The 49,970-nt window shown below is 45.6% G+C and carries 45 protein-coding genes; 27 read left to right on the top strand and 18 right to left on the bottom strand.

The window, feature by feature from the left end:
* Nucleotides 1-186: 186 nt before the first annotated feature.
* Nucleotides 187-1,671 (bottom strand): phytoene desaturase family protein, encoded by a 1,485-nt coding sequence (crtI, locus tag ABIX36_RS25290; protein ID WP_348084954.1) that lies wholly within the window; start codon nt 1,669-1,671, stop codon nt 187-189.
* Nucleotides 1,672-1,753: 82 nt separating this feature from the next.
* Between crtI and ABIX36_RS25285 the strand changes: the two genes are divergently transcribed.
* From ABIX36_RS25285 to ABIX36_RS25270, 4 genes are read left to right on the top strand one after another with little or no spacing between them, the layout of a single operon-like run.
* On the top strand, nt 1,754-2,587 hold the full coding sequence (locus tag ABIX36_RS25285; RefSeq protein WP_348084953.1) for a phytoene/squalene synthase family protein: 834 nt from the start codon (nt 1,754-1,756) through the stop codon (nt 2,585-2,587).
* Nucleotides 2,588-2,596: 9 nt separating this feature from the next.
* The gene (locus ABIX36_RS25280; RefSeq protein ID WP_348084952.1) at nt 2,597-3,169 is read left to right on the top strand and encodes a hypothetical protein; all 573 of its coding nucleotides are present in this window, start codon (nt 2,597-2,599) and stop codon (nt 3,167-3,169) included.
* A 1-nt stretch (nt 3,170) separates the two neighbouring features.
* The gene (locus ABIX36_RS25275; RefSeq protein ID WP_348084951.1) at nt 3,171-3,848 is read left to right on the top strand and encodes a lycopene cyclase domain-containing protein; all 678 of its coding nucleotides are present in this window, start codon (nt 3,171-3,173) and stop codon (nt 3,846-3,848) included.
* On the top strand, nt 3,845-4,081 hold the full coding sequence (locus ABIX36_RS25270) for a cytochrome b5 domain-containing protein (protein WP_348084950.1): 237 nt from the start codon (nt 3,845-3,847) through the stop codon (nt 4,079-4,081). The genes ABIX36_RS25275 and ABIX36_RS25270 overlap by 4 nt, the downstream gene beginning before the upstream one ends.
* Nucleotides 4,082-4,268: 187 nt before the next feature.
* On the opposite strand, the gene ABIX36_RS25265 is transcribed toward ABIX36_RS25270, so the two are convergent.
* From ABIX36_RS25265 to ABIX36_RS25250, 4 genes are all read right to left on the bottom strand, one after another.
* Complete coding sequence (locus ABIX36_RS25265; RefSeq protein WP_133229354.1) at nt 4,269-4,805, bottom strand: sigma-70 family RNA polymerase sigma factor; 537 nt, start codon at nt 4,803-4,805, stop codon at nt 4,269-4,271.
* A 270-nt stretch (nt 4,806-5,075) separates the two neighbouring features.
* Complete coding sequence (murB, locus tag ABIX36_RS25260; protein ID WP_348084949.1) at nt 5,076-6,095, bottom strand: UDP-N-acetylmuramate dehydrogenase; 1,020 nt, start codon at nt 6,093-6,095, stop codon at nt 5,076-5,078.
* Between the two features lie 72 nt (nt 6,096-6,167).
* Nucleotides 6,168-6,674, bottom strand: coding sequence for a hypothetical protein (locus ABIX36_RS25255; protein WP_348084948.1), 507 nt, complete (start codon nt 6,672-6,674; stop codon nt 6,168-6,170).
* 9 nt (nt 6,675-6,683) lie between these two features.
* Nucleotides 6,684-7,664 (bottom strand): glycosyltransferase, encoded by a 981-nt coding sequence (locus ABIX36_RS25250; protein WP_348084947.1) that lies wholly within the window; start codon nt 7,662-7,664, stop codon nt 6,684-6,686.
* 113 nt (nt 7,665-7,777) lie between these two features.
* Between ABIX36_RS25250 and ABIX36_RS25245 the strand changes: the two genes are divergently transcribed.
* Complete coding sequence (locus ABIX36_RS25245) at nt 7,778-9,067, top strand: sugar MFS transporter (RefSeq protein WP_348084946.1); 1,290 nt, start codon at nt 7,778-7,780, stop codon at nt 9,065-9,067.
* Nucleotides 9,068-9,085: 18 nt separating this feature from the next.
* On the top strand, nt 9,086-9,670 hold the full coding sequence (locus ABIX36_RS25240) for a hypothetical protein (protein ID WP_348084945.1): 585 nt from the start codon (nt 9,086-9,088) through the stop codon (nt 9,668-9,670).
* Nucleotides 9,671-9,686: 16 nt separating this feature from the next.
* On the opposite strand, the gene ABIX36_RS25235 is transcribed toward ABIX36_RS25240, so the two are convergent.
* On the bottom strand, nt 9,687-10,130 hold the full coding sequence (locus ABIX36_RS25235; protein ID WP_348084944.1) for a sterol desaturase family protein: 444 nt from the start codon (nt 10,128-10,130) through the stop codon (nt 9,687-9,689).
* A gap of 93 nt (nt 10,131-10,223) precedes the next feature.
* Nucleotides 10,224-11,627: a dihydrolipoyl dehydrogenase gene (gene lpdA / locus ABIX36_RS25230; RefSeq protein WP_348084955.1), complete on the bottom strand. Its 1,404-nt coding sequence runs from the start codon at nt 11,625-11,627 to the stop codon at nt 10,224-10,226.
* Between the two features lie 400 nt (nt 11,628-12,027).
* Between lpdA and ABIX36_RS25225 the strand changes: the two genes are divergently transcribed.
* The 4 genes from ABIX36_RS25225 (at nt 12,028) to ABIX36_RS25210 (ending at nt 17,507) form a co-directional block, all read left to right on the top strand.
* Nucleotides 12,028-13,893, top strand: coding sequence for a CocE/NonD family hydrolase (locus ABIX36_RS25225; RefSeq protein WP_348084943.1), 1,866 nt, complete (start codon nt 12,028-12,030; stop codon nt 13,891-13,893).
* Between the two features lie 352 nt (nt 13,894-14,245).
* On the top strand, nt 14,246-14,896 hold the full coding sequence (locus ABIX36_RS25220; protein ID WP_348084942.1) for a hypothetical protein: 651 nt from the start codon (nt 14,246-14,248) through the stop codon (nt 14,894-14,896).
* On the top strand, nt 14,893-16,554 hold the full coding sequence (locus ABIX36_RS25215) for a M1 family metallopeptidase (protein WP_348084941.1): 1,662 nt from the start codon (nt 14,893-14,895) through the stop codon (nt 16,552-16,554). Before ABIX36_RS25220 ends, ABIX36_RS25215 begins: the two co-directional genes overlap by 4 nt.
* 242 nt (nt 16,555-16,796) lie before the next feature.
* Nucleotides 16,797-17,507, top strand: a complete 711-nt coding sequence (locus ABIX36_RS25210) for a head GIN domain-containing protein (protein ID WP_348084940.1) — start codon at nt 16,797-16,799, stop codon at nt 17,505-17,507.
* Nucleotides 17,508-17,601: 94 nt separating this feature from the next.
* On the opposite strand, the gene trxA is transcribed toward ABIX36_RS25210, so the two are convergent.
* Nucleotides 17,602-17,922: a thioredoxin gene (gene trxA, locus ABIX36_RS25205; protein ID WP_128531902.1), complete on the bottom strand. Its 321-nt coding sequence runs from the start codon at nt 17,920-17,922 to the stop codon at nt 17,602-17,604.
* Between the two features lie 321 nt (nt 17,923-18,243).
* Between trxA and ABIX36_RS25200 the strand changes: the two genes are divergently transcribed.
* The gene (locus ABIX36_RS25200) at nt 18,244-18,456 is read left to right on the top strand and encodes a hypothetical protein (RefSeq protein WP_348084939.1); all 213 of its coding nucleotides are present in this window, start codon (nt 18,244-18,246) and stop codon (nt 18,454-18,456) included.
* On the opposite strand, the gene ABIX36_RS25195 is transcribed toward ABIX36_RS25200, so the two are convergent.
* Nucleotides 18,451-19,206 carry an SDR family oxidoreductase gene (locus tag ABIX36_RS25195; protein WP_348084938.1) on the bottom strand — a complete coding sequence of 252 codons (756 nt, stop codon included), beginning with the start codon at nt 19,204-19,206 and terminating at the stop codon, nt 18,451-18,453. The two genes, ABIX36_RS25200 and ABIX36_RS25195, sit on opposite strands and share 6 nt — an antisense overlap.
* A 130-nt stretch (nt 19,207-19,336) precedes the next feature.
* On the opposite strand from ABIX36_RS25195, the gene ABIX36_RS25190 reads away from it, so the two are divergent.
* The 3 genes from ABIX36_RS25190 (at nt 19,337) to ABIX36_RS25180 (ending at nt 20,372) form a co-directional block, all read left to right on the top strand.
* Entirely contained in the window at nt 19,337-19,738 is a 402-nt protein-coding gene (locus tag ABIX36_RS25190) for a helix-turn-helix domain-containing protein (RefSeq protein WP_348084937.1), read from the top strand.
* A gap of 105 nt (nt 19,739-19,843) precedes the next feature.
* Nucleotides 19,844-20,047: a hypothetical protein gene (locus ABIX36_RS25185; protein WP_348084936.1), complete on the top strand. Its 204-nt coding sequence runs from the start codon at nt 19,844-19,846 to the stop codon at nt 20,045-20,047.
* Between the two features lie 73 nt (nt 20,048-20,120).
* Complete coding sequence (locus ABIX36_RS25180; protein ID WP_348084935.1) at nt 20,121-20,372, top strand: type II toxin-antitoxin system RelE/ParE family toxin; 252 nt, start codon at nt 20,121-20,123, stop codon at nt 20,370-20,372.
* Between the two features lie 10 nt (nt 20,373-20,382).
* On the opposite strand, the gene dnaE is transcribed toward ABIX36_RS25180, so the two are convergent.
* Nucleotides 20,383-23,973, bottom strand: coding sequence for a DNA polymerase III subunit alpha (dnaE, locus tag ABIX36_RS25175; RefSeq protein WP_348084934.1), 3,591 nt, complete (start codon nt 23,971-23,973; stop codon nt 20,383-20,385).
* Nucleotides 23,974-24,196: 223 nt separating this feature from the next.
* Here dnaE and ABIX36_RS25170 point away from each other — a divergent pair, with 223 nt between their 5' ends.
* From ABIX36_RS25170 to ABIX36_RS25155, 4 genes are all read left to right on the top strand, one after another.
* Nucleotides 24,197-24,706, top strand: coding sequence for a hypothetical protein (locus ABIX36_RS25170; protein WP_348084933.1), 510 nt, complete (start codon nt 24,197-24,199; stop codon nt 24,704-24,706).
* A gap of 154 nt (nt 24,707-24,860) precedes the next feature.
* Complete coding sequence (locus ABIX36_RS25165) at nt 24,861-29,984, top strand: translocation/assembly module TamB domain-containing protein (RefSeq protein ID WP_348084932.1); 5,124 nt, start codon at nt 24,861-24,863, stop codon at nt 29,982-29,984.
* Nucleotides 29,981-32,239: a BamA/TamA family outer membrane protein gene (locus ABIX36_RS25160; RefSeq protein ID WP_348084931.1), complete on the top strand. Its 2,259-nt coding sequence runs from the start codon at nt 29,981-29,983 to the stop codon at nt 32,237-32,239. Before ABIX36_RS25165 ends, ABIX36_RS25160 begins: the two co-directional genes overlap by 4 nt.
* Before the next feature lie 98 nt (nt 32,240-32,337).
* Nucleotides 32,338-32,763 (top strand): aspartyl protease family protein, encoded by a 426-nt coding sequence (locus ABIX36_RS25155; protein WP_348084930.1) that lies wholly within the window; start codon nt 32,338-32,340, stop codon nt 32,761-32,763.
* A gap of 58 nt (nt 32,764-32,821) precedes the next feature.
* On the opposite strand, the gene ABIX36_RS25150 is transcribed toward ABIX36_RS25155, so the two are convergent.
* On the bottom strand, nt 32,822-33,733 hold the full coding sequence (locus ABIX36_RS25150) for a hypothetical protein (protein ID WP_348084929.1): 912 nt from the start codon (nt 33,731-33,733) through the stop codon (nt 32,822-32,824).
* Nucleotides 33,734-33,963: 230 nt separating this feature from the next.
* Here ABIX36_RS25150 and map point away from each other — a divergent pair, with 230 nt between their 5' ends.
* Nucleotides 33,964-34,728, top strand: a complete 765-nt coding sequence (gene map, locus ABIX36_RS25145) for a type I methionyl aminopeptidase (protein ID WP_348084928.1) — start codon at nt 33,964-33,966, stop codon at nt 34,726-34,728.
* 115 nt (nt 34,729-34,843) lie between these two features.
* Here map and gyrB read toward each other — a convergent pair whose 3' ends face one another.
* Nucleotides 34,844-36,802, bottom strand: a complete 1,959-nt coding sequence (gene gyrB / locus ABIX36_RS25140) for a DNA topoisomerase (ATP-hydrolyzing) subunit B (RefSeq protein WP_348084927.1) — start codon at nt 36,800-36,802, stop codon at nt 34,844-34,846.
* A 187-nt stretch (nt 36,803-36,989) separates the two neighbouring features.
* Here gyrB and ABIX36_RS25135 point away from each other — a divergent pair, with 187 nt between their 5' ends.
* Together ABIX36_RS25135 and ABIX36_RS25130 are read left to right on the top strand one after the other, a co-directional pair.
* Nucleotides 36,990-37,589: an OmpH family outer membrane protein gene (locus ABIX36_RS25135; protein ID WP_348084926.1), complete on the top strand. Its 600-nt coding sequence runs from the start codon at nt 36,990-36,992 to the stop codon at nt 37,587-37,589.
* 139 nt (nt 37,590-37,728) lie between these two features.
* The gene (locus ABIX36_RS25130) at nt 37,729-38,199 is read left to right on the top strand and encodes a nucleoside deaminase (protein WP_348084925.1); all 471 of its coding nucleotides are present in this window, start codon (nt 37,729-37,731) and stop codon (nt 38,197-38,199) included.
* 83 nt (nt 38,200-38,282) lie between these two features.
* Here the strand turns inward: ABIX36_RS25130 and kdsA are convergent, their stop codons facing one another.
* From kdsA to ABIX36_RS25100, 6 genes are all read right to left on the bottom strand, one after another.
* Complete coding sequence (gene kdsA / locus ABIX36_RS25125; RefSeq protein ID WP_348084924.1) at nt 38,283-39,062, bottom strand: 3-deoxy-8-phosphooctulonate synthase; 780 nt, start codon at nt 39,060-39,062, stop codon at nt 38,283-38,285.
* Nucleotides 39,049-39,789, bottom strand: coding sequence for a 3-deoxy-manno-octulosonate cytidylyltransferase (gene kdsB, locus ABIX36_RS25120; RefSeq protein WP_348084923.1), 741 nt, complete (start codon nt 39,787-39,789; stop codon nt 39,049-39,051). The genes kdsA and kdsB overlap by 14 nt, the downstream gene beginning before the upstream one ends.
* A gap of 7 nt (nt 39,790-39,796) precedes the next feature.
* Nucleotides 39,797-40,732: a KpsF/GutQ family sugar-phosphate isomerase gene (locus ABIX36_RS25115; protein ID WP_348084922.1), complete on the bottom strand. Its 936-nt coding sequence runs from the start codon at nt 40,730-40,732 to the stop codon at nt 39,797-39,799.
* 244 nt (nt 40,733-40,976) lie between these two features.
* Nucleotides 40,977-42,272 (bottom strand): nucleotide sugar dehydrogenase, encoded by a 1,296-nt coding sequence (locus ABIX36_RS25110; RefSeq protein WP_348084921.1) that lies wholly within the window; start codon nt 42,270-42,272, stop codon nt 40,977-40,979.
* Nucleotides 42,273-42,586: 314 nt separating this feature from the next.
* Nucleotides 42,587-43,003 carry a S4 domain-containing protein gene (locus tag ABIX36_RS25105; RefSeq protein ID WP_348084920.1) on the bottom strand — a complete coding sequence of 139 codons (417 nt, stop codon included), beginning with the start codon at nt 43,001-43,003 and terminating at the stop codon, nt 42,587-42,589.
* Between the two features lie 9 nt (nt 43,004-43,012).
* The gene (locus ABIX36_RS25100) at nt 43,013-43,975 is read right to left on the bottom strand and encodes an ADP-ribosylglycohydrolase family protein (protein WP_348084919.1); all 963 of its coding nucleotides are present in this window, start codon (nt 43,973-43,975) and stop codon (nt 43,013-43,015) included.
* Between the two features lie 53 nt (nt 43,976-44,028).
* Here ABIX36_RS25100 and ABIX36_RS25095 point away from each other — a divergent pair, with 53 nt between their 5' ends.
* From ABIX36_RS25095 to miaA, 6 genes are all read left to right on the top strand, one after another.
* Nucleotides 44,029-44,844: a 2,3,4,5-tetrahydropyridine-2,6-dicarboxylate N-succinyltransferase gene (locus tag ABIX36_RS25095; RefSeq protein WP_348084918.1), complete on the top strand. Its 816-nt coding sequence runs from the start codon at nt 44,029-44,031 to the stop codon at nt 44,842-44,844.
* An 85-nt stretch (nt 44,845-44,929) separates the two neighbouring features.
* Nucleotides 44,930-46,057: a glycosyltransferase family 1 protein gene (locus tag ABIX36_RS25090; RefSeq protein ID WP_348084917.1), complete on the top strand. Its 1,128-nt coding sequence runs from the start codon at nt 44,930-44,932 to the stop codon at nt 46,055-46,057.
* Entirely contained in the window at nt 46,050-46,616 is a 567-nt protein-coding gene (locus ABIX36_RS25085; RefSeq protein WP_348084916.1) for an L-threonylcarbamoyladenylate synthase, read from the top strand. Before ABIX36_RS25090 ends, ABIX36_RS25085 begins: the two co-directional genes overlap by 8 nt.
* Before the next feature lie 57 nt (nt 46,617-46,673).
* Nucleotides 46,674-48,086 carry an HD domain-containing protein gene (locus tag ABIX36_RS25080; RefSeq protein ID WP_348084915.1) on the top strand — a complete coding sequence of 471 codons (1,413 nt, stop codon included), beginning with the start codon at nt 46,674-46,676 and terminating at the stop codon, nt 48,084-48,086.
* 37 nt (nt 48,087-48,123) lie between these two features.
* Complete coding sequence (locus ABIX36_RS25075; protein ID WP_348084914.1) at nt 48,124-48,771, top strand: hypothetical protein; 648 nt, start codon at nt 48,124-48,126, stop codon at nt 48,769-48,771.
* A 141-nt stretch (nt 48,772-48,912) separates the two neighbouring features.
* Nucleotides 48,913-49,821 (top strand): tRNA (adenosine(37)-N6)-dimethylallyltransferase MiaA, encoded by a 909-nt coding sequence (miaA, locus tag ABIX36_RS25070; protein WP_348084913.1) that lies wholly within the window; start codon nt 48,913-48,915, stop codon nt 49,819-49,821.
* The last annotated feature ends 149 nt before the right edge of the window (nt 49,822-49,970 follow it).

The following is a 49,970-nucleotide window of genomic DNA, read 5'->3' as shown; positions in this document are numbered from 1 at the left end:
AAATCTGTATAGCTATTTCAGGACGGGTCAAGCCAAGTAAAAAAGTCGTTTTTATGTTAACCCTATAAAAATACAACTGGCTTATTATCAATAAATTATGAAAATAATTTTTGAATTGTGTTAAGTTATGTTAACCCTAATTCCCCCGAGGCAATCGCTCCTCCAGCCGAGTGGCGGCGTAGTTTGTTATTTATCCTTCCCCATCATCTTCATCGCCTCCCCCGCCGCTATTTGCCCGGAGATCAAAGCAGGCGGCACACCAGGTCCGGGCACGGTGAGCTGACCCGTGTATAGCATATTCTTGATATGCTTAGCCCGCATGGAAGGCTTAAAAAACGCGGTTTGCGCTAAAGTATTGGCCAAACCGTAAGCATTACCTTTAAAGGAATGGTAATCTGCCTTAAAATCCTCCATGGCGTAGCTGCGTTTCAGGATAATGGAATCGCGGAGCGGCTGGCCGGTTACCTGTTCAAACCTATCTACCATGATATTGAAATACTGCTCGCGGAGCGCGTCGCTATCTTCAAGTCCCGGTGCAAGGGGCATCAGGAAGAAGAGATTTTCGCAGCCTTCGGCTGCGGCGTCAGGGTCGGTTTTAGAGGTGCAGCATACGTAGAATAGCGGCTTGCTTGGCCATTTCGGATCGGTATAGATCTCTTTGGCGTGCTGCTCAAAATCCTCATCAAAAAATAGATTATGGTGCTGGATGCCGGGGATCTTTTTGTTGGTACCGATGTAAAACAACAAACTGGATGGCGACATGGTACGGCTATCCCAGTATTTCTCCGTGTAGTTACGATGGGGTTTGTCAAGGAGGTGCTGGTCGGCGTGCTCGTAATCGGCACCGGTAATAACGAAATCAGCCTTAAAATCACCTTGGGTGGTTTTGATGTTAGTAACCTTTTCGTTGGCCACTTCCATTTTAATTACCTCGGTATTTAAACGGATCTCTACACCATAGCTTTCGGCAATGCTTACCATCGCCTTTACAATCTCGTTCATACCGCCCATTGGGTACCAGGTACCGAGGGCAAGGTCGGCGTAATTCATCATGCTGTACATGGCCGGGGTATCTTTTGGTCGTGCGCCTAAAAACAATACCGGGAACTCCAGCAGTTTAATCAGTTTCGGGTTCTTAAAATACTTGCGCACATGGCTGCTCATGCTGGTGAGCAACTGCATACTCACGCTTTTGCGGATGAGGTTCCAATCTATAAACTCTGTAATGGAATGCGAGGGGCGGAAAACGTATTCACCCATGCCCACTTTGTATTTATAGGCGGCTTGCTCTAAAAACAGCTGTAAACCTTTGCTGCTGCCCGGCTCAATGCTTTCAAAAAGGGCTTCCAAGTCACCCATATCCGCAGGTAGATCTAATATATCATCCTTGCCATAGTAAACCCGGTAACCGGGGTCAAGGCGTTTCAGGTCGTAAAAATCCGCTGGCTTTTTGCCAAACAGGGCGAAGAAGTTTTCAAAAACATCGGGCATCCAATACCAGCTTGGGCCCATATCAAACTTAAAACCATCCTTTTCCCAAACACGGGCGCGGCCGCCGGGCTGGTCGTTCTTCTCCAGAACGGTGACTTGATAGCCCTCCTTCGCCAGCACACATGCCGAGGCTAAACCGGCAAAACCTGCCCCTATGATAATAATTCGCTTGTTTTTCATCCAAAATCAAATGTAAACATTACATCCGCGCAAAAACAATACGGTGCGGGTTTTGTACATTTGGGGGTAACAACAATTGTAAATGAATTTGTTTGACGAAACGTGTTTTGAATGCAGTAAGCTCATCACCGAAAAGTATAGCACCTCGTTTAGCCTGGGTATAAAAGCATTCGAAAAACGTTTACGCTACCCGGTGTATGCCATTTATGGCTTTGTGCGCTATGCCGACGAAATTGTAGACACCTTTTACGGGCACGACCAGCGCCAGTTGATCAACGATTTCCGCAAGGAAACCTTTACGGCCATCGAACGCGGCATCAGCACCAACCCGGTGCTACAGTCGTTTCAGCAGGTGGTAAACCAATACGGCATCGAAAGGGAACTGATAGACGCCTTCCTCACCTCCATGAAAATGGACCTGGACAAAACGGAATATGATGAAGGGGGCTACAAGGTGTATATCTACGGTTCGGCAGAAGTGGTTGGCCTGATGTGCCTGCGTGTTTTTTGCGCCAATGATGGGATGCTGTACAACCAGCTTATTCCCAAAGCGCGCAGCCTGGGTTCTGCCTTTCAAAAAATAAATTTCCTGCGGGATATCAAAGCCGACTATGAAGACCGCGGCCGCACCTACTTCCCCGGGGTTGATTTTGCAAACTTTACCGCGCACGATAAAAGCACCATAGAGACTGATATTAAAAAAGATTTCGACGATGCGTTAGCGGGTATAAAACAGCTGCCAAAAGCTGCCCGCCTGGGCGTATACGTGGCTTATGTTTACTACCGGCAGCTGTTTAAAAAGATCCGCCGCACGCCTGCCGGGGTAATTATGCAGAGGAGGATCCGAATCTCCAATTCGCGCAAGCTGAGCCTGTATTTAAAGGCCTGCTTGCACCAAAAACTAAACGTGATATAATACTTGCCGATGCCAAACTGCCTTACATATTCCGCATTCAAATACCTGCTTTTTGCGCTAATGGCTGGTGTACTCATGTCCTTTACTTCGGTACGGAACAATGATGGCGCCACGCAAGATCTCCATGTGATCCGCAAACTGCTGATCAGCGCCCTCGAAAGTAAAAAGACCACCGATTCATTATATAAAAGTTTGGGCGCTATAAAGGATCGCCCGGCACTGATCAACGCTTACATGGGTACGCTTGAAGCCCTGAAGGCCAAGCACGCCTGGAACCCGTATTACAAGATCAAATACCTCAACGATTCGGAAAAGACCTTTAAAACCGCCGTTGCCGCCGACCCGCGTAACATCGAGATCCGTTTTATGCGCTTCTCTATCGAGCATAATGTGCCTAAGTTTTTGGGCTTTACCAAAAATCTGGTGGCCGACCGCGAAGAGATGATCAAACAAATAGATGCTAAATACTACGCGTCGGCAGATAAAACACTGGTGAAAACCATCATTAAATTCCTGCTCGATTCTAAACGCTGCACCGCCGCCGAGCAAAAAAACCTTACGCAACACTTAGCCGCCCTATAGCGTGAAATACACCTACCTCATCATCAACCTGCTCACCGTCATTTTCCCGGTGGCCCTGTCGTTTGATAAGCGGGTGGCTTTCGCTAAAAGCTGGAAATACCTTTGGCCGGGCATGACCATTACCGGGCTGGTGTTTTTGTTTTGGGATGTGTTGTTCACCGTTTACGGCGTATGGAGTTTTAATGAGCAATATATCACCGGCATCAAATTCATTGGCTTACCATTGGAAGAGATCCTCTTCTTTTTAACTGTTCCGTTTTCCTGCATATTCATTTACGCCTGCCTCAACTATTACGTAAAATGGCAGCCGGGCCATGTGCTTACCCGCATGCTAAGCAACCTGCTGATAGGCGCATCGGTATCCATGCTGGCATTTAATTATACCCGCCTATATACCGCCGTTACGTTTGGCTTGCTGGCTGTTTTATTAATTATGTTGCTGTATGTTTTAAAAGCAGCATGGCTCGGCCAGTTCTATATGGCCTTTGTGGTATCGCTAATACCCTTCTACATTGTAAACGGCATTTTAACCGCCTGGCCGGTTGTGTTGTATAACGACGCACAAAACATGGGCATCCGCGTGGGGACCATTCCCTTTGAAGATCATTTTTACAGCATGACCCTGCTGATGATGAACGTGGCCTTTTTTGAATATTTTAAAACACGAAAAACCGCATGAGCGAACTGCCTTTATACACCAAATCTCAACTCGCTTTGCGCAACGGGCAGGATAAGCCCGAAATTTGGGTTGCCCTAAAAGGCGTTATTTATGATGTTACCGAAAGCCGCCTGTGGCGCAACGGCAAACACTACGAGCACTGGGCCGGGCAGGACCTTACCGAAGAACTGGCTGATGCCCCGCATACTGAGACGGTGTTTGAAAAGTTTAAAGTGGTGGGGAGATTATCATAACCCTATTCCCAATTCGTCAATTGCGAGGCACGAAGCAATCTCCCGATAGAAGGTGGACGATATGCAAAGCGTTTATGCATAGTTCTGAGATTGCTTCGTGCCTCGCAATGACGCGCGCAAAAAAAAACACAAAAAAACCCGCCATTTTGGGGCGGGTTTCTCGTTATATATATGTTGAGTTTATAGCTTAGTTTTCTGCGTAGATAGGTTTTGCAACACCGTTATCGTAAGCTTTAAGGTTTTTCTTAAGCAGCTTGCGGGCTACGTGGATGCGGGTTTTAACGGTACCTATTGGTATAGTTAAATGATCTGCTATCTCGTGGTATTTGTGACCTTCGAAATACATGGTGAAGGGTACGTAATAATCTGCAGGCAAACGGTCTAAAGCGCGTTTAATATCGTCCATCACAAATTTAGCTTCGCCTTGGTTTTTTGTTGAACTGAATACCAGGTTTGGCGAGGAGATCTCATCGCTCTTGGTAACAAATGTGCTCATTTTAACAAAACGGCGATAGTTATTGATGAAGGTATTTTTCATGATGGTGTATAACCAGCCTTTTAAATTTGTACCTTCTTTAAACTTATTGTAATAAGTTATGGCTTTCAACATTGTATCCTGAACAAGGTCGTTAGCATCGTCTGCGTCGTGTGTGAAGTGTAAGGCGTATGACCTTAATGAACTTGCTTGACGTAATACCAGGGTGTTAAACTCAATCTTTGTCATTCTGTTAATGTTTTGTATTGAGTATTATTCAAACATGATACCACGAAATGAAAAGTGTATGAAATTTAAGAATGGGCCAAACCCAAATTAAAGAGGGCCAAAGCGGAGCCAAGACCCTACAATATATCGCAATTAGCTATAAATCAACAAAATAAATAACACCGTGGATTTAATTGCCGGGATAAAACAATTAAAAAAAATTTAAAACAATTCGCATTTTAAACGCTTAAGGCAGAGCGAGTTGATAAAATATCTTTATAATTAAACAAATTAACTAACAATATTCACCTCGCGTTGCAGGGTAACGCCAAATTTAGTGTACACACTGTCTATGATTTGCGACGAAAGGCTGTACACTTCCGCGCCAGTTGCCCCGCCATGATTCACTAATACCAGCGCTTGGTTCTTCCAGGTACCCGTGTTTCCAACGGTTTTCCCCTTCCAGCCGCATTGCTCTATCAACCAGCCCGCAGCCAGTTTTACCTGTCCGTCGCTTGCCGGGTAGTTAACAACGTCGGGGAAGTTTTGTTGGATAGGCTGAAACTCCGCAGCGCTGATCACCGGGTTTTTGAAGAAACTACCCGCGTTGCCGATGGTAGATGGATCGGGCAGCTTAGATACCCGGATATGCGATACCACTTGCGATACATCTTTAAGCGTTGGCTCGCTGATGCCGCGGGCGGCTAACTCCTGTTCTATAGCGCCGTATTTTAAATTGAACTTTGGAATAAGCGATAAATGGAACTTTACCGATACTATAATATACTGCCCCGCCAACTCACTTTTAAACACACTTTCGCGGTAGCCAAATTTGCAGTCCGCTTTGCTGAAGGTTTTAATAACGCCGGTAGCTATCTCAAAAGCCTTGCAACTCTCAAAAACGTCTTTCAGCTCCACACCGTAAGCACCTATGTTTTGGATGGGCGATGCGCCAACCGAACCAGGAATAAGGCTCAGGTTCTCCATACCGGCATAACCGTAACCCACGCAATAGTTCACCAGGTGGTTCCACACCTCCCCTGCCCCTGCCTCCACAAAAACATCATCGTGACTGATACGATGTTCGATGCCGCGAATGTTGAGGCGGATCACCAGGCCGTCAAAATCGGCCACCATCAGCATATTGCTACCGCCGCCTAAAACCAAGCGGGGCGTTTGCAGCCATTGCGGATCGGCAAACAATTCGGCCAATTCTTCCGCATGGTTTATCTCTGCAAAGTAACGGGCGTTGGCATCTATACCAAAAGTGTTGAAGTTTTTAAGCGATACGTTTTCCTGGATTTGCAGCATGAAGGCGAATTTCGGGAAAATTTTAGATTTGACAACTGTGAAATTTGCCAGGTCGGTGCATACCTGTTAAAATTACCTTCGACGCTGTGCACGCTGCCAGTTTAATAAGTCCTGGAGCGGGTTAGAGGCGCGGTAATTGTCTTTGTGCGCATAAATGATAGTGCTTAAACTTTTAAGCTGCAATTGCTGTTCGGTGACATCCAATTCGTACTGTCCATTAAAAACGCTTTCAAGGGAATCCGCTTTCATTATTACATTCCCGTTTTCCTCAATTCTCCAGGTTCCGTTGATAGCGGGGCTGTTGATACCAGGCAGGGCCAATTCGCCATGCATTTTAAAATTGCATATCTCGGCACACGGTCCGTTGCCATTTATATCTTGAAAATAAGCGAAAACATCTGTTTTAGGGCCTATCAAAACGTTGTGGTAATAAATTCTGTCAACGCACCATTCATTCTTCGATAACAGTTCTAATTCAGTTGGCTTAATAATAAGATATATAATAGTAGTTAGCACAGCTATAAACAGTACCACAAACAAAATGATACGCGAGACAATACCAATTCTAAAAGATTTCATCGACTCAATTTATGCATTCCAAGGCAAATACTTAGGCTGATTAGGTTCCAACAGCATAGGTTTTACAGCATTCAGCTTGCCGCCGTTTAAAACTATTTCATAAAGCTTCAGATATTCCGCAGCCATTTTGGCAATGTTGAAGTTGTCAACCGCGTATTCGTGGCAAAGCTGATTGTTGAAGCTGTCGACATGCTTCAATCCTTCTATTAAAACGCTTTTACTATTGGATAATAGGCCAACCTCTGCGGGCACCAGCTCGGGCAATGAACCATACGGCGTTCCGAAGACGGGGCAGCCAAAGTAAAGGCTTTCGGTAATGGCCACACCAAAAGGTTCGTTCCATAGCACCGGGAAGAGCAGGGCCTTGGAGCCGTTGAGCACTTCCGATTTTTGGTCGTTATTTACCATCCCTTTAAAACGCACATTCAAATTCGGCGTAAAGCGAAGGCCCATTTTCAGATTGAGGCGCGTGCCGCCCATTACCACCAGTTTATTGCCGCTTTTGGTGGCGATATCGATAGCGCCCTGCACGTTTTTAACACGCCAGGCGGCTTTGGCCAAAAAATGGGTGTAGCCGCGTTTTTGGTTGAAGTTGGGTTTACGGTAGTCGGCAATGTCCAGTCCGTTATAAACATAAGTGGTGGAGCCGTTGCGGGCGGCATGGTTTGCTGATACGAATACCGAATTGAGATCCATCTCTCCCCTGCCCGAGTTATTGTGCACCGTGCACAGGTAAGGCTTTTTTGTAAACCCCTGCACCTGGAACTGGAAATGCACCACATCAATATCATCGGGCACCTGCTGGTTCATATCTTTCGCAGCATCGTAAACCAATACTTTAGCAAAAGGACAGGTAGAACCCGCGCCAACCAAATAGGTTATTGTGTGCCTCTGCCTTGCCAACTCGCGGCCAAGCCACCAGATCACACGTTCGGTGCCGCCGTATGTGGTAGCCGGTATTTTGGTATCGTTTACAAAAAGGATATTCATTATTGGCAAAGTTAGCTTTCGTGAGAAATAAAAATGGCGAAATCTAAAAACTTCAACTTTTTTAATTATTTTAGTAACTTGATTAACTTATTAACAAATTTTAAAATCATTATATGGCAGCCGTTACCAGTTCAGCAAATGCAACCAGCAAGAAAAAAGGATTAAATCCCATCATCATCATTGGTTCTTTATTTTTTATACTTGGTTTTGTTACCTGGCTGAATTCGGTGCTCATCCCCTATTTAAAAATAGCCTGCCAGTTAACCAACAGCGAATCGTACCTGGTGGCAAGCTCGTTTTACATCGCCTGTTTGCTAATGGCCAAACCATCGGCATGGCTGCTAAAATTACTGGGCTTTAAAAACGGCATGGTAGCCGGGTTGGCATTAATGGGCATCGGCGCACTTATTTTTATCCCCGCCGCGTTAACCCGTACTTACGCTATCTTTTTAATAGGCCTTTTTATACAAGGCTGCGGCTCTGCGGTTTTGCAATCGGCATCAAACCCATATATTACCATCGTAGGACCACCGGAGAGTGCCGCAAAACGGATCAGCATTATGGGTATCTGTAATAAATTCGCGGGTGTACTGGCCCCGTTGGCCCTCGGTGCAGTGATCCTAAACAATATAGACGGTTTCGACGCCAGCCTGGTTAACCTTAGCGCCGCCGACAAAATCGCCCAACTGAACGAACTGGCATCAAGGGTAATTGTACCTTATCTGTTGATCATAGTGGTGCTGGTTATCCTGTCGGTATTGATCTACTTTTCGGGACTGCCGGAGATTGATACCGACCATGAGGACGAAACCGTAGCTGCCGCCAATTCGGGCAAGACCAGCATTGCGCAGTTCCCGCATCTGGTACTGGGGGTTATTGCCCTGTTCCTTTACGTGGGTGCAGAAGTTATTGCCGGCGATTCAATCATCGGCTACGGCTCATCGCATCATATCCCGCTATCAACCGCCAAGTATTTTGCGTCGGGCACACTAACGTGTATGGTAATTGGTTACATCGTGGGGATCTTATTTATCCCTAAATACATCACCCAGCAAAAGGCATTAGTATTATGCGCCATTTTGGGCGTAGTGTTAACTGCCCTGGCGCTGTTCACGCCAAAATATATATCCATCAGTTGTATTGCGCTTTTAGGTTTGGCCAACTCGCTGATGTGGCCGGCTATGTGGCCACTGGCATTGGCCGGACTGGGCAGGTTCACCAAAATAGGCTCATCGTTATTGGTAATGGGTATAGCAGGTGCGGCAGTGTTCCCGCCGATATACGGGCTATTGGTCGATAAGATCTCCGCCCAAACAGCCTATGTGATTTTAATACCGATGTATTTGTTTATTCTTTACTATGCAGTTGCGGGTTATAAAGTTGGGAAGAAAGCGGTAGCTTAGCAGTACTAACTTTTTAAGATGAAAATTTTATACTACGCAGCGAGTATCCTGGTTTTTGCTATTTTAATTTATCTACTTATATCGCAACGCAAGAAACAAAAACCTGTTGAAGCAAAACCGGTTGCCGGCGACGTAAGTGAAAATGCCGCAAACCCCTATATGGGCCTCAGGGCGCAAATATTTGCGTTAAAACCATCTGACCTTAATCTAAACCTGCCTGCCGATAACGAAACAGCATTTGGCGTGGTAATAGAGTTTGGAACAGAAGACGGGACCGCAACCGTAATATCCCTTGCCACAGGAGATGCAAGTATGTACACCAGCGGAGGCGGTGGCATGATAGGGGGCGCGTATCGTGATAATGTTAAAAAAGCAGCCATATCTTTTGTGAATACCTCCCAGCGCTTTTTCACACAAATGCGGCCGGGCAATACAGCCCTGCCTGCAATAGGACATATAAAATTTCATGTATTAACCAATAAAGGGGCTTATTCTTTCGAAGGGCTGGAAGCCGAGATCACAGCCCAAAATAGTGAATGGGTAGATCTTTTTGATAAAGCAAACGAGGTTATTACACAATTGCGGCTAATTAGTGATAAGTAATACAACAGTCAAAGCCTTAGTTTTTCCTAAACCACTTCCTCCCCACCACCAATAATCCAAACTCTTCCGAAGGATTCTTCTCTGTTGATTTATGATGGGTCTTATGCGCGCGGCGAATGGCGGTTAAGTAACGATTTTCACTCTTAAAAGCCTTAAAGCGGTTATGGATAAACCAATCGTGAAAGATGAAGTAGATGGTGCCGTAGGTGCTGATGCCGGTGCCTACCCAAAAGCGGTAATCTAAAGTAATATGCCCCAGCCACATCAGCCATAAAGCCAATGCAGCAAAACCGATGCTGAACAGGTCGTTCAGCTCAAACCAGCCATGGCGCTGTTGGTGATGCGTTTTATGGATAAACCACAGCGGCCCATGGAACAGGTATTTATGCATCGCCCAGGAGAGAGCTTCCATTACAGCTATGGTTCCTAATATGATCGCTAAATTTATCAATACCTGCATATCCGCTAAAATACAAAAAGCAGAAACAACCTAAATTGTTCTGCTTTTCTATATTCTTAAATCCGAAATCGAAATTCCGAAATCCGAAATCTCTTAAATATGTATCGCCCTATTCTCCGTAGCAGCTAAACACGCTTCGCGCATCGCTTCGGTATAAGTTGGGTGGGCGTGACTGGCACGGGTTACATCCTCGGCACTGGCACGGAACTCCATGGCGATAACGGCTTCGGCTATCATATCCGCAGCGCGGGGGCCAATCATGTGTACGCCTAATATTTCGTCGGTAGTTTTATCGGCCAATACTTTTACAAAACCATCCAAATCGCCGCTGGCACGGGCACGGCCGCTTGCTTTGAACGGAAACGAACCCACTTTATAAGCGGTACCTTTTTCCTTCAATTGCTCCTCGGTGTAACCTACGGCAGCAACTTCCGGCCAGGTGTAAACAACACCCGGTATCAGGTTATAATTGATGTGCGGTTTCTGGCCGGCTATCAGTTCTGCAACAAAGGTACCTTCATCTTCTGCCTTATGGGCAAGCATAGCGCCTTTTATCACATCGCCAATGGCGTAAATACCTTTAACGCTGGTCTCCAGGTGCTCGTCAACCGTAATTTTGCGACCGCGTTCTTCTACGGTGATGCCAATTTTATCAAGCCCTAAGCCATCGGTATAGGCTATGCGACCAACGGCTACCATACAGTAGTCGCCTTTTAGTTCTACTTTTTCGCCTTTAGCGTTGTCGGCTGTAACGGTTACTTCTTTGCCTTTGGCAGTTGCGCCGGTTACTTTGTGGCCCAGGTAAAATTCCATGCCCAGTTTCTTCAATACCTTTTGCAGTTCGCGGCCCAGGCCTTTATCCATAGTTGGGATAATGCCGTCCATAAATTCAACAACCGATACTTTTGCACCCAAACGCGCGTACACCGAACCCAGTTCTAAACCAATAACACCACCACCTATCAATATCAGGTGCTTTGGCACTTCAGTTAAGGTCAAGGCCTCGGTAGAGGTAATGATGCGTTTCTTATCAATCTTCAGAAAAGGCAGGCTCGATGGTTTAGAACCGGTTGCGATGATCACCTTTTCGGTGGTCAGTTCGGTAGCTGTACCATCTGCCTTGGTAACAATAATGGTATTTTTATCTTTAAAAGAACCAACGCCCTGGTGAACGTCAATCTTGTTTTTCTTCATTAAGTAAGTAATACCGCTGGTGTTGGCATCCACTACTTCCTGCTTGCGTTTGATCATCTGCCCAAAATCGATGCCCAGGTTATCCAGTTTTATACCGTGGGTAGTAAAGGTATGGGCAGCGTTATGGTAATGTTCAGATGAATCGAGCAGCGCTTTTGAGGGGATACAACCCACATTGAGGCAGGTACCGCCAAGCGTGTTGTATTTTTCAATAATGGCGGTTTTCATACCTAATTGCGCGCAACGGATTGCGGCAACGTATCCACCCGGACCAGAACCTATAACGATAACATCATATTGCATAGTAGTGTATTTTATGGCTGGCAAAGTTAAGGAATATTAAAGGGGGAATAAAATAGCGATTTGATTAAATGTGGTGGGGGTGACAGAGGGTGTGGGCGTTGCCTTCGGCCCGGGCTTTGCAGGGCTGCGCTGCGCTCCGGCCCTTCGGGCTAAACCCTTCCAATCCCTAACGCAGGTTGTCTGAACTCGAATTCATCGAATTAAAGGAATTCACAGAATTTACTATTCTAATTCGACAAATTCTATAAATTCCTTAAAATTCGGGTTCAGACAAATATTCTCCGAGGCAATGTATAATTACCCCAAACCACCCAATTCTTACCCCCTTTTGTAACAACCCTGCCACTGTTAGTTTATTATTAATTTACTTACTAAATTAGCCTCAGCTAATACTGAAATTATGAAAAAAATCTTCGCCGTTTTATTGCTGTTAACTACAGCCTGTTCCGCAACCTTTGCGCAAACGTATGATGTTAAAGAACATTACACCAAAAAAGATGTGTACATCACCATGCGCGATGGCGTAAAGCTGTTCACCTCCATCTACACCCCAAAGGATGCATCAAAGGATAATAAATACCCTGTGATGATGCAGCGTACCTGCTACAGCGTTGCGCCGTATGGCGAAACCAAGTACCCGGGTCAATTAGGTCCCTCAAAATACATGATGCAGGAAGGCTATATTTTTGTGTACCAGGATGTGCGCGGCCGCTGGAAAAGCGAAGGCACCTGGACCAACATGACCCCGGTTATCGACAATAAAAAAGGCAAAACCGATGTGGACGAAGGCTCCGACACCTATGATACTATCGACTGGCTCATCAAGAACGTCGCCGGCAATAATGGCCGTGTAGGCCAATGGGGGATCAGCTATCCCGGCTTTTATACCGCCGCAGGCATTTTATCTAATCACCCTGCTTTAAAAGCCTCGTCGCCGCAGGCACCTATCTCCGATTTCTTTTTTGACGATTTTCACCACAACGGCGCGTTTTTAGAAAGCTACTTTTTCACCTACCCGGTGTTCGGCGTGCAGAAGAAAGACACCACCGCCAAAGCCTGGTATAACAACACTATGATAAACCCCGGCACCAAAGATGGCTACCAGTTTTTACTGGATATGGGCCCGCTTAAAAATGCCGACAAATACTATAAAGACAATTTTTACTGGCAGGAAACGGTTAACCACCCCAGTTACGATGAGTTTTGGCAAAAACGCGGCCTGCTGAAACATTACGGCAAAGTAAAACCGGCTGTTATGACGGTTGGCGGCTGGTTTGATGCCGAGGATTTGACGGGTCCGCTGGCGATATATAAAACCATTGAGAAGAAGGACCCGAACGCCTACAACACCATTGTAATGGGTCCGTTTGGGCACGGCAGGTGGTCGCGCGAAACCGGGCACACTATGCACAGCAACATTTACTTCGGCGATAGCATTGCTACCTTCTACCAAAAAAACATAGAGCAGAAATTCTTCAATCATTTCCTGAAAGGTAACGGCGACAAAAACAGCGGCCTGCCCGAAGCTTACATGTTCAACACAGGTAAAAACGAGTGGAAAACATTTGATAAATGGCCTTCGCCAGCTGCGGTTAAAGAAAAACTATTCCTGAACAGTGACGGCAAATTAGCTGCTGCGCAACCAACTGCGGCAGGCTCTACCAGCTACGTAAGCGACCCGCTGAAACCAGTACCTTATACAGAAGACCTGCCTACCACCATTGGCTTTACCCCGCACAACTACATGAGCGAGGATCAGCGTTTCGCAAGTCGACGTACCGATGTATTGGTTTTCCAAACGGAAGTATTAGCGGATGATGTTACTCTTGGCGGCGAAATTATGGCACACCTAAAAGTTGCCAGCACCGGTACCGATGCCGATTTCTTTGTAAAACTGATTGACGTTTACCCTGCCGATGAGCCGAACAACCCATACATGCCAAACAAAAGCATCACACTAAGCAATTACCAGCAAATGGTACGCAGCGAAGTGATGCCGGCACGTTTCCGCAACAGTTTCGAAAGACCGGAGGCCTTGGTAGCCAACCAAAAAACGGAGATCAATTTCCGCGTGCAGGATGTGCTGCACACCTTTAAAAAAGGGCACCGCATTATGATACAGGTACAAAGCACCGCCTTCCCGCTGTTTGCCCGCAACCCGCAAAAGTTTGTAGAGAACCCATATAAAGCAGACGAAAGCGATTACATTAAAGCAACGGAGACGGTGTTTAATGATAGCTACTTAGAAGTGGATGTGCTGAAGTAGGGAGCGGTGAATGGTGAGTAGTGAATGGTTGTGCAACGCAAATAACTACTATGTCATGCGAGGAGCAGCGTGGGATTGTGCGCGGGGGCGATGTGGCAATCTCGTCGCCAATGCATAACCACCTTGCATCATGAGGTTGCCGCGCTATTGCTCGCAATGACATATTTGTAGCCATTGTTGGTGTTGTCATCAACAAATTTAGAAAAACACAATTAATTACCCTGTCATTGCGAGTAGCAATCAGGGGAAACCCTGAAAGAAACGGTTATGACGTGTAAAAATCAGCATCGATAATCAATAAGTTAAACTCACGCCTTTATAAGGAACGAAGCAATCTCATAGGACATTCGACATGCTAAGAACAATTCTGTTTTTATTGCTTGCTTACCTGCCGGATTTACTATCCGCGCAAACTTGCCTGCATACCGGCTTGTCTAAAAAGTTTGATTTTAAAATAACACGCGTCGATATTCGAAAGCCCAATGATACTTCACTATTCGGCGAAAAACGGATAAGTGTTGAGATATACAACAAATCGGATAAACGATCATTCCAGTCAATAAGCTTCAAATCGGGGGAACTTTACGACGATTTTAAAAATTGCATAAACGACAGGTCGCTCATCACCGGGAAAAATAAAGACGCAGAAGTGGGTGATAACGATTATGGCGATATTATAGTCGCAGATGTTAATTTTGACGGGATAGAAGATTTGGCGATAAAAGACAGATGGATTGGCAACATTGGCGCTGGGTACCGATTTTATTTGCAAACACCCCAAGGGTTTAAACAAAATAAATACCTGACGGAGGAAGTGGTGTTTTTCCCATGGTTACTAAAGCCCAAAAGTCACTTGCTAATTACAACGGTATCACCTACGCCGGGAACTACCATCCGCACCTACGGCTATAACGCAATTAATAAAAAATGGCGAAAGGTGGGCGAACGCTTTGTTTACCACGATACAAACATTGATAATATTCTCAAAAAATTAAAAAAATGAAATACAAAGGGCTCCTATTCACCATTTCTATATTACTCACAGCACTAAGTGCCCACGCCCAGCTCGGCACGCACAAAGAAGCCTTTACTCGTGCCGATACCCTGCGCGGATCGCTTACCACACCCTTGCGTACCTGTTACGATATCAACTATTACCATTTGGATATTAAGTTTGATATCGATAAAAAATACATCAGCGGCAACGTGCTGTTTAAGTTTACCGCGGTTGCAGATTTCAGCAAATTGCAGTTCGACCTATGGAACAACCTAAAGATAGAAAAGGTAGTTTACAAAGGACAGGAACTTACCTACACCCGTGAATTTAACTCCGTGTTCCTAACCTTCCCAAAAACCATCAGCAAGGGCAGTAAAGAGGAGTTTACCGTTTACTATGCCGGTAACCCAACTATCGCCAAGCGTGCCCCATGGGATGGCGGTATACAATACGCCACTGATTCTTTAGGCAAACCGCATGTTGCTACCGCCTGCCAGGGCATGGGCGCCAGCGTATGGTGGCCAACAAAAGATGTGCAGGACGATGAGGTAGATAGCGCCATGGTGAGCATTAGCGTACCCAACGGCTTAAAAGATGTATCTAACGGGCACCTGCGTAAGGTTACCAAACTGAAGGACGGCTACACCCGGTTCGATTGGTTTGTATCGCAACCCATCAACAACTACAACCTGGAGGCCAACATTGGCGACTACGCCCACTACACCGGTACTTACCAGGGCGAAAAAGGCAAACTGGAAATGGATTTTTGGCCGCTGAGTTATAACCTCGAAAAAGCCAAAAAACAATGGGGCCTTGATGCACCACGAATGCTCAAAGCTTTCGAAAACTGGTTCGGTCCCTACCCTTTTTACGAGGACGGCTACAAACTGATAGAAACCCCGCACCTGGGGATGGAACACCAAAGCGGCACCGCCTACGGTAACAAATACCGCAACGGCTACCTCGGCCGCGACCTATCTGGCACCGGCTGGGGCCTGAAATGGGATTTTATTGTGGTACACGAAAGCGGGCACGAATGGTTCGGCAACAACATCACCAGTAAAGACCTTGCCGATATGTGGATCCACGAAAGTTTCACTAACTACAGCGAATCGCTGTTTATAGAAACCTTTTACGGCAAACAAGCCGGGCAGGAATACGTACATGGCACCCGCCTCGGCATCCTGAATGATGCGCCAATTGTAGGCGAATATGGGGTGAACAAAGAAGGATCGGGAGATATGTATCCTAAGGGCGGTAACCTGCTCAACATGGTGCGCACTATTATAAACGATGATGAAAAATGGCGCAGCATCCTGCGAGGGCTCAATAAAACCTTTTACCATAAAACCGTTACGTATGATGATATTGTGGGCTACATCAATGCCCAAAGCGGGATGAACCTATCACCCGTGTTTGAGCAGTACCTTAAACATGTAAAATTACCCGTGTTAGAATTTATGACGATCCAGGGTAAGCTGATGGCCCGCTGGGTTGCCGAAACCCCAGGTTTCAACATGCCGGTAAAAGTTAGGGTAAAAAGTGGCGAGTACAAATTCATCACCCCAAACAGCCGTTTTGCGCCGGTTAATGTGGATGGCGCTACCAAAGATAATATCGAAGCGGACACCTTTAATTATTATATCGGCGTACTGGTAGATTAGGTTCTATTTTAAACGTTACTTGATACCCGCAATGGTTGTTGGTAACCCGCAAAGGCCGAAAATAAGTTTTCCACATTATGGGTTTACCATTTGTGTACCACAAGTACCGCGGGTATCCCACACTGTACCGTTCCGTACTATATTTAAAATGGTACACCCTGCGGGCGATAAATATTTTTAATTCCATGCAACGTAACCCAGTTAATGCTCGTCTAATAGGTTGAACAAAAACTAATATTATCATGAGATCATTCAACAAAATTATACTGGCTGCTGTAATGGTAGCTATCAGCGCGGTTACCTTCGCAAAAAACAGCACGGAAGACCGCCACTTAACCGGTTTTTCAGCAGTAAACGTAGCGTGTTCGTTTGATGTATACATTACGCAGGGCTCGTCAGAATCGGTAAAAGTGGATGCCCCTGCAGATATCATTGGCCGCATTGTAACCGAGGTAGAAGGCGGCACCCTTAAAATCTACACCAAGCGCGACGAGAACAGCAACTGGAGCTGGCACGATAAAAAAGTGGTGATTTATGTTGCGCTGAAAGATGTGAACGCCATCAGCCTATCGGGCAGCGGCGACATTTTCTTTAAAGAAGGCGTAAAAGCTACTTCCTTAAAATTAAAACTAACCGGCTCGGGCGATATCACCGGCAAGCTAAGTGTTAAAAACCTGGATAGCAGCATAGCAGGCTCGGGCGATATTACCATCAGCGGTAGTGCAGATAATTCAACCGTTAGCGTTGTAGGTTCTGGCGATTTCACGGCACAGGGTTTGGCTACCGGCACTACCACCGTACGTGTAGCAGGCAGTGGCGATGCCAGGGTAAACGCTTCAGAAAAAATAGATGCATCCGTAATTGGCTCAGGTGATGTACATTACACAGGCTCGCCAAAAAGCATCAACACCTCAAAAGCAGGCAGCGGCAGCGTAAGCAGGATGTATTTTTGAGATAAAAGAAATAAGGACTAAAAGAGAAAAGACAGTTCCACAAAAAAGGGTTCCGATACATATCGGAACCCTTTTTTATATATGATCGGTAAGCTTATGCTAATTGCTTGGCCAATTTTTCGGCAAGTACTGATTTTGGTACAGCGCCAATTTGTTTGTCTACAATTTCGCCACCTTTGAAGAATAATAAGGCAGGGATATTACGGATGCCATACTTCATGGATATGCCGGGGTTGTTATCTACGTTTACTTTACCTACAACAGCTTTGCCTTCGTATTCTTTAGCAATATCTTCTACTACAGGGCCAACCATCCTACACGGACCGCACCACTCTGCCCAAAAATCAACAAGTACCGGTTTATCTGAGTTAAGAACAAGTTCTTCGAAGTTTGCATCAGTTATTTCTAAAGCCATGATATTTTTTATTTAAAATTTTTGTGTACAAATATATACTATTCAAATAGCTTGCCACAAGTGGGTAACTGACAATGTGACAATTATATTAACAATGTTGATAATAATGACAGATGTGTAATAATCAGGCCGTTTAGGGTTACCTTTCATACAGTTGAAGTATCAATATAAACGCTAATTATGGAGCTTCTGTTACTATTTGCCGCACCTATTTTACAGATTATTTTGTCGGTACTAAGGTTGGTGAGCAAAATAGCCTTGCCGTTATTTATAATTTTCGGCATTGCACTGTTTAGCGGAATAATGTGCTCTTTTATAGCTATGAGGATAGTTTTAGATGCCATGTCGCAAGAAGCTCATGGGAGAGGAATATGCGGTATGCCGGCTATGGCCGCATTGTTTGCCGGAGTATTTATCACTTTAGTTACTACTCCCCTTATTGCCATCGTTTCCTATTTCATCAACCGCTATATCCAAAAAACGGCCAAAGCTAAAACCCCGGCCGTTATCCCAAACAAATCAACCATTTTATAAATTATACATCCCGCCATCGGCGATCAACTCCGAACCTAACAGGAATGTGGAATCATCTGACGCAAAGAAGGTAACCACTTTAGCCAATTCTTCCACGGTGCCGAAGCGGCCAATAGGTACTTGTTTAATAATACCCTCGCCCATTTGCTGTAATTGCTCTTCGGTAAGGCCAAGTTTATCGGTTGAATGGAATGGCGTGCCTACCGGGCCGGGGCTTACCGAGTTTACCCTTATTTTGCGAGGCAATAATTCAACAGCCAGGTTTTTAGTAAGCGATAGTAAGGCTGCCTTGCTTGCTGCATAAACGCTGGCACCTGCCATACCAATGTGTGCGTTAATAGATGTGTTGAATATGATTGAGCCACCCTCATTCACCAATGGCAATAACTGTTGCAGGCTAAAGTATGCGCCCTTAAAGTTTATATCCATTATCTCGTCAAACATCTCTTCTTCCATTTGCTCAACAGAGTTAAATTTGCCCATCCCGGCGTTGATGAAGATGATATCGATACCTGTGGTGATGGCTTTAACCTGCCCGCCTAAGGTTTTTATCTGCGCCATACTGCCGCTATCGGCTATTACACCGGATGCATTTTCGCCTAACAAGGCGATGGCATCGTCGATAGATTTTTGGTTACGCCCGGTGATGATCACTTTTGCACCCTGGGCTATAAATTCTTTTGCTGTGGCCAGGCCTATACCACTGTTTCCGCCTGTTATTACTGCTGTTTTATTGGCTAACTTTTTCATTATCTTTGTTTTGATAGCTCAAATATACAGCGGGTTTTGGCCTGCGTCAAGAATGCACCATTTTGTACGGAGCGCACCATTTGGTAGGTTATGGGCGCATTGGGTTTAAATCAATTCTCAGTTTTTAAAGATGACAAAACAACGACATCCCGAATACACCTGCAGCATGGAAGCGGCCCTAAGCGTAATAAGCGGCAAGTGGAAAGTGAAGATACTGAACCAATTAATGGACGGCCCCAAACGTTACAGCGAGATCCGCCGCAGCATAGAGGGCATGACCGAAAAGATGCTTTCCCAACAACTACGCGAACTCGAAGAAGATAAAATTGTAGCCCGCAAAGTATATCCCGAAGTACCTCCACGCGTAGAATACGCCTTTACCGATCTGGGTAAAGAATTGGCCTCGATATTTTATGCCCTGGAAAAATGGGGAGCGCACTTTTTAACCGTAAACAGCGACACGATAAAGGTGGCAGACGCAAGTTGTTATACGTTTAGGGAAGCGGTGGTGGAGCGGGAATTACAGCATTAAGGCCGGATATATCTTCGTGGTTTTCCAAGCCGTCACTGAGAAGTTATCTTTGCACTAAATATAAAGCCTTATTTATTTATATTTGTTATATCTAAAACAGATAAGATGACTATTCTCCAAATTTCAATACCTGACAAAAAGGAAAAAGCTGTACGGCTGCTATTGAAAGAATTGGGCGTTAGCGTTAAAAAGGTCGAGCCAAAAAACAACCTGCTACGCAAAGTTAAAATTGCAGTAGATGAATTAAATGCCGTTAAAGCAGGCAAAGCCGAGGCAAAGGACTTTGACGAGCTATTGAATGAACTATAAATTAAAAGCAATTGCGAGTTTTGAAAAGGATATTAAACGGCTAAGCAAAAAGTATAAATCGTTTAAGTAAGATTTGTTAATCCTTAGAGAGCAATTACTCAGCAACCCAAAATCTGGGATTCCTTTAGGTAGTGCTTGTTATAAAGTACGCCTTTCCATATCCAGCAAACACAAGGGCAAAAGTGGTGGTGCGAGAGTTATAACACATCTTTTATTAGTAAATGATAATGAAGGCATAATCTACCTTCTTGCCATTTACGACAAATCTGAACAGGAAAACATTTCCGATAAACAGATTTTAGAGCTGCTTAAGGAAATCCAATAGCAACACCCCCTTACGCCAACACCGCGTTAGTATTCGTCAAACTCAATATCTCCGCCATCAGGTCGTCGCTGGGGCTTACTTTATGGGTTTTGGATGATAGGTTAACATACATCGAATCCTCCCCATCGTTTATCTTAAACTTTAACGCGCAACTCCTGGCGGGGTACTTTTCATTATTGGTACTAACCATCTGCATCAGGTTGTCTATAACCTGGTCGTTCAGTGTTCTGATATCCAGATTCACAGTGATGGATTTGGTGAGTTTATCGCGCATTTCTGATAACAGCGACATCACCGTTACCCGCAGATCCCAGTTATCTTTCTGCCTGAATTTTTCTTCGATGTTACCTTTAATATGCAAAAAGTAGCCGTCCATCATCAGGTTGCGGAATTTTACATAATCCTCGCCAAAAAATGCAAACTCGTACGATTCATCGTAATCCTCCAGCACAAACGTGCCGAACGGTTTACCCATTTTGGTAGTTTTATGCTGCACATTGCCAACCAGTCCACCGATGCATATTTCGCCCCGTTTACGTAGTTCGGCAAATTTGTTCATGATCTCTTCGCCGCCTTCTCCCGAACGGGCCTTTTGCACAACCTTTAACTCGGCTATTGTGGTGTTACAATATTTTTCGAGTTCCAGCTTGTAATTATCAAGCGGGTGCCCGGTGAGGTAGATCCCAATAACGTCCTTTTCATATTTCAGCTTTTCTATCAGCGGCCATTCTTCCGCCTCGGGCATTGCAGGTTCGGGAATGTAAGATGCTACCGAGCTGCCAAACAGGGACGATTGCGAACTGTTTTTGGTGTTCTGGTAGTCGTTTCCGTATTTGATCAGTCGCTCTATTCCGGTTAACAGGCCGTTCTCTGTTTTGGCAAAGAACTGCGCGCGCTTCAACCCAAACTCATCAAAACCACCGCCATAAACCAGGTTTTCGTACGATTTTCGGTTTACCGACCGCGTGTTGGAGCGTTGCGCAAAATCATAAACACTGGTATAAGGGCCGCGCTCGTTACGTTCCTCTATAATACTTTCTACCGCTTTTTCGCCTACGCCCTTTACACCCGCCATTCCAAAACGGATAACGCCTTTTTTGCTTGCGGCAAAAGCCATATCACTTTCGTTAATATCAGGCCCCAAAACTTCTACCCCCATACGGCGGCATTCTTCCATAAAGAAGGTGATTTTCTCCATGTTGTTTTGGTTATTTAATACCGCCGCCATGTATTCTGCCGGGTAATGTGCCTTTAAAAATGCCGTTTGGTAGGCCACAAAGGCGTAACAGGTAGAGTGCGATTTATTGAACGCGTATTGGGCAAATGCTTTCCAGTCAGTCCAAATCTTGGTGAGCTTATCTTTAGCGTGGCCTTTTGCCATGGCCCCATCCATAAACTGCGACTCCATTTTGTTGAGGATCTCAATTTGCTTTTTACCCATCGCCTTACGCAAAACGTCGGCATCGCCTTTACTAAAGCCCGCCAGTTTTTGCGATAAAAGCATCACCTGCTCCTGGTAAACGGTAATACCATAGGTTTCGCCCAGGTATTCCTCCATATCGGCCAAATCGAACACGATAGGTTCCTGGCCGTGCTTACGTTTAATAAAGTTGGGGATATACTCTATAGGGCCCGGGCGGTACAGGGCGTTCATAGCGATCAGATCCTCGAATTTATCGGGTTTCAGATCGCGCAGGTACATTTGCATACCATCACTTTCAAACTGGAAGGTACCGTTGGTATCGCCGCGCTGGTAAAGTTCATAGGTTTTAACGTCATCAAGCGGAATGTAATCAATATCGATATGAACATCATGGTTCAGCTTGATCATGCGCAGGGCATCCTTAATAATGGTAAGGGTTTTAAGGCCCAAAAAGTCCATCTTAATTACACCGGCATCCTCAATTACACGGCCATCATATTGCGTAACCAACAGGTCTGAGTCCTTCGCGGTGGCAACCGGTACAATGTCTGTTAAATCGTAAGGGGCTATGATGATACCCGCGGCGTGCACACCTGTATTACGTACCGAACCTTCCAGTTTTTCTGCTTCGCGAAGCACAATACCTTTAAGTTCGGTTGATTTGTATATTGCTTGCAGCTCGGGTACCTGTTCAATAGCTGTTTTCAGGTTGATCCCCAGGGTATCTGGCACCAGCTTCTTCAGTGCGTTCACATCAGATAACGGCATATCCAGCACACGCCCAACGTCCTGGATACTGGTACGGGCGGCCATGGAACCATAGGTGATAATTTGCGCTACCTGGTTCTTGCCATATTTTTCAACTACATAGTCGATAACCTTTTGACGGCCGGCATCATCAAAATCCGTATCGATATCGGGCATCGATTTACGATCCGGGTTGAGGAAACGCTCGAACAGGAGGTTATACTTCAGCGGATCGATATTGGTAATACCGGTACAATAGGCAACTACCGACCCGGCCGCCGAACCACGGCCCGGTCCAATGAACACGCCCATATCCCGGCCGGCCCTGATGAAATCTGCAACGATGAGGAAGTACCCCGCAAATCCCATGGTGCGGATAGTGAAAAGCTCGAAGTTGATCCGCTCCTCCGCCTCGGGGCTAATATCTTTATACCGCTCCTTGGCTCCCATAAAGGTCAGGTGCTTCAGATACTCCCATTGGTTCAGAGTATCCGCATCGGGCGTCATATCACTATGGATCTTAAATTCGGGAGGAATAACGTAGTTAGGGAGCAGGATGTCGCGCTTTAATTTCAGCACGTCAACCTTATCAACGATCTCCTGTGTATTATCTAACGACTCGGGGATATCCGAAAACAGCTTGCCCATTTCGGCCTGCGTTTTAAAATAGAACTGGTCGTTAGTAAAACCGAAACGATAGCCCTTACCGCCTTCCTCGTCGGTAGCTATGGGAGTGCTTTGCAAGTCGCCGGTGTTTACGCAAAGCAAAATATCATGCGCGTTGGAATCCTGCTGATCCACGTAATGCGAATCGTTGGAGCAGATCACCTTTACATTATACTTTTTGGCGAACTTGGCCAGTACCAGGTTTACGGTATCCTGGTCGGGGATATCGTGGCGCTGCATTTCGATGTAGAAATCTTCACCAAACAGGTCCAGCCACCATTTAAATTCTATTTCGGCAGCGGCTTCGCCATCGCGCAAAATTGCCTGCGGTACCGATGCACCCAGGCAGCAGGTGGTAGCAATAATGCCTTTATGATATTTTAGAATAAGTTCTTTATCAATACGGGGCCATTTGCTGTAAAGGCCTTCCATGTAGCCTAAGGAGCAAAGCTTGATAAGGTTTTGGTAACCCTCGGCGTTTTTTGCCAGCATTAGTTGGTGGTAACGCTTATCTTTTTTCTCTTTGGTAAATTGCTTTTTATGGCGATCATCTACTACGTAAAATTCGCAGCCCACAATGGGTTTTACGCCGTGCTTGCCAGCCTCGGCCACAAATTTAAACGCGCCAAACATGTTACCGTGGTCGGTAATGGCCAGGGCCTTCATCCCATCAGCAGCAGCTTTTTTGTATAACTTGGTTATATCGGCGGCTCCGTCAAGTAATGAAAACTGGGTATGAACGTGTAAATGCGAAAATTCGGGCATGGTATCTTTCTCTCCGTATCGTGTAGATTACAAATTTATCAAAAATCGATACCAAATAGCTTTTTGTGGAAAAATCATCCCCTATCTTTAGCACAAAAAAAGCCGGATGCAAATAACGCCATTGCCGTCATCACTATCCCGATACTGGTTTGTTTTTGCGCTCGCGATGTTATCAACACTATTCGGCTGTCAATCAAATTTGCCACCGGCAAACCGGGTATTTGTGATTCAACCGTTTGCGGGGACGCCATCTGCGGCAACCAAATCGGTTTACGAAACTTTTAAAAAAGTAAACCCTACAACCATACTGAGGAACGCTATTCCTCTACCGGCAACAGCCTATTACCGGCCACGCGATCGCTACCGGGCAGATTCGCTCATCGGGTATCTTGCCCGCTTTGGAAACTCCGATACCGTTATCATTGGCTTAACCCATCGTGATGTGAGCGCCCGGAATGTAAACATAACCGATTGGGGCGTTATGGGCCTGGGCTTTCAACCCGGCAACGCCTGTGTGATATCAACCTACCGCCTCAATAAAGCAAGGTTAGCAGAACAGTTTTCCAAGCTTGCATTGCACGAATTGGGGCATACCCAAGGGTTACCACATTGCCCAAATAAAACATGTTTTATGCGCGATGCCAAAGGAGGAAATCATTTAAATGAAGAGACAGCATTTTGCGCCTCTTGCAGTAAATCTTTAACAACAAAAGGCTGGCACCTGGCAAACTAATGTAATTTTTACATTACAAGTTTAAAATCACACATTTTCTCAGCTAAAAGATTGGTTTTCAAAAAACATTCTCCTTTTCAAGGTGTTGGCAAAGTATTAAAACAAGCGGCATTTTCTTTGTAATATAAAAGTTTAACCTCAACCCATTGCAGATTTGGAACGATTTGGACGTATAGCCCTCAAAACAATTCTTTGGATAATTGCAAGCATCATTTTTTTGGTGTTGCTGGTGGTTATTTTAATACAGGTACCCGCCGTACAAAATTACGCTAAAGACAAGGCGGTAACCTTCTTACAGAATAAAATTCACACCAAGGTAGAGATAGGCCACATTAGTCTGGGCCTGCCAAAATTACTGGTACTGGAAGATGTTTATTTTGAAGACCAGAAGAAAGACACCCTTATTGCAGGCGATAAACTAAAGGTGGATATCACACTGCTAAAACTCCTTAAAAACAAGGTTGAGATAAATGAGATCAATCTGGAAGGCATTACCGCTAAGATCAGCCGCGGGCCCGATAGTCTGTTTAATTTTGATTACATTATTAAAGCATTTGCCGGTGAGCAGAAAAAGGAAGTGAAGCCTACAGATACCGCTTCTACTATGAAATTCTCCATCGATAAGATCATTCTGGATAAAATAAACGTTAGCTACAAAGATGCTACCACCGGTAACGATGTAAAATTCCTACTGACCCATTTTGATACCCGTATAAAGGATTTCGACCTGGATAAGATGAAATTCACCATCCCGAAGATAAACCTGAGCGGGGTGAACGCGAAGATCATTCAAACGCCCGCCGGTTCATCCATCGCGCAGGCGGCTACGGTTGATACCGCCGTTACACCCCTGAACATGGACCTCACCCTCGGAGAAATAAACGTTGACATGGTGAAGGTTGATTACCGCAGTAATGAAATGGCGGCATCTGTAAATCTGGGTAAGTTTTTGGTGAACATGGATAAGATCGATCTGCGCAATCAGCACGTAGGCGTTAAATCTATCGAGCTAAGTAACACGGATGCTGGATTGATATTTGAAAAACCAAAAACTGTAATTAAAGCAGTTGGCCAGGCCATTAAAAAACTGGATACCCTGGTATCGGTAAGGCAAACTGCAAAAGGCTGGACTGCCGATTTGGGCAAGATAACCCTGGTAAACGATAATATTAAATTTGATAACGACGCGCAAAAAGCCCTGCCACGCGGCTTGGATTTTGCGCACATGAGCATCAAAAACCTGAACGCTGATGTAGAGAAGATCGCGTATAACCCCGACAGCTTATCAGGCAGGGTAAATTCCTTCACTTTTAGTGAAAAGAGCGGCTTGAAGATAGATAAGTTTCACACCACCTTTTTTTACGGGCCAAAAAGTGCTTATTTGAAAGACCTGCTGGTACAAACCCCAACTTCGGTTATTCAAAAAGAGCTGCAGGTTGGTTACCCTTCCGTCGAATCGTTAACAAAAGATCTGGGCAAGCTGAGCATCAACGCCAATTTGGATGGCAGCAAATTAGGGCTGCGCGATATACTGCTGCTGATGCCAACCATGGCCAGTATGGAGCCATTTAAGTCGTCACCCAATACAATACTAAAAATTAACGGGCGGGTTAACGGCACGGTAGATAACCTGCGCATACCTAATATTGAGTTGAGCGGCTTTGGCAATACCTACGTAAAAGCATCCGCTACCATGCGCGGACTGCCGGATGTGGAGAAAGCTTATTTCGACCTTACCATAAATGATTTCCGTACCACCAGCCGCGATATTGCACGCCTGGTACCGAAGGGAACCATCCCTCCTAACGTAAGCATCCCCGAAAACATGGATCTGAAAGGGACCTTTAAGGGTACCATGAAAAACTTCAGCACCAAAATGAACCTGCGTAGCAGCTACGGCGCGGTTGACTTGGTGGCGGCCATGAAGAGCGGCAAACGCAGGGGCAGCGAAACCTACTCGGCAAACATCAAAGCCAATAACCTGAATGTGGGCGCGCTAACCAAGCAACCGCAAATGGTGGGTATGGTTACCATGAGCGCCAACATCAGCGGTGCCGGGCTCGACCCAAAAACAGCCAACCTAAAGTTTAACGGCAATGTGGCAAGCGCCTACGTTAAAGGCTACAACTACAAAAACTTAGCAGTTAAAGGTACTGCACGCAATGGTGCATACGTGGCCAATGCCCGCATGATAGACCCCAACATTAATTTTAGCCTGGATGCAAAGGCTAATATGAACAAGAAATACCCATCGGTAAATGCAACATTACTCGTTGACAGCATCGACCTGCAAAAACTGGGCTTTACCAAAACAGTGATGCGTTTCCATGGTAAGATAGTGGCTGATGTACCAACTGCGGACCCGGATTACCTCAACGCGAACATCCTGGCCACCAACCTGCTGGTGAACAACGCCGGGCAGCGCGTTAATTTAGATACCGTAAGCCTCATCTCAACCGCCAATGCCGATAGCAGCAGCCTCCGTTTAAAAACCCCAATATTTTATGCACACATGGGTGGCAAGTACAAGCTTACCGAAGTTGGCCCGGCAGTGATGGATGTGATCAACAAATATTATAACACCAACCTGGTAAGTAAAACGCCGGTGGTAAAAACCAAATACTCGCCCCAGCAATTTACGTTTGATGCCCGAATGGTAAAAACCCCGCTGGTAGAAAAATTCGTGCCGGACCTGAAACAGCTCGACCCAGTATTGATCAACGGCCGCTTTAACAGCAGCACAGGCGAACTTGTTGTAAATGGTTCGATGCCGAAAGTAGTGTACGGTACCAATGTTGTGAACAATGGTAAGCTGGCTATCAACACCGGCAACAACGCGCTTAATTACAGCCTTACTATTGATGAAATAAAAGTAGGCAACTCGCTGGATGTGCTTTACCCAAGCATTACTGGTGCCGCACAGAACAACAAACTGGGCCTGAATGTACAGGTGCGTGATGCTGCTAAAAAAGAGCGTTACCGCGTAGCGGGTGTGTTCAGTGTGATCCCTGATGAATACCAGTTTAGCTTTTTACAGGACGGCGTAATGCTGGATTACACGCCATGGGCAGTTAACCCAAGTAACGCACTGGAGTTTGGCAACAAAGGGATTTTGGCGCGCAACTTCAGCCTTACCAATAGTAACCAGGTGCTAAGCGTCAACAGTAATTCGGGCGAGTACAACTCCCCTATCACTGTAGATTTTAAGAATTTCAAGATAGAGACCATCACCAAAATGGCCAAACAAGATTCGCTGTTGGTGGGCGGTACCATTAATGGTAACGCCGTGGTGAGCAACTTTCAGAAATCGCCTGTGTTTGAAGCAGCTATCAACGTAAGCGATTTTAATTTTAAAGGCGACACCGTTGGTAACATCGCATTAAAGGTAAACAACCAAACCGCCAATGCCTACGCCGCGCAAATGAACATCACCGGCAAAGGCAACCAGGTAGATCTGAATGGCATGTACTACACCCTGCCCGAAAGCCGTTTCGACCTGAACCTGAACATTGTGAATTTGGGTATGAAGAGCGTCGAAGGTTTCAGCTTCGGCAGCATCCGCAATTCCAGCGGTAATATTACCGGGCAGCTTAAAATAACCGGTACAACGGCAGCGCCTGCCGTAAGGGGGAATATTAACTTTAATAAGGTAGCGTTCAACGTGGCCATGCTCAACTCCTACTTTACCATGCCGCAGGAAAGCATTACGTTTAACGATGAAGGCATCCGCTTTAACGATTTCACCCTCGTAGATTCTACCGGCAATAAGGCCATTGTAACGGGCTCGGTATTCACCAAAACCTATACCGACTTTAAATTCGGCATGGATATCCGGATGAATAATTTCAGGGTGATCAACTCTACCAAAGCCGATAATCAGCTGTTTTACGGCAAGTTATTTATGGATGCCAACGTGAAGGTACGCGGAGATATGGCTAAACCCGTTGTAGATGCTACCCTTACCGTTAACGAAAAAACCGATATGGTTTTTGTACTCCCTACTACTGACCCCGGCGTGGAAGACAGGAAAGGCGTTGTTGAATTTATAGACCAGAGCGCTCCAAAAATGGATTCGATATTATTGGCTCGTCAGCTGGATTCGTTAAAGCAATCTGAAATTACCGGGCTGGATGTGAACGCCACCGTAAATATCGACAAGAACGCCAACTTTACCATCGTGATAGATGAGCGCAACGGCGATGTGGTAAACCTGAAAGGCGAGGCCCACCTCAGCGGCGGCATCGACCCAAGCGGGAAAACCAGCTTAACCGGTACGTATGTGGTTAACCAGGGTTCGTACAATTTATCATACGCTACCGTGAGCCGCAAGTTTAACTTTAAACAGGGTAGCACCATCACCTGGACAGGCGACCCAACCATGGCGAATATAGACCTGACCGCGATTTACGTAGCCAACGTACCACCAATAGACTTGGTAGCAAACCAGTTAGGCGATGTAAACAATACACAATACAAGCAAAAACTACCGTTTAACGTAAACCTTAATCTGCGAAATGAGCTGTTGAAACCCGATATCAGCTTTGATATCACCCTGCCCGATAGTAATTATAATGTGTCTGGCGAGGTTACCACTACCGTTAATACCCGCCTGAATCAAATACGGCAGGACCCTAACGAACTGAATAAACAGGTACTTGGTGTGCTGGTGCTCGGCCATTTCATAGGAGATAATCCGCTGCAAAGCCAGGGTGGCAGCGCGGGTGTGGAAGGTGCAATTCGCAGCAGCGTAAGCAGCCTCCTGTCCGATCAACTCAACAGCCTTGGGGCTGGTTTGATATCCGGTGTGGACCTTAATTTTGGCCTAACTTCCGGGCAGGATTATTCATCCGGCACGGCACAAAACCGAACGGATCTGAATGTTGGGGTATCCAAACGCTTCCTGAGCGATAGGCTTACCGTCTCCGTAGGTAACAACTTTAACCTGGAGGGTGCACAGGCAGGACAAAAAACATCCAACATTGCAGGCAATGTATCGGTTGCTTATAAGTTGAGCAAAGATGGGCGCTATACCCTGCGCGCTTACCGCAAGGATGAATACGTGGTGATACAGGGGCAAATTGTAGAGACAGGTTTAGGCTTCTCGCTCACTGTAGATTATAATCGCTTCCGCGAGATCTTCCGCAAGCGTACCGAGGAAGAGAAGGCCATGCGTAAGCGTTACCAGGAGGAACAAAAAATAAAAGACGAGCAGGAGAAAGCTTCGCAGCAAAAAGATAAAGAAGACAGAACCAGGACCCAGACCACAACTATACAATGATAAAGCATCTTAAATATTTATTATTCCTTTCATTATTGGTGAGCGCTTGCAGTACCACCAAGTATTTGCCAGCTAATGAAAAATTATATACTGGCAGCTCGGTAAAGGTAGAAGATAAAGATATTAAAAAAAGCGATGCCAAGGCCATAATCAGTGAGTTGAACGCCACTGTGCGCCCGCAGCCAAACTCATCGCTTTTGGGGTTACGTATCAAACTTTGGCTTTATTATAAAACCAAAGCACGCAAAGGCTTTATCCAAAAATTCTTTAGCAAGTACGGCGAGCCGCCTGTATTGATAAGCCAGGTAAACCTCGAGAAAAACAGCACCATTATGCAAAACCGCCTGCAAAACGAGAGCTATTTTCAAGCAACCGTTAGGGGCGATACTATTGGCAAAAAGAGAACAGCTAAGGCCGAGTTCACTGTAAATGCCGGTCCATCGTATACCATCCGCAGTGTTGCCTTCCCTGTAGCTACTGATAACAGTTTAGATACCGCCGTAAGGGGTACCATGAAAGAGTCTCTTTTAAAGGTTGGCGACAAGTATAACCTGGATGTTATTAAATCGGAACGGGTACGCATAGATGCCCGCTTGAAAGAAAAAGGCTTCTTTTTCTTTGCGCCAGAGCAATTGATCATCAAGGTAGATAGTACCATTATTAATCACCAGGTCGATCTTATTGTAAGTATTAAGCCCACCACGCCGGAAAGGGCGCGAGAGATCTACTCTATCCGCAATATTTACGTGTACCCAAATTACTCCCTTCGCGATACTTCACTAAAGCTGGACCAGGCGCAATTTTATCGTTGGTATAATATTATCGATCCGCGCAAAACGGTTAAACCGTACATTTTTGCCAATACGGTACTATTGCACCCTAACGATACGTACAGCCGCACAACGCATAATAACTCGCTGAACAGGTTTATTAACCTGGGGCCTTACCAATATGTAAAAAACCGTTTTGAAGATGTTACGCCCGATTCGCCAAAGCTGGATGTTTACTACTTTTTAACACCATATAAACGCAAATCGTTACAGCTGGAGTTATTGGGCCGCACTACATCGGCAAGCTACACAGGTTCGCAAATAAACCTTAACTGGAAAAACAGGAACGCGTTTAAAGGCGGGGAGCTGTTAACCGTAACCTTATTTGCAAGTACAGATGTGCAGGTGGGCGGCAGCAACGGTGGGTTCAACGTTTTCCAATATGGTATCCAGCCATCCATTTCCTGGCCGAGGATCATCGGGCCATTCAACATCAAGGCGGATAACGCTTACATACCGCGCACTACGCTTACGCTTAATTACACGTCGGTAGTCCGCAGTAAGTTATATTCGCTCAATTCCTTCAGCGGCTCATTTGGCTATTCGTTTAAAACCAACGTACATAAACTGAATGAGTTGAATTTACTGGAAATAACTTACGTAAAACCACGTAACGTTAGTGAACTCTATTCGGACAGTATTAAAAATCCAAACAACCGTAACCCGGCGCTTAAACACGTTATCGACCCGCAATTTACCTGGGGCCCAAGTTTTGCGTATACCTTTGATAACACTACCGAAGATTACCGTACCAACAGCATTTTCTATCGCGGAAAGCTGAGCTTGTCTAACAACATATACGGCCTGTTAACCGGCGCAGATACGCTGGGCGGCAAGGCAAAAACCTTCCTGGGCTCTACGTTTAATCAGTATGCTAAAGTGGAGACCGAACTAAGGTATTTCCATAAAATGGGTACCGGCAGTAAAATTGCCGCGAGGGTACTGGTAGGTGTTGCGCTGCCTTATGGCAACTCAACCATACTACCTTACAACCAGCAATTCTTCATTGGCGGACCAAATAGTTTAAGGGGCTTCAGAGCACGATCTATAGGTCCCGGTACGGTAGATGCCAGCGCGCTAAACGGTGGATTTATTGCCGATCAATCGGGCGATATTAAACTGGAAGCTAACCTGGAGTACCGTGTTAAACTTTTCAGCATTGTTTACGGCGCTTTGTTTACCGATGCCGGTAACGTTTGGAATGCCAAGCCACACCAGGCAGGCGGCACATTCGGCCCTAACTTTTTAAGTCAGTTGGCGGTAGACGCAGGCTTTGGTTTAAGGTTTGACGCTACCGTACTGGTGTTGCGTACCGATCTTGGTTTCCCGCTGATGACGCCTTACAGTACCAACGGTGCCAGCCGCAGCGTAACCCCAAGCTTTAAAAATGCCATATTGAACATTGCTATCGGTTATCCGTTTTAATAATTACGAATTAGTGATTGAGTGAATTAGTGAACATTAATTGTAACGGCCAACGGTTCACCGCGTCAAACCAAATGAACCAGTGAACAAATGAACTAATGAACAAAATATCCGTTCCGCTGCATATGATAGACCTGCACGAAGATGGCTTCCATCCGCTACTGGATATCACCCTTTTTAACAAGCCCTTTAAAGTGGTGCTGGACACCGGTGCCTCCCGCACCGCTTTCGACCACGAGTTGCTTTTAGCGGCCAATGAGGATGCGCCCATTATCGCCAGCGAGCGGTTATCGACGGGACTGGGCACAAATACCATGCAATCGGCCACGGCGGTTATCAACAACGTTTGGATAGGAGAATTGCTCATCGGCGAAATTGAAGTAGCAGTGCTGGACCTATCTACCATCAACATCGCCTACCGCGAACTGGGCCACCCCGAAGTATTAGGCGTTATCGGCAGCGATATATTGATGAAATATAAAGCGGTAATTGATTTTGGAAAGAAGGTGCTGGTGTTGAAGTAGCAAGTGGTGAATGGTGAGTGATTAGCCATTGCCGAGCTGCCTCGAGTCTTCAATCCGCTTATATTTTTTTTTTTGTCCATATAAATATCGCCAAAAACACAGCGAGCAACACACCTAAGCCCATACAGATGTAAATTAAAGGATTTTTCTTCTCAGAAATATTATGTATGGTTTTATTGTTTTTGCTATAGCTGAGGGCTGTTTTGATACGCAGGTCAATCAGTTTACCATTGTAACCATATTGTTTCGCCAGGCCATAATCATCAAGTGCAACCTTGTAAGCACTTCTTACAAAAGTCAGATTGCCTAAATCAAACAGCAATTGTGCAACAATGTTATCCTTAGATCTTATGAAGGAATTACGTTCGTTCAACTGGTAAAATAAGGCCTGGGATAACAAATCCAATTTCTCTCTTGATAGGGCGGTACGCGGGATACTATCGGTTCCGAAATCGGTATTCAGCAAAAATCGAGAATTGATCAGTTGCTCGCCGCCAAGCTTTGCCTTAAGAATATTTACGTGTATCCATTCCGAATCGTAATGTGAATGCTCATTGAGCTTTACTGCCTTAGATATCCAAAACAAAGCCTGTTCGTTCTGTCCATCTAACTCATACGCAGTCCCTATGTTTGACGCTGTTGAATAACGGTCGGGCTCCGTCATTTCAATTTCTTGGCAAAGCGCAATGGCTTTTTTATATTCACCCAGCACAATTAGCGCAAGCCCCTCATCGGAAAGATAACGGATATCGTTATTGACCTTGTATAAACTATCGAGTTCCACAACAGCTTTTAACAGGTATTTCCGGTCATGAAACGAAGCAAAATTATGCCCGCGTGGTGTGGCATCTCTTGAATCTACATACAACACCGATCCATTTATTAACTCAAGCACCTCCCCATTTAAGCAGGCGAAGCTTCTGCCAACTAAACAAAGAGTAAGTATAAGAACAAATACAGTTTTTTTCATGAGCGGGCGATAAGGTGCTTAAATGTACCTTTTGAAGTTGGTATATACAACAACAAGAATTATAGCGTAATAACCAACAGACCAAAGAAAGCATCAAGAAGAATACTCTGAAGGCTCTTTAGGTGCATCCGGATCATCAATTTGTTTAAAAACGATGCCTTGGCGAGCAGCAGGCGCAATATTTTATCAATCTATTATTTGTTAATTTTGCCACAGATAAAATCTCAATTATGTCTATAACTACCGAAGAGCAAAAGACTGGAATGGAGCAGGCAAGTGATGCTGTTGCCATCACCCTCAAAAAGATGCGTGAGTTTGCTAAACCGGGTATTTCTACAAAGGAACTTGACGAATACGGCGGTGAATTGCTGTCACAGATGGGCGCGCATTCTGCACCTTATTTAACTTACAATTTCCCGGGATATACTTGTATAAGTGTTAATGACGAAGTTGCGCACGGCATACCATCGGCAGATAAGATCCTCAAAGAAGGCGACCTGGTAAACATCGATGTATCGGCAGAACTAAATGGCTACTGGGCCGACAATGGCGGCTCGTTTATATTGGGCGAAGACATTCATGGCCATGGCAAACTGGTAGATGCATCAAAAGAGATCTTGAGAAAAGCCATCAGCAACATTAAGGGTGGTGTTAAAATATCTGAGATAGGCAGGTTGATTGAGACCGAAGCCAAAAAAGCCGGGTACACAGTAATTAAAAACCTAACCGGACATGGCGTTGGCCGCAGCCTGCACGAAGAACCCCACGAGATAGCCAACTATTGCGACAGGTATAATACCACGCGTTTCAAAAAGAATTCGGTGGTAGCCATAGAGACTTTTATTTCAACCCGGTCGACAATTGCCGATACACAGGCAGATGGCTGGACTTTACGCGGTAATAAAGGAGGTTTTGTTGCGCAGCACGAACATACCATTATGGTAACCGGCGGACAGCCTGTGATATTTACTGCACAGAACGGAATCTGGGATTGATTATCGCCTAACGATAACGACCAATCATTAACAAAAAAGCCTCGCTTAAAAGCGAGGCTCAAGGGTAAAATATGGAAGCATCTGCAATCTATAATTTGCAGATCTGCACATCCAATTATATATCTATACGCGCGTACTTGGCGTTCTTTTCAATAAACTCACGGCGGGGGGCAACTTCATCACCCATCAGCATGCTAAAGGTATGGTCGCACTCTGCAGCGTTTTCTATACTCACTTTTTTAAGCGTACGGTTAGCCGGGTTCATGGTAGTATCCCATAATTGCTCGGCATTCATCTCACCCAAACCTTTGTAACGCTGTATATGTACGCTATCTTCCTTACCGGCACCTTTTAGGCGTTGTACAGCTATATCGCGTTGCTCATCATTCCAGCAGTATTCAAATTCTTTACCTTTTTTAACCTGGTAAAGCGGTGGCGACGCGATGTAGATATAACCGTACTCTATCAGCTCCTTCATGTAACGGAAGAAGAAGGTTAATATCAGCGTGGTAATGTGCGATCCATCCACGTCCGCATCCGTCATCACCACAATTTTATGGTAACGTAGTTTGGCAATATTAAGCGCCTTGGCATCCTCTGGGGTACCAATGCTTACACCCAAACCGGTGAACATATTTTTTATCTCCTCATTCTCGTAGATCTTGTGCTCCATGGCTTTCTCCACGTTCAGGATCTTACCACGTAACGGTAATATCGCCTGGAATTCGCGGTTGCGGCCTTGTTTGGCGGTACCACCCGCCGAGTCACCCTCTACCAAATATAGCTCACATAATGCAGGGTCGCTATTAGCACAATCAGACAGCTTGCCCGGTAAGCCCGAACCGCTCATCACACTCTTGCGTTGCACCATCTCGCGCGCCTTACGGGCAGCTGCACGTGCAGTAGCAGCAAGGATCACCTTCTGAACGATCATCTTGGCTTCCCTTGGATTCTCTTCCAGGTAGTTACCTAAAATTTCGCCCACTGCCACGTTAACGGCACCACTCACCTCGCTGTTACCCAGCTTGGTTTTGGTTTGGCCTTCAAACTGCGGCTCCTGTACTTTTACCGAAATAACGGCGGTTAACCCCTCGCGGAAGTCATCACCGGTTATTTCAACCTTCATGTTTTTCAGGAGGCCGTTTTTATCAGCATAAGCTTTTAGCGTACGGGTAAGCCCCATACGGAAACCCGCCACGTGGGTACCACCTTCAATGGTATTAATGTTATTCACGTAAGAGTGTACATTCTCTATATACGTGTCGTTGTACTGTAAAGCGAGTTCTACAGGTATACCCTGCTTAATACCTTCCAGGTAAATTGGCTCGGGGATGATAGCCGTCCTCGTCCCATCCAGATATTTAACAAACTCTTTTAAGCCGCCTTCCGAATAGAAATCTTCGGTAGGGTATGTGCCGTCTTCGTTGGCATCGCGCTCGTCTGTTAACGACAAGCGGATACCCTTATTTAAAAAGGCAAGTTCGCGCAATCGTGCGGCAAGCGTATCGTATTTATATTCGGTAGTAAGTGCAAAAATTTCGGCATCCGGTTTAAAAATGATAGTGGTACCGCGTTTATCGGTTTCGCCAATGGTTTTTACATCAAACAAGGGCTTACCTTTTTCGTATTCCTGCGTCCAGATCTTACCTTCGCGGTAAACTAAAGCAGTTAAGTGTATCGATAGCGCGTTAACGCAACTTACCCCAACGCCGTGTAAACCGCCTGATACTTTGTAGGTGTCCTTATCGAATTTACCGCCTGCGTGCAATACCGTCATTACAATTTCTAATGCAGACCGCTTCTCTTTGGTGGTGATACCCGTTGGGATACCACGGCCATTATCCGAAACTAAAATGGAGTTGTCCTTCTGAATTACCACCTTAATGGTATCGCAATGGCCGGCAAGCGCTTCATCTATCGAGTTATCTACCACCTCGTAAACCAAGTGGTGAAGCCCTTTTACGCCAGTATCGCCAATGTACATCGATGGCCTTTTACGTACGGCCTCTAAACCCTCTAAAACCTGTATATTATCTGCTGAGTAGTTCGATTTATCCTGATTTTCTTCGCTCATAATTTATCTAAAACAATAACGTACTCCGGGGTGGAGTTTAATATGCAAAAGTACGATTTTTGATACACATATACATCATTATTAGCACTAATGTGGATAAATATGACCCATAATAAACATCCTTTTTAGGGTTAGGAAACTTGATACGAAAGTTTATCTTTGTCAAAATTTTTTTTAGATAAACAGAATGAAAATCAAGGCGTCAACCGTTACAAAATCAGTTTTATTATTTGCCCTTGCTGCAAGCGTAGCGGCGTGCAACCAAAATAAAACTGCCGACAAACCTGCTGCAGCAGCAAGCACCACAACATCAGCTGCCACACACGAAATAGTGTTCATCAACCAGGATACACTTGTTGCTAAATACGAGTATTTTAACGACATGTCTAAACGCGTGGAAGACAAAGCCAAGGCGGCGCAAGCCGATGTACAATCGCGCCAGCAGGCCATCCAACGCCAATATGCCGAGTACCAAAAGGAAGCAGCTACCATGCCTGCTGACAAACGTGCGGCTACCGAGCAACAATTGCAACGTAAAGGCCAGGAGTTTCAGCAATATCAACAAAGTGCGGGTGCACAGGTTCAACAGGACCAGGCTAACGAGCAAAATAAATTCTACGAAAAATTAGCTGCTTTTACCAAAGCTTATGCGAAAGAAAAAGGCTACAAAATGGTGTTAACTTTCACCCGCGCCAGCACAGGTATGCTTTACGGCGACCCAAGCCTGGATGTTACCGCTGATGTTATTAAAAGACTTAATGACGATTACGCAAAAGACAAGAAATAATTTCTGGATGTGCAGATGCGTGGATATGCGGATGTGCAGATTTAGAAAAAGCAACAAATAATAAATAATATTAAAAAAGAAAACCCCGGCCATTGGTTGGGGTTTTTTGATTTATAGAGGAAGATAAAAAACGACGGATATGGGACACGAGGATTTTATGCAGATGGCGATAGACCTATCGGAATATAACGTAAAACAGGGCCTGGGCGGGCCCTTTGGTGCCGTAATAGTAAAAGACGGCATGGTGATAGCCCGCAGTGCCAATAAGGTGGTGCCCACCAACGACCCTACCGCGCATGCAGAAGTATCTGTAATACGGTTGGCTTGCCAGGAAATGGGCACTTTTAATTTGGAGGGCTGCGAGATCTACACCAGTTGCGAACCCTGCCCGATGTGCCTGGGTGCTATTTACTGGGCCCGCATTAGTAAAATATACTACGCCAATACCAAGGCCGATGCCGCCGCCATTGGCTTCGACGACCATTTTATTTACGATGAACTGGAGTTACCCATGGAGAAGCGTAAATTACCCTTTGAACAGCTCATGCGCAAAGAGGCTCAACCGGCTTTTAAGCTTTGGAAATCGATAGAGGACAAAGAGGAGTATTAGGGGATTGAAGCTTGCGGTGAGGACACCGCAGCCAGTGATAAACCCAAATGGCGGTGTCCCCACCGCCATTTGCCTGTAATACTTTAACTTATCAGCGATTTCACCAACTCCTCCAGATCCTTCAAATACAACATATTCGGACCATCGCTAAGCGCGTGGTCAGGGTCGGGATGGGTTTCGATAAAGTAGCCGCTGGCACCGAATGCACGGGCCGCATGGGCCATGTTAGGGACAAACTTGCGGTCGCCGCCGGTTTTGCCGCCTGCACCGCCGGGACGCTGTACCGAGTGGGTACAATCCATACAAACCGGGTAGCCAAATTCTTTCATATCATAAATATTCCTAAAATCTACCGCCAGGTTATTATAGCCGAACGAGTTGCCGCGCTCTGTTAAGATGATTTGTTCGTTACCTGCCTCCTTTACCTTTTGCGCCGGGTAAAACATATCCTGTCCGGATAGGAACTGTGCTTTTTTTACATTCACCACCTTGCCGGTTTGCGCGGCTGCTACCAACAGATCTGTTTGGCGGCAAAGGAATGCCGGGATCTGCAAAATATCCACCACCTCCGCCGCAATAGCCGCCTGGAACGGTTCGTGAATATCAGTAGTAACCTCCAATCCGAATCTTTCCTTCACGTTGTTTAGCATTTCCAAACCTTTCTCAATGCCCGGGCCGCGGTAAGCATGTATGCTGGTACGGTTGGCTTTATCGAACGAAGATTTGAACACCACAGTAATGGGGTACTTGCTTTTCAACTCCGCAACCTTATCGGCTACGGTGTACAGCAATTCCTGGTTTTCCATAACGCAGGGGCCAACAATAAAAAAGGGCTTCTCGGTAATGCTTTTATATAGTGCCATTGTTCTCTATTTTTTTACGTGCAAGCTCCAGGTCCTCCGGGGTATCAATCCCCTTTTCAAAACCTGCAACTTCTATCATTTTAATTTTATAACCATTTTCCAAAGCGCGCAATTGCTCCAGCTTTTCCGAACCTTCTAAAAAAGAAACCGGCAGCTGGATAAACTTGCTCAGAAACTCCGCCCGATAGGCGTAAACGCCCATGTGTTTTTTGTAACCCGTAGGGCTTTCCAATATTTTATCGCGCGAGTACGGGATCCTGAACCTCGAAAAATACAAGGCGTAACCGTTTACATCGGTAACCACCTTCACCAGGTTTGGGTTGTGCAGTTCATCCAGTGTTTCTACCGGGGCGCAAACGCTGGCCATAGCGGCATCGCTCTCGCGCAGGGCGGTGATCAGGCGGTCTATAATATCGGCATCAAAAAAAGGCTCGTCGCCCTGTACGTTGATCACGATATCACAGGGGATCTTTCCAACCACCTCGGCGATACGGTCGGTTCCGCTGGGATGCTCCTCGCGGGTCATTAACACATTTGGAGTAAACTGCTTGCACAGGTTAAACACCACCTCACTATCGGCTGCTATCCAAACTTCCTGATGCAGTTTGGCCTGCATGCAAGCCTCATAAACACGTTGGATAACAGGCTTGCCGCCCAGGTCCAATAAAACCTTATCGGGCAATCTGGACGACTTTAAGCGGGCGGGTATTACTATTATCGCTTTCATCTGCCGCTTATGCCTGGTTAAATATCTGGTAAACGCCCGTTACCTGATTATCGCTATTCTGCACCAGCAGCGTGGTTATCTTACGCTCCAGCATAAGTGCTTCGGCATCGTAAACCAATTCCTCTTCTTTCACAAAAATGGGGTTTGGGTTCATCAGCTCCGAAATGGGCAGCTGGTTAATATCCCCATATTTTACCAGGCCGCGCCGCAGGTCGCCATCGGTTATCACGCCAAAAATTTTATCTGCTGTGCCTACAAACACCATCCCCAATTTCCCTTCGGACATGCGGATGATCAATTGTGTAAAATTTGCACCGGGCTCTAAAAAAGGCAGGGCATCGGTACGCATCAGGTCTTTCACCCTTACTAATAATTTCCGGCCTAAACGACCGCCGGGGTGGAATCTCGCGAAATCATCGGGACTAAAATCTCTTGCGGTCATTAGCGCAACAGCCAGCGCATCGCCCATTACCAGGGTGGCAGTGGTAGATGATGTTGGCGCCAGTTCCAGCGGACAAGCCTCTTGCTTTATACCCACATTTAAGTGGTAAGTAGCGTTTTTAGCCAGTGTAGAATTGGGGTTGCCGGTGACGGCTATGGATAAATTTTTATGCCATTTTAAAAACGGCACCAGTTTCAAAACTTCTTCAGTTTCGCCAGAATAGGATAGGATGAGGATGATATCGTTCTCCCCTACCATGCCCAGGTCGCCGTGGAAAGCTTCTGCAGGGTGCATAAAAAAGCTTTGGGTGCCGGTGCTGGTGAGCGTGGCCGAGATCTTTTTACCAATATGCCCGCTCTTCCCCATGCCGCAAACCACCAGCTTGCCTTTTGATTGCAGGATGGCTTCCACCGCTTGCGAAAACTGTTCATCTATCATCGATGCAACGTGCTGCAGCGATTCAATTTCGATATCAAATACTTTTTGGGCGATACTCTTCATTAGCTAAAAAGTTCCGGTATATTTTTGGAATGCAATAATACTTAAAAAAAACAAGCACCTGTAAAATGGCACTATGGGTATACTTATCAAGTGTTCCACTTTGTGCGTGAAACACTTATTTTTTAATTGATACTGATATTCAGCGCTTTAAGCAAAATTGGTGAAACATTTTGGAACACCATTTTTTTCAAGTAATTGTATATCAAATACTTACACGATTTTGGTGAAACACTTTGGAACACCCTTATAACCGTGCGTCTACAATATTCCGGTCTAAAACCGATTTGGTATCATATATAACGCTGGTTTCGCCATTAATTATTGTGCTGTAATCCAGCGTCAAAAACTCCTGATGTGCTACAGCCAAAATAATGGCATCATACTTTTTGTCGATGCTTGCGGTTAACGCTATCTGGTACTCATCCTGTACTTTTTCAGCGTCGGCCCATGGGTCGTAAACATCTACGTTCAGCCCAAAGGCCTTTAGTTCGGTATAAATATCAACTACCTTACTGTTGCGCACGTCAGCGCAATTCTCTTTAAAGGTGATACCCAGTACCAGCGCGTTGGCATGGCTGATATCGTGCCCTTTGGCAACCAGCAGCTTGATCACTTTACCTGCTACAAAGCTGCCCATCTCATCATTTACCCTACGGCCGGAGAGGATCACCTGCGGCTGATAGCCCAACGATTCGGCCTTGTGTGCTAAATAATATGGGTCCACTCCTATGCAATGCCCGCCAACCAAGCCGGGTTTATACTTTAAAAAATTCCATTTGGTGCCTGCAGCATCCAATACATCATTGGTATCAATGCCCATCCGGTCGAAGATCAGCGCCAGTTCATTCACAAAGGAAATATTCACATCGCGCTGTGCGTTTTCAATCGCTTTTGAAGCTTCGGCTACTTTTATACTTGGCGCTTTGTGCGTGCCGGCCTCAATAATGGAAGCGTAGAGGTCATCCACCCGTTGCGCAACCTCCGGCGTGGAACCACTGGTGACCTTCTTTATTTTGGTGAGCGTGTTTATTTTATCGCCCGGGTTGATGCGCTCCGGCGAGTAGCCCGCAAAGAAGTCCTCATTAAATTTCAATCCCGATGCTTTTTCCAACACCGGGATGCAATCCTCCTCAGTACAGCCGGGGTACACGGTAGATTCATAGATCACCAGATCACCGGGTTTCAGCACTTCGCCAAGCATTTCGGTTGCTTTTAAAAGCGGACCGAGATCGGGTGCTTTAAACTGATCGATAGGTGTGGGTACGGTAACAATGTAGGTATTGCAATTGCGCAACTCTTCGGTATCCGAAGAGAACTTCAAACCTGCCTCAGCCGAATGCTTCAGTACCTGCTGCAGGTCGTCTATATTGGCTTCCTGCGTGCGGTCGGTGCCAAGGCTCAGTTCCAGGATGCGTTGCTGGTCGATATCAAACCCTAAAACATTGTATTTTTTGGCGAATTCGATAGCCAGCGGCAGGCCAACATAGCCAAGTCCTATTATCGCAATTTTAAAATCTTCGCCCGGGTAGGTGTTTTTCATGTAGCTTGTTAACGCTGCCAACCGCTTTTTGTGCGGCGACAGGTTATAAAATGCAAAAATACGGATAAAAAAGGATTGTTGTGAGTGATGGGTTGTGAGTAGGAGTTATGGAAATCGCCTTTAAACCGTCACGCTGGTTTAGGCTAAAGCCACACATATGGATTTTGCCATCCGTCCCCTAATGGAGACGGCAATAAATGGAGAACAGTATTTTTTTCACATTGCCGTTCGGCTTTAGCCAACGGTTAATTTGAAGTCAAAGAATTGGCTTTAGCCGAAAAATTGGGAAGTAGTGAATGGCAGCCAAGTGTTAATTATTCTTCCTTCTCCCCTTCCGGCTTCTCAAAAAAATTATCCTTCAGGTCGTCGGTTTCGCGGCGGTCGCGTTTGGTGGGGCGGCCGGTGCCACGGTCGCGTTTTAATACCGGGGCGTGGAACATCGATTTAAAGGCGGTGGTTTGCTCTACCGGGGTAATGTCCTGGTAGTAGTCCACAGCTTTTTTGGCATCTACGCGGTTCTCTAATAAGCCGGCAACCAAAATAACTTTACGATCAGGCCCTTTAGAGATCTGGTAGCGCTCGCCTATCTTTACCTCGTGCGATGGTTTGATGTTGTTGCTTTCTAATTTTACACGGCCCGCCTTGCAGGCATCAGAGGCCAGTGTACGGGTTTTAAACATGCGGATGGCCCACAAATATTTATCAATTCTTAGTTTTTCTTTTTCAGGCATATTGTGTAATTAGTACTTAACGGCCAATCTTTGTGCCAAATCATCTATATCTTTCTTTCGCGAAAGCATAATAAGCCATTTTTCGGGGATGGTTTCAAACCCATATTTTAACGCTGCCAAACCGCCAGTAACGGCGGCTGTTGTATCTGTATCTTCGCCCAAATTTACTGCTTTAAGCACTGCTTCACTATAAGATGACGTGTTTAATAAGCACCAAATGCTTGCTTCCAAAGTATGCAAAACGTATCCACTGCTTTTTATTTCGTCGATATTTAAAGTATAAATATCCTGCTTTAACAAAGAATCGAATATTTCCACCTCCGATCTGACTATCGTAGTTGTATTCAAATAGCCTGTCACATCAGTTTTTAACTGATTATATACTTCTAATAAATCTCCGCCTGACAACAATTTCCTCGCAAACTCAAGATAGTAAAACCACGCAATTGCCGAACGAATATGTCCGTGTGTAACGGATGACACCTCTTTTACTATGGTAAATCGATCTTTTATTGGTTTATCCTTAATGTAAAAAAGCAATGGCAAGATCCGCATCAAAGAGCCATTTCCATTAGAGTGGCTATCAAAACCGCCCGCCAAATCTGGCCTGGCGCCTTTAGCAATCCTTTCAATAGCTTGTTGTGTTGCCATGCCAACATCAAAAACTTCACCCCTCGCTGTCCAGAAATTTTTATAACGCCATTTTACAAAGTTGTCCGCAATTTTTTGCAGATCGTAACCATCAGCTAAGGCATCGGCGAGGCAAAACGTCAAAGATGAATCATCAGACCAAGTACCCGGGGGCATGCCATAAGTACCATAACCTATCATATCGGTAACGGGTTTCTTTAAAATCTCTTGCCTCGATTTAAATTCAACCGGCACACCTAAAGCGTCACCAACTGCTACACCAAATAAAATATCCTTAAAATAATCTCTCTTCACTATCATTTTTGCTTTGCTGGGTAGCATAGCAAACAAATCTCCCTAAAAATCCTTTAATTTGACAAAATTTATTTCTTCTGATGATCGAACTAAAAAAAATGATAGAGGATGCCTGGGAAAACCGCAACCTCTTAACTGAAAAAGATTACACCAACGCCATTGAAACGGTTATCGACCGCCTGGACAAAGGCGAGATACGTGTTGCTGAACCCATTGGCAGCCGCTGGCATACTAACGACTGGATTAAAAAAGCCGTTATATTATACTTCCCTACCCGCGAGATGAAGGAAATTAAAACAGGCCCTTTTGTTTTTTACGACAAAATGAGCCTGAAGACCAACTATAAGGAGCTTGGTGTACGTGTAGTACCACACGGTATTGCCCGTTACGGCGCGTATTTGGCCAAAGGCGTTATCATGATGCCATCGTATGTAAACATTGGCGCTTATGTTGATGAAGGTACCATGGTTGATACCTGGGCAACAGTAGGTTCGTGTGCGCAGATAGGCAAGCATGTACACCTGAGCGGTGGCGTGGGAATTGGGGGCGTTTTAGAACCTGTACAGGCAGCACCGGTGATCATTGAGGATAACTGTTTCCTTGGGTCGCGTGCTATTGTGGTAGAAGGTGTGCATGTAGAGCGCGAAGCCGTTTTAGGCGCTAACGTGGTTTTAACCGCATCTACCAAAATTATTGATGTTACCGGCCCCGAGCCGATTGAATACAAAGGCCGTGTGCCTGCCCGCTCGGTAGTTATACCGGGTACTTATGCTAAAAAATTCCCTGCCGGCGAATTCCAGGTGCCTTGCGCGCTCATCATCGGCACCCGCAAAGAATCTACCGATAAAAAAACATCGCTGAATGATGCTTTGAGGGAAAATAACGTAGCAGTATAGTAGTAAGTAATGAGTGGGGAGTAGTGAGTTTTAGCTTCGTTAAACTTACTACTCATCACTCACTATTCACAACTCTCCACTCACCATGAAGATAGGATACGATGCCAAACGTGCTTTTTTAAACAACACCGGCCTGGGCAACTTTAGTCGCTGGCTGATCAAAACTACGGCAGAGCATTATCCTGAAAATACCTACCTGCTATACACGCCGAAACTTAAACCCAATAAGTGGCGCAATTTTTTCGAGAGCTTTTCCAATGTTAAAATCATCACCCCTGCCGGTAAATACCTTACGGCTTTGTGGCGCAGTAAAGGCGTGGTGAGCACCCTGAAAAAAGACGGCATCGACATTTACCACGGCTTAAGCTATGAGTTGCCTTTGGGCATCGGCCATACGGGTATCAGATCGGTGGTTTCCATTCACGATCTTATCTTCCTGCGTTTCCCGCAATATTATGGCTGGATAAACCGCCTCATTTACACCGCAAAAACCAAACGCGCCTGCAAAACCGCCGATAGGGTTATCGCTATCAGCGAACGTACCAAACAAGACCTGGTTGAATTATTAAATATAGACGAACATAAAATAGATGTAGTTTACCAGGGCTGCGCGCCGGAATTCAGCATAGAACGATCTTCCGAAGAAAAAGCGGCTATTAAACAAAAGCATAACCTCCCGGATAGATTCATCCTGAACGTTGGCACCATTGAGGAACGTAAGAATCTGATGCTGCTGGCCAAAGCACTGCCTCATTTAAAAACAACTATCCCGGTGGTGGTGGTTGGTAAAACAACGGCTTACCTGGATGAAGTAAAAGCTTTCTTATCGGCTAATAACCTGACTGATCAAATACTGTTCATGCATCAGGTGACCTTTGACGATTTGCCGGCGGTTTACCAATCGGCAGATCTGTTTGTCTACCCCTCACGGTACGAGGGGTTTGGCATCCCGATTTTAGAGGCCCTAGTGTCGTCGGTACCGGTTATTGCTGCAACCGGCTCTTGCCTGGAGGAAGCCGGTGGTGAATTTAGTCGGTACGTAGGCCCCGACGATGAAAAAGCACTGGCGACGCAGATAGACGAGGTGTTAACCAACGATGCAGCGCGGCAACTGATGATAAAAGAAGGGCTTATTTATGCGCAACGGTTTCAAGACCGTACCTTAGCGGCACAATTGATGGATATTTATAAACAAGTGATCGCCCATGCTTAAGGACGAAGTAAACAAGGCATTAAAAGTATTACAGGATGGCGGCATCATCCTTTACCCTACCGATACTATTTGGGGCATTGGCTGTGATGCTACCAACACCGAAGCCGTGCAAAAGATCTTCGCCCTTAAACAGCGCGAAGAAAGCAAAAGCATGATCGTGCTCATAGATAACGATAACAAGCTGCAAAGCTACATTACCGAGGTGCCCGAGATAGCTTATCAACTGATAGAATTTGCCGAGAACCCGCTTACGCTGGTAATGCCCGGCGCACGCAACCTCTCCCCCGCCCTGATTGCAGAAGATGGCAGCGTAGGCATACGGGTAAGTAACCACCCTTTTTGCCAGCAATTGATCCAACGCCTGCGTAAACCCATCGTATCAACATCTGCCAACATCAGCGGGCAACCCTCGCCGGAGTATTTTGCTAAAATAGACCAGGATATTATTGATGGTGTTGATTACGTGGTGGATATAGACCAGCACAGCATGGAAAAAAAGAACCCATCAACCATTATGCGGCTGGACCCTAACGGCAGTTTTGAATTTATTCGCCGTTAATTTTAATATCATTAAATTTGCCCCGTATACCCTAAGCCGCTCTGCGGCTTTATTTTTATGAAACAACACCTGCAACACCCGGTATTTTCTATTATTTCCAGCTTGGCTGCGGGGTTAAATGTGCAGGCGTTTGCTATTGGCGGGTACGTGCGCGATATTTTCCTCAATCGTCCCTCCAAGGATATCGATATTGTTGTTTTGGGTAACGGCATCGAATTTGCCGAGGCGGTTGCCGCCAAACTGAACGTAAAAGTTTCGGTATTTAAAAATTTTGGTACGGCTATGCTGCGCTACCAGGATGTAGAAGTGGAATTTGTAGGTGCCCGCAAGGAGAGCTACCGTTCAGAATCGCGCAAGCCCATTGTGGAGAACGGTACGTTGGACGACGACCAAAAACGCCGCGATTTTACCATCAACGCGCTGGCCATTACCTTGCACCCCGATAATTATGGCGTACTGGTAGATCCCTTTGATGGCATTGCCGATATCGAACAAAAACTCATCCGTACGCCGCTTAACCCGGTGGAAACTTTTTCTGACGACCCGCTGCGGATGATGCGGGCTATCCGCTTTGCATCACAACTCAATTTCCGGATAGATGATGAGGCTATCGAGGCTATCAAAAGCAATCTGCACCGCATCAAAATTGTATCGCAGGAGCGCATCTCCGATGAGTTGAATAAAATCATCCTCTCGGCTAAACCATCCATTGGTTTTAACTACTTGTTTGATACGGGCTTGCTGCACATTATTTTCCCGCAGATGGTGGCGCTTTACGGCGTGGAGATCATCAACGGAAAAGGACATAAGGACAATTTTTATCATACCCTGCAGGTGCTGGATAATATTTGCGAAACCACCGAAGACCTTTGGCTGCGCTGGGCGGCTATTTTACATGATATTGCCAAACCGCCTACCAAACGTTTTGAGCCTGGCCACGGGTGGACCTTCCACGGACACGAGGATAAAGGCGCGCGCATGGTTCCCAAGATCTTCGCGCAGCTAAAACTTCCGCTGAACGAGAAGATGAAATTCGTACAGAAACTGGTGCAGCTGCATTTAAGGCCCATTGTATTATCGCAATCCATCGTTACCGATTCTGCCGTGCGCAGGTTGTTATTTGAGGCGGGTGAGGACATAGAAGCGCTAATGCTGTTGTGTAAAGCAGACGTAACCACCAAAAACGAATACAAGGTTAAAAAGTACCGCAATAATTTTGAGCTGGTTCTGCAAAAAATAAAGGATGTAGAGGAGCGCGACAGCATCCGAAACTGGCAGCCACCGGTAACCGGACTGGATATTATGCAGCTTTTTGGCATTGGCGAGGGCCGCGAAGTGGGAATTATTAAGAATAAGATCCGCGAAGCGATCCTGGAAGGCGAAATTCCCAACAATAGAGAGGCCGCGATTAATTTTACAATTGAAAAAGGCCGGGAAATTGGCTTGAAAGTTGTTGCAAGCACAAATTGAATAAAAACATTATTATTTTTGACAAAAATTACGAAAAATGGCATTATACAGGTTCAGGGTTACTTTTGAAGATTACGATGATGTAAGCCGGGATATTGATGTAAAATCGAACCAAACGTTTGAGGATCTTCACCGCGCAATACACCAGTCTACCGGGTACAGTCCTGAATATTCTTCATCTTTTTATATCAGCAATGATCAGTGGATGAAAGGCGAAGAAATTACTTACCTGCCCAACCAAAAGAGGGTTGACAGGAAGATCCCCCTGATGGAAAAGATAAAGCTGAGCAGCTATATCGACGATCCGCACCAAAAGTTCTATTATACCTTCAATTTCGACAGGCCTTTTGATTTCCATGTGGAATTGAGGCAGATCATCCTGAATGAAACCCCGGGCGCTACGTATCCGCTGGTGGTACGTTCTGTTGGTGAAGCACCAAAACAGTTTGGTAATGTGTTTAACCCAACCGCTGCTGCCGCTGCAACGCCGGATGAAGACCTGGATTTCCTGAACGAAATGCTGTACAACCCCGAGGAGACCGAAGATTTTTCTGAAGTAACTGATACGGGCATAGATGACCCTGAAGAAGAAAAGAAAGAAGACGAGGAAGAAGATGAATTTGGCTTTGGCGATGACGACGGCTTTGAAGACGACGAAAAACCAGGCCGCGGAGACGATTATTAATTAGTTGATAGATCATGGTTGATGGTTCATAGCAGCTGCGCCTGAGTTCATAGTTGATAGATCATAGTTCATGGCAGCTGCAAAAATTAGAATTTAATGTCCTACTATGAACCATGAACTATTAGCCATGAACTCCTAACTATGAACCAACCCACCCTTATTGTAATTGCCGGCCCTACTGCTTCGGGTAAAACGGCGGCGGCTATCAAGCTGGCGCAGCATTTTAATACGGTTGTGGTATCTGCCGATTCAAGGCAGTTTTTCAGGGAGATGTCTATCGGTACGGCTAAGCCCACTGCCGAAGAGTTGGCCGCGGCTCCTCATTACTTTATTAACTCACATTCTATTAGCGAAAGTTTCTCCGTCGGCGATTTTGAACGGGAATGCCTTGTTTTACTGGAAAGGCTATTTCAGAAACACCCGGTAGTAGTACTTGCGGGCGGCTCGGGCCTATATATTAAAGCCATTTGCGAGGGGTTTGATGAATTGCCAACCGCCAACGAAGGTATAAGGGAACGCCTGAACGCTGAACTTGCCGAAAATGGGCTTATTCCGCTACAGGACCGGCTAAAAGCGGTAGATCCGGTATACTATAACGAAGTAGACATTAACAACCCACAGCGCGTAATACGGGCTATCGAGGTTTACGAAAGCTCAGGGCAGCCCTTTTCTTCGTATCGCACCGCAAAAATAAATAAGCGCACTTTTAATATCATTAAGCTTGGGCTGGATATGCCGAGGGAACTACTCTACAGTCGCATTAATCAGCGAGTGGATATAATGGTAGTCGATGGCTTGGTTGAGGAGGTGGAGTCGCTCCTGCCCTATCGCCACCTTAATGCTTTAAATACCGTTGGCTACAGCGAGGTGTTCGATCACTTAGACGGAAAAACCGATCTGCCGACGGCCATCAGCCTTATCAAACAAAATACCCGCCGCTTCGCCAAAAGGCAAATGACCTGGTTTAGGAAAGATAAAGAGATTGCGTGGGTAGATGCATTGGGCGAGGATTTGATGAGGGAAATGTTGGGGGTGATTGGGAATAAATAAAGACTCTTCGCTGCCGCAAGTACCCGGTGGCCGTTGCACAACGTATTATTTATTTGCCTGATAATTTCGTTAATATGTTGATTTTTAGTATATTAACGTCATGCAAGGCAAAAAACATTATCAAGAGAAGCTATTCACAAACTTTCAGT

Source organism: Mucilaginibacter sp. (assembly GCF_039925265.1).
Lineage (GTDB): Bacteria > Bacteroidota > Bacteroidia > Sphingobacteriales > Sphingobacteriaceae > Mucilaginibacter.
This window is presented reverse-complemented; position numbering and strand designations above follow the sequence as displayed.

Bases quoted from the DNA above. Each gene is read 5' to 3' on its own strand.
- crtI (WP_348084954.1), bottom strand. From the start codon at position 1,671: ATGAAAAACAAGCGAATTATTATCATAGGGGCAGGTTTTGCCGGTTTA.
- ABIX36_RS25285 (WP_348084953.1), top strand. From the start codon at position 1,754: ATGAATTTGTTTGACGAAACGTGTTTTGAATGCAGTAAGCTCATCACC.
- ABIX36_RS25280 (WP_348084952.1), top strand. From the start codon at position 2,597: ATGCCAAACTGCCTTACATATTCCGCATTCAAATACCTGCTTTTTGCG.
- ABIX36_RS25270 (WP_348084950.1), top strand. From the start codon at position 3,845: ATGAGCGAACTGCCTTTATACACCAAATCTCAACTCGCTTTGCGCAAC.
- ABIX36_RS25265 (WP_133229354.1), bottom strand. From the start codon at position 4,805: ATGACAAAGATTGAGTTTAACACCCTGGTATTACGTCAAGCAAGTTCA.
- murB (WP_348084949.1), bottom strand. From the start codon at position 6,095: ATGCTGCAAATCCAGGAAAACGTATCGCTTAAAAACTTCAACACTTTT.
- ABIX36_RS25255 (WP_348084948.1), bottom strand. From the start codon at position 6,674: ATGAAATCTTTTAGAATTGGTATTGTCTCGCGTATCATTTTGTTTGTG.
- ABIX36_RS25250 (WP_348084947.1), bottom strand. From the start codon at position 7,664: ATGAATATCCTTTTTGTAAACGATACCAAAATACCGGCTACCACATAC.
- ABIX36_RS25245 (WP_348084946.1), top strand. From the start codon at position 7,778: ATGGCAGCCGTTACCAGTTCAGCAAATGCAACCAGCAAGAAAAAAGGA.
- ABIX36_RS25240 (WP_348084945.1), top strand. From the start codon at position 9,086: ATGAAAATTTTATACTACGCAGCGAGTATCCTGGTTTTTGCTATTTTA.
- ABIX36_RS25235 (WP_348084944.1), bottom strand. From the start codon at position 10,130: ATGCAGGTATTGATAAATTTAGCGATCATATTAGGAACCATAGCTGTA.
- lpdA (WP_348084955.1), bottom strand. From the start codon at position 11,627: ATGCAATATGATGTTATCGTTATAGGTTCTGGTCCGGGTGGATACGTT.
- ABIX36_RS25225 (WP_348084943.1), top strand. From the start codon at position 12,028: ATGAAAAAAATCTTCGCCGTTTTATTGCTGTTAACTACAGCCTGTTCC.
- ABIX36_RS25220 (WP_348084942.1), top strand. From the start codon at position 14,246: ATGCTAAGAACAATTCTGTTTTTATTGCTTGCTTACCTGCCGGATTTA.
- ABIX36_RS25215 (WP_348084941.1), top strand. From the start codon at position 14,893: ATGAAATACAAAGGGCTCCTATTCACCATTTCTATATTACTCACAGCA.
- ABIX36_RS25210 (WP_348084940.1), top strand. From the start codon at position 16,797: ATGAGATCATTCAACAAAATTATACTGGCTGCTGTAATGGTAGCTATC.
- trxA (WP_128531902.1), bottom strand. From the start codon at position 17,922: ATGGCTTTAGAAATAACTGATGCAAACTTCGAAGAACTTGTTCTTAAC.
- ABIX36_RS25200 (WP_348084939.1), top strand. From the start codon at position 18,244: ATGAGGATAGTTTTAGATGCCATGTCGCAAGAAGCTCATGGGAGAGGA.
- ABIX36_RS25195 (WP_348084938.1), bottom strand. From the start codon at position 19,206: ATGAAAAAGTTAGCCAATAAAACAGCAGTAATAACAGGCGGAAACAGT.
- ABIX36_RS25190 (WP_348084937.1), top strand. From the start codon at position 19,337: ATGACAAAACAACGACATCCCGAATACACCTGCAGCATGGAAGCGGCC.
- ABIX36_RS25185 (WP_348084936.1), top strand. From the start codon at position 19,844: ATGACTATTCTCCAAATTTCAATACCTGACAAAAAGGAAAAAGCTGTA.
- dnaE (WP_348084934.1), bottom strand. From the start codon at position 23,973: ATGCCCGAATTTTCGCATTTACACGTTCATACCCAGTTTTCATTACTT.
- ABIX36_RS25160 (WP_348084931.1), top strand. From the start codon at position 29,981: ATGATAAAGCATCTTAAATATTTATTATTCCTTTCATTATTGGTGAGC.
- ABIX36_RS25155 (WP_348084930.1), top strand. From the start codon at position 32,338: ATGAACAAAATATCCGTTCCGCTGCATATGATAGACCTGCACGAAGAT.
- ABIX36_RS25150 (WP_348084929.1), bottom strand. From the start codon at position 33,733: ATGAAAAAAACTGTATTTGTTCTTATACTTACTCTTTGTTTAGTTGGC.
- map (WP_348084928.1), top strand. From the start codon at position 33,964: ATGTCTATAACTACCGAAGAGCAAAAGACTGGAATGGAGCAGGCAAGT.
- gyrB (WP_348084927.1), bottom strand. From the start codon at position 36,802: ATGAGCGAAGAAAATCAGGATAAATCGAACTACTCAGCAGATAATATA.
- ABIX36_RS25135 (WP_348084926.1), top strand. From the start codon at position 36,990: ATGAAAATCAAGGCGTCAACCGTTACAAAATCAGTTTTATTATTTGCC.
- ABIX36_RS25130 (WP_348084925.1), top strand. From the start codon at position 37,729: ATGGGACACGAGGATTTTATGCAGATGGCGATAGACCTATCGGAATAT.
- kdsA (WP_348084924.1), bottom strand. From the start codon at position 39,062: ATGGCACTATATAAAAGCATTACCGAGAAGCCCTTTTTTATTGTTGGC.
- kdsB (WP_348084923.1), bottom strand. From the start codon at position 39,789: ATGAAAGCGATAATAGTAATACCCGCCCGCTTAAAGTCGTCCAGATTG.
- ABIX36_RS25115 (WP_348084922.1), bottom strand. From the start codon at position 40,732: ATGAAGAGTATCGCCCAAAAAGTATTTGATATCGAAATTGAATCGCTG.
- ABIX36_RS25110 (WP_348084921.1), bottom strand. From the start codon at position 42,272: ATGAAAAACACCTACCCGGGCGAAGATTTTAAAATTGCGATAATAGGA.
- ABIX36_RS25105 (WP_348084920.1), bottom strand. From the start codon at position 43,003: ATGCCTGAAAAAGAAAAACTAAGAATTGATAAATATTTGTGGGCCATC.
- ABIX36_RS25100 (WP_348084919.1), bottom strand. From the start codon at position 43,975: ATGCTACCCAGCAAAGCAAAAATGATAGTGAAGAGAGATTATTTTAAG.
- ABIX36_RS25095 (WP_348084918.1), top strand. From the start codon at position 44,029: ATGATCGAACTAAAAAAAATGATAGAGGATGCCTGGGAAAACCGCAAC.
- ABIX36_RS25090 (WP_348084917.1), top strand. From the start codon at position 44,930: ATGAAGATAGGATACGATGCCAAACGTGCTTTTTTAAACAACACCGGC.
- ABIX36_RS25085 (WP_348084916.1), top strand. From the start codon at position 46,050: ATGCTTAAGGACGAAGTAAACAAGGCATTAAAAGTATTACAGGATGGC.
- ABIX36_RS25080 (WP_348084915.1), top strand. From the start codon at position 46,674: ATGAAACAACACCTGCAACACCCGGTATTTTCTATTATTTCCAGCTTG.
- ABIX36_RS25075 (WP_348084914.1), top strand. From the start codon at position 48,124: ATGGCATTATACAGGTTCAGGGTTACTTTTGAAGATTACGATGATGTA.
- miaA (WP_348084913.1), top strand. From the start codon at position 48,913: ATGAACCAACCCACCCTTATTGTAATTGCCGGCCCTACTGCTTCGGGT.